The 55,732-nt window shown below is 72.2% G+C and carries 54 protein-coding genes and 1 riboswitch (2 of these 55 only partly in view); of the genes, 31 read left to right on the plus strand and 23 right to left on the minus strand.

The genetic code is table 11. From position 1 onward, the window contains the following. The 3 genes in view from ACFC1I_RS13440 to ACFC1I_RS13450 are tightly spaced (at most 23 nt apart) and all read left to right on the plus strand, a layout consistent with a single transcriptional unit that may run on beyond the window. On the plus strand, positions 1 to 335 hold the 3' portion of the coding sequence (locus ACFC1I_RS13440; protein ID WP_376010137.1) for a hypothetical protein. 298 nt of this gene lie to the left of the window's left edge; only the last 335 of its 633 coding nucleotides appear in the window; its start codon lies beyond the left edge, outside the window; the stop codon is at positions 333 to 335. Beyond that, positions 332 to 1,645 (plus strand): CpaE family protein, encoded by a 1,314-nt coding sequence (locus ACFC1I_RS13445; RefSeq protein ID WP_376010140.1) that lies wholly within the window; start codon positions 332 to 334, stop codon positions 1,643 to 1,645. Before ACFC1I_RS13440 ends, ACFC1I_RS13445 begins: the two co-directional genes overlap by 4 nt. A gap of 23 nt (positions 1,646 to 1,668) precedes the next feature. Further along, positions 1,669 to 3,153, plus strand: a complete 1,485-nt coding sequence (locus ACFC1I_RS13450; RefSeq protein WP_376010143.1) for a sensor histidine kinase — start codon at positions 1,669 to 1,671, stop codon at positions 3,151 to 3,153. Positions 3,154 to 3,216: 63 nt separating this feature from the next. On the opposite strand, the gene ACFC1I_RS13455 is transcribed toward ACFC1I_RS13450, so the two are convergent. Beyond that, on the minus strand, positions 3,217 to 3,465 hold the full coding sequence (locus ACFC1I_RS13455; protein ID WP_018171995.1) for a WhiB family transcriptional regulator: 249 nt from the start codon (positions 3,463 to 3,465) through the stop codon (positions 3,217 to 3,219). A 245-nt stretch (positions 3,466 to 3,710) separates the two neighbouring features. Here ACFC1I_RS13455 and ACFC1I_RS13460 point away from each other — a divergent pair, with 245 nt between their 5' ends. After that, a complete protein-coding gene (locus ACFC1I_RS13460; protein WP_376010146.1) occupies positions 3,711 to 4,133 on the plus strand; it encodes a histidine kinase in 423 nt (140 codons plus the stop codon). 15 nt (positions 4,134 to 4,148) lie between these two features. Here ACFC1I_RS13460 and bcp read toward each other — a convergent pair whose 3' ends face one another. The 3 genes from bcp to aroA are packed head-to-tail and all read right to left on the minus strand — an operon-like array spanning position 4,149 to position 7,128. Then, positions 4,149 to 4,619, minus strand: coding sequence for a thioredoxin-dependent thiol peroxidase (gene bcp / locus ACFC1I_RS13465; RefSeq protein WP_376010149.1), 471 nt, complete (start codon positions 4,617 to 4,619; stop codon positions 4,149 to 4,151). A gap of 9 nt (positions 4,620 to 4,628) precedes the next feature. Next, positions 4,629 to 5,708 (minus strand): ribosome small subunit-dependent GTPase A, encoded by a 1,080-nt coding sequence (gene rsgA, locus ACFC1I_RS13470; protein ID WP_376010152.1) that lies wholly within the window; start codon positions 5,706 to 5,708, stop codon positions 4,629 to 4,631. Positions 5,709 to 5,754: 46 nt separating this feature from the next. After that, positions 5,755 to 7,128: a 3-phosphoshikimate 1-carboxyvinyltransferase gene (aroA, locus tag ACFC1I_RS13475; RefSeq protein ID WP_376010155.1), complete on the minus strand. Its 1,374-nt coding sequence runs from the start codon at positions 7,126 to 7,128 to the stop codon at positions 5,755 to 5,757. A 63-nt stretch (positions 7,129 to 7,191) separates the two neighbouring features. Here aroA and ACFC1I_RS13480 point away from each other — a divergent pair, with 63 nt between their 5' ends. Next, a complete protein-coding gene (locus ACFC1I_RS13480; RefSeq protein WP_376010158.1) occupies positions 7,192 to 7,914 on the plus strand; it encodes a sigma-70 family RNA polymerase sigma factor in 723 nt (240 codons plus the stop codon). Beyond that, positions 7,911 to 8,153, plus strand: a complete 243-nt coding sequence (locus ACFC1I_RS13485; protein ID WP_045297433.1) for a zf-HC2 domain-containing protein — start codon at positions 7,911 to 7,913, stop codon at positions 8,151 to 8,153. The genes ACFC1I_RS13480 and ACFC1I_RS13485 overlap by 4 nt, the downstream gene beginning before the upstream one ends. Before the next feature lie 17 nt (positions 8,154 to 8,170). Here ACFC1I_RS13485 and ACFC1I_RS13490 read toward each other — a convergent pair whose 3' ends face one another. Both ACFC1I_RS13490 and ACFC1I_RS13495 read right to left on the minus strand, forming a co-directional pair. Beyond that, entirely contained in the window at positions 8,171 to 9,076 is a 906-nt protein-coding gene (locus tag ACFC1I_RS13490; RefSeq protein WP_376010161.1) for a diacylglycerol kinase, read from the minus strand. Further along, positions 9,073 to 10,740 carry an FAD-binding oxidoreductase gene (locus ACFC1I_RS13495; protein ID WP_376010164.1) on the minus strand — a complete coding sequence of 556 codons (1,668 nt, stop codon included), beginning with the start codon at positions 10,738 to 10,740 and terminating at the stop codon, positions 9,073 to 9,075. The genes ACFC1I_RS13490 and ACFC1I_RS13495 overlap by 4 nt, the downstream gene beginning before the upstream one ends. A 61-nt stretch (positions 10,741 to 10,801) precedes the next feature. On the opposite strand from ACFC1I_RS13495, the gene ACFC1I_RS13500 reads away from it, so the two are divergent. After that, a complete protein-coding gene (locus ACFC1I_RS13500; RefSeq protein WP_376010167.1) occupies positions 10,802 to 12,361 on the plus strand; it encodes a glycerol-3-phosphate dehydrogenase/oxidase in 1,560 nt (519 codons plus the stop codon). A 238-nt stretch (positions 12,362 to 12,599) separates the two neighbouring features. Then, a complete protein-coding gene (locus tag ACFC1I_RS13505; RefSeq protein WP_376010169.1) occupies positions 12,600 to 13,994 on the plus strand; it encodes an APC family permease in 1,395 nt (464 codons plus the stop codon). A gap of 33 nt (positions 13,995 to 14,027) precedes the next feature. On the opposite strand, the gene ACFC1I_RS13510 is transcribed toward ACFC1I_RS13505, so the two are convergent. After that, positions 14,028 to 17,747, minus strand: a complete 3,720-nt coding sequence (locus ACFC1I_RS13510; RefSeq protein WP_376010172.1) for a multifunctional oxoglutarate decarboxylase/oxoglutarate dehydrogenase thiamine pyrophosphate-binding subunit/dihydrolipoyllysine-residue succinyltransferase subunit — start codon at positions 17,745 to 17,747, stop codon at positions 14,028 to 14,030. Positions 17,748 to 17,924: 177 nt separating this feature from the next. Here ACFC1I_RS13510 and ACFC1I_RS13515 point away from each other — a divergent pair, with 177 nt between their 5' ends. Continuing rightward, on the plus strand, positions 17,925 to 19,382 hold the full coding sequence (locus tag ACFC1I_RS13515) for a GuaB1 family IMP dehydrogenase-related protein (RefSeq protein ID WP_376010175.1): 1,458 nt from the start codon (positions 17,925 to 17,927) through the stop codon (positions 19,380 to 19,382). 308 nt (positions 19,383 to 19,690) lie between these two features. On the opposite strand, the gene ACFC1I_RS13520 is transcribed toward ACFC1I_RS13515, so the two are convergent. After that, a complete protein-coding gene (locus ACFC1I_RS13520; protein ID WP_376010177.1) occupies positions 19,691 to 20,659 on the minus strand; it encodes a hypothetical protein in 969 nt (322 codons plus the stop codon). A 464-nt stretch (positions 20,660 to 21,123) separates the two neighbouring features. Between ACFC1I_RS13520 and ACFC1I_RS13525 the strand changes: the two genes are divergently transcribed. Both ACFC1I_RS13525 and ACFC1I_RS13530 read left to right on the plus strand, forming a co-directional pair. Then, positions 21,124 to 22,452 (plus strand): hemolysin family protein, encoded by a 1,329-nt coding sequence (locus ACFC1I_RS13525; protein ID WP_376010180.1) that lies wholly within the window; start codon positions 21,124 to 21,126, stop codon positions 22,450 to 22,452. Further along, on the plus strand, positions 22,449 to 23,507 hold the full coding sequence (locus ACFC1I_RS13530) for a hemolysin family protein (RefSeq protein WP_376010183.1): 1,059 nt from the start codon (positions 22,449 to 22,451) through the stop codon (positions 23,505 to 23,507). The genes ACFC1I_RS13525 and ACFC1I_RS13530 overlap by 4 nt, the downstream gene beginning before the upstream one ends. Positions 23,508 to 23,584: 77 nt before the next feature. Here the strand turns inward: ACFC1I_RS13530 and ACFC1I_RS13535 are convergent, their stop codons facing one another. Then, the gene (locus ACFC1I_RS13535; protein WP_376010186.1) at positions 23,585 to 24,649 is read right to left on the minus strand and encodes an NADH:flavin oxidoreductase/NADH oxidase; all 1,065 of its coding nucleotides are present in this window, start codon (positions 24,647 to 24,649) and stop codon (positions 23,585 to 23,587) included. Between the two features lie 41 nt (positions 24,650 to 24,690). Here ACFC1I_RS13535 and ACFC1I_RS13540 point away from each other — a divergent pair, with 41 nt between their 5' ends. The 5 genes from ACFC1I_RS13540 to ACFC1I_RS13560 all read left to right on the plus strand — a co-directional run bounded on the left by ACFC1I_RS13540 (position 24,691) and on the right by ACFC1I_RS13560 (position 29,421). Further along, entirely contained in the window at positions 24,691 to 25,554 is an 864-nt protein-coding gene (locus tag ACFC1I_RS13540) for an NAD(P)H-hydrate dehydratase (protein WP_376010189.1), read from the plus strand. A 35-nt stretch (positions 25,555 to 25,589) separates the two neighbouring features. Then, positions 25,590 to 26,801 carry a hypothetical protein gene (locus ACFC1I_RS13545; RefSeq protein WP_376010191.1) on the plus strand — a complete coding sequence of 404 codons (1,212 nt, stop codon included), beginning with the start codon at positions 25,590 to 25,592 and terminating at the stop codon, positions 26,799 to 26,801. A 57-nt stretch (positions 26,802 to 26,858) separates the two neighbouring features. Continuing rightward, the gene (locus tag ACFC1I_RS13550; RefSeq protein WP_376010194.1) at positions 26,859 to 27,185 is read left to right on the plus strand and encodes an MTH1187 family thiamine-binding protein; all 327 of its coding nucleotides are present in this window, start codon (positions 26,859 to 26,861) and stop codon (positions 27,183 to 27,185) included. A gap of 92 nt (positions 27,186 to 27,277) precedes the next feature. Then, positions 27,278 to 28,495, plus strand: a complete 1,218-nt coding sequence (locus ACFC1I_RS13555; protein ID WP_376010197.1) for an MFS transporter — start codon at positions 27,278 to 27,280, stop codon at positions 28,493 to 28,495. Between the two features lie 134 nt (positions 28,496 to 28,629). Further along, a complete protein-coding gene (locus ACFC1I_RS13560; RefSeq protein WP_376010199.1) occupies positions 28,630 to 29,421 on the plus strand; it encodes an NUDIX domain-containing protein in 792 nt (263 codons plus the stop codon). Between the two features lie 4 nt (positions 29,422 to 29,425). On the opposite strand, the gene ACFC1I_RS13565 is transcribed toward ACFC1I_RS13560, so the two are convergent. After that, positions 29,426 to 30,631, minus strand: coding sequence for a homoserine O-acetyltransferase (locus ACFC1I_RS13565; RefSeq protein ID WP_376010202.1), 1,206 nt, complete (start codon positions 30,629 to 30,631; stop codon positions 29,426 to 29,428). A 100-nt stretch (positions 30,632 to 30,731) separates the two neighbouring features. Between ACFC1I_RS13565 and ACFC1I_RS13570 the strand changes: the two genes are divergently transcribed. After that, positions 30,732 to 30,980: a hypothetical protein gene (locus ACFC1I_RS13570; protein ID WP_376010204.1), complete on the plus strand. Its 249-nt coding sequence runs from the start codon at positions 30,732 to 30,734 to the stop codon at positions 30,978 to 30,980. Positions 30,981 to 31,040: 60 nt separating this feature from the next. On the opposite strand, the gene ACFC1I_RS13575 is transcribed toward ACFC1I_RS13570, so the two are convergent. Then, positions 31,041 to 32,363: a bifunctional o-acetylhomoserine/o-acetylserine sulfhydrylase gene (locus tag ACFC1I_RS13575; RefSeq protein WP_376010207.1), complete on the minus strand. Its 1,323-nt coding sequence runs from the start codon at positions 32,361 to 32,363 to the stop codon at positions 31,041 to 31,043. Positions 32,364 to 32,532: 169 nt separating this feature from the next. Here ACFC1I_RS13575 and ACFC1I_RS13580 point away from each other — a divergent pair, with 169 nt between their 5' ends. The 4 genes from ACFC1I_RS13580 to ACFC1I_RS13595 are packed head-to-tail and all read left to right on the plus strand — an operon-like array spanning position 32,533 to position 35,526. Then, positions 32,533 to 33,321, plus strand: coding sequence for an SDR family oxidoreductase (locus ACFC1I_RS13580; RefSeq protein ID WP_376010210.1), 789 nt, complete (start codon positions 32,533 to 32,535; stop codon positions 33,319 to 33,321). Further along, positions 33,318 to 34,184, plus strand: a complete 867-nt coding sequence (locus ACFC1I_RS13585) for a metal-dependent hydrolase (protein ID WP_376010212.1) — start codon at positions 33,318 to 33,320, stop codon at positions 34,182 to 34,184. Before ACFC1I_RS13580 ends, ACFC1I_RS13585 begins: the two co-directional genes overlap by 4 nt. Position 34,185: 1 nt before the next feature. Next, positions 34,186 to 34,878, plus strand: coding sequence for a uracil-DNA glycosylase (locus ACFC1I_RS13590; protein ID WP_376010215.1), 693 nt, complete (start codon positions 34,186 to 34,188; stop codon positions 34,876 to 34,878). Positions 34,879 to 34,914: 36 nt separating this feature from the next. After that, on the plus strand, positions 34,915 to 35,526 hold the full coding sequence (locus ACFC1I_RS13595) for a GNAT family N-acetyltransferase (protein WP_376010217.1): 612 nt from the start codon (positions 34,915 to 34,917) through the stop codon (positions 35,524 to 35,526). Here the strand turns inward: ACFC1I_RS13595 and ACFC1I_RS13600 are convergent, their stop codons facing one another. The 8 genes from ACFC1I_RS13600 to ACFC1I_RS13635 all read right to left on the minus strand — a co-directional run bounded on the left by ACFC1I_RS13600 (position 35,527) and on the right by ACFC1I_RS13635 (position 43,278). Further along, positions 35,527 to 35,943, minus strand: coding sequence for a hypothetical protein (locus ACFC1I_RS13600; RefSeq protein WP_376010220.1), 417 nt, complete (start codon positions 35,941 to 35,943; stop codon positions 35,527 to 35,529). Beyond that, entirely contained in the window at positions 35,921 to 36,997 is a 1,077-nt protein-coding gene (locus ACFC1I_RS13605) for a M4 family metallopeptidase (RefSeq protein ID WP_376010222.1), read from the minus strand. The genes ACFC1I_RS13600 and ACFC1I_RS13605 overlap by 23 nt, the downstream gene beginning before the upstream one ends. Positions 36,998 to 37,174: 177 nt before the next feature. Next, the gene (locus ACFC1I_RS13610) at positions 37,175 to 37,927 is read right to left on the minus strand and encodes an ABC transporter ATP-binding protein (RefSeq protein WP_376010872.1); all 753 of its coding nucleotides are present in this window, start codon (positions 37,925 to 37,927) and stop codon (positions 37,175 to 37,177) included. Between the two features lie 41 nt (positions 37,928 to 37,968). Then, positions 37,969 to 38,757 carry an ATP-binding cassette domain-containing protein gene (locus tag ACFC1I_RS13615; RefSeq protein WP_376010225.1) on the minus strand — a complete coding sequence of 263 codons (789 nt, stop codon included), beginning with the start codon at positions 38,755 to 38,757 and terminating at the stop codon, positions 37,969 to 37,971. After that, positions 38,754 to 39,614 (minus strand): ABC transporter permease, encoded by an 861-nt coding sequence (locus ACFC1I_RS13620; protein WP_376010875.1) that lies wholly within the window; start codon positions 39,612 to 39,614, stop codon positions 38,754 to 38,756. Before ACFC1I_RS13620 ends, ACFC1I_RS13615 begins: the two co-directional genes overlap by 4 nt. A gap of 86 nt (positions 39,615 to 39,700) precedes the next feature. Beyond that, on the minus strand, positions 39,701 to 40,651 hold the full coding sequence (locus ACFC1I_RS13625; protein WP_376010228.1) for an ABC transporter permease: 951 nt from the start codon (positions 40,649 to 40,651) through the stop codon (positions 39,701 to 39,703). Next, the gene (locus ACFC1I_RS13630) at positions 40,648 to 42,165 is read right to left on the minus strand and encodes an ABC transporter substrate-binding protein (protein ID WP_376010231.1); all 1,518 of its coding nucleotides are present in this window, start codon (positions 42,163 to 42,165) and stop codon (positions 40,648 to 40,650) included. Before ACFC1I_RS13630 ends, ACFC1I_RS13625 begins: the two co-directional genes overlap by 4 nt. A 156-nt stretch (positions 42,166 to 42,321) precedes the next feature. Beyond that, positions 42,322 to 43,278, minus strand: a complete 957-nt coding sequence (locus ACFC1I_RS13635) for an alpha/beta fold hydrolase (RefSeq protein WP_376010234.1) — start codon at positions 43,276 to 43,278, stop codon at positions 42,322 to 42,324. Positions 43,279 to 43,345: 67 nt separating this feature from the next. On the opposite strand from ACFC1I_RS13635, the gene ACFC1I_RS13640 reads away from it, so the two are divergent. The 4 genes from ACFC1I_RS13640 to ACFC1I_RS13655 all read left to right on the plus strand — a co-directional run bounded on the left by ACFC1I_RS13640 (position 43,346) and on the right by ACFC1I_RS13655 (position 45,614). Then, positions 43,346 to 43,855, plus strand: coding sequence for a carboxymuconolactone decarboxylase family protein (locus ACFC1I_RS13640; protein ID WP_376010236.1), 510 nt, complete (start codon positions 43,346 to 43,348; stop codon positions 43,853 to 43,855). Beyond that, positions 43,852 to 44,604 (plus strand): tyrosine-protein phosphatase, encoded by a 753-nt coding sequence (locus ACFC1I_RS13645; RefSeq protein ID WP_376010239.1) that lies wholly within the window; start codon positions 43,852 to 43,854, stop codon positions 44,602 to 44,604. Before ACFC1I_RS13640 ends, ACFC1I_RS13645 begins: the two co-directional genes overlap by 4 nt. Positions 44,605 to 44,678: 74 nt before the next feature. Beyond that, a complete protein-coding gene (locus ACFC1I_RS13650) occupies positions 44,679 to 45,155 on the plus strand; it encodes an SIP domain-containing protein (protein ID WP_376010242.1) in 477 nt (158 codons plus the stop codon). A gap of 126 nt (positions 45,156 to 45,281) precedes the next feature. Further along, a complete protein-coding gene (locus tag ACFC1I_RS13655) occupies positions 45,282 to 45,614 on the plus strand; it encodes a hypothetical protein (protein ID WP_376010245.1) in 333 nt (110 codons plus the stop codon). A 75-nt stretch (positions 45,615 to 45,689) separates the two neighbouring features. Here the strand turns inward: ACFC1I_RS13655 and ACFC1I_RS13660 are convergent, their stop codons facing one another. The 4 genes from ACFC1I_RS13660 to ACFC1I_RS13675 form a co-directional block, all read right to left on the minus strand. Continuing rightward, the gene (locus ACFC1I_RS13660; RefSeq protein WP_376010248.1) at positions 45,690 to 46,148 is read right to left on the minus strand and encodes a Fe-S oxidoreductase; all 459 of its coding nucleotides are present in this window, start codon (positions 46,146 to 46,148) and stop codon (positions 45,690 to 45,692) included. Continuing rightward, a complete protein-coding gene (locus ACFC1I_RS13665) occupies positions 46,145 to 46,981 on the minus strand; it encodes an arginase family protein (protein WP_376010251.1) in 837 nt (278 codons plus the stop codon). The genes ACFC1I_RS13660 and ACFC1I_RS13665 overlap by 4 nt, the downstream gene beginning before the upstream one ends. Before the next feature lie 120 nt (positions 46,982 to 47,101). Beyond that, complete coding sequence (locus ACFC1I_RS13670) at positions 47,102 to 47,839, minus strand: PspA/IM30 family protein (RefSeq protein ID WP_376010253.1); 738 nt, start codon at positions 47,837 to 47,839, stop codon at positions 47,102 to 47,104. 98 nt (positions 47,840 to 47,937) lie between these two features. Continuing rightward, on the minus strand, positions 47,938 to 49,968 hold the full coding sequence (locus tag ACFC1I_RS13675; protein WP_376010256.1) for a TPM domain-containing protein: 2,031 nt from the start codon (positions 49,966 to 49,968) through the stop codon (positions 47,938 to 47,940). A gap of 217 nt (positions 49,969 to 50,185) precedes the next feature. On the opposite strand from ACFC1I_RS13675, the gene ACFC1I_RS13680 reads away from it, so the two are divergent. From ACFC1I_RS13680 to ACFC1I_RS13705, 6 genes are all read left to right on the plus strand, one after another. After that, positions 50,186 to 51,028: a DUF3097 family protein gene (locus ACFC1I_RS13680; RefSeq protein ID WP_376010259.1), complete on the plus strand. Its 843-nt coding sequence runs from the start codon at positions 50,186 to 50,188 to the stop codon at positions 51,026 to 51,028. Between the two features lie 271 nt (positions 51,029 to 51,299). Next, positions 51,300 to 51,965: a tRNA (guanosine(46)-N7)-methyltransferase TrmB gene (gene trmB / locus ACFC1I_RS13685; protein ID WP_376010876.1), complete on the plus strand. Its 666-nt coding sequence runs from the start codon at positions 51,300 to 51,302 to the stop codon at positions 51,963 to 51,965. 161 nt (positions 51,966 to 52,126) lie between these two features. Next, the gene (locus ACFC1I_RS13690; protein WP_376010879.1) at positions 52,127 to 53,371 is read left to right on the plus strand and encodes an MFS transporter; all 1,245 of its coding nucleotides are present in this window, start codon (positions 52,127 to 52,129) and stop codon (positions 53,369 to 53,371) included. Between the two features lie 43 nt (positions 53,372 to 53,414). Further along, entirely contained in the window at positions 53,415 to 54,356 is a 942-nt protein-coding gene (locus ACFC1I_RS13695; protein WP_376010261.1) for a type II CAAX prenyl endopeptidase Rce1 family protein, read from the plus strand. Between the two features lie 54 nt (positions 54,357 to 54,410). Next, positions 54,411 to 54,475, plus strand: a riboswitch (guanidine-III (ykkC-III) riboswitch). 9 nt (positions 54,476 to 54,484) lie between these two features. Further along, positions 54,485 to 54,805 (plus strand): DMT family transporter, encoded by a 321-nt coding sequence (locus ACFC1I_RS13700; protein ID WP_376010264.1) that lies wholly within the window; start codon positions 54,485 to 54,487, stop codon positions 54,803 to 54,805. A 324-nt stretch (positions 54,806 to 55,129) separates the two neighbouring features. Beyond that, positions 55,130 to 55,732, plus strand: partial view of a mechanosensitive ion channel domain-containing protein gene (locus ACFC1I_RS13705; RefSeq protein ID WP_376010266.1) — the 5' portion only. The gene runs 231 nt beyond the window's last position; 603 of the gene's 834 nt are visible here — the first part of the coding sequence; it begins with the start codon at positions 55,130 to 55,132; its stop codon lies off the right edge, out of view.

Consider the following 55,732-nt stretch of genomic DNA (forward strand, 5'->3'; position numbering starts at 1 on the left):
AGCTCGTGCCCGCGGCATCCGTCGGCGATCCCGACTCCGCGCGCACCACGAGCGTCGTCGTGCGCAGCGCCGTCGACGTGCCCGCGTCGGTCGAGGCGGGCAGCGTCGTCGAAGTCTGGTCGTCTCCGCTCGTCGAGCAGGGCGCCTACGACGAGCCGCGCATCCTGGTCGCCGACGCCACCGTCGTGTCGGTGACGCGCGACGATTCGATGATCGGCGGGGGAGCGGCCGCGCTCGAGCTCGTCATCCCGCGGGCAGACGTTCCGGCGACCCTCGCCGCGATGGCCGACGAGTCCGCGCTCTCGATCGTCCCCACGACGGGGTCCGGCTCGTGAAGGTCGTCGTCGCCGTCGACGACGGGCAGCTCCTCACCGAGGGACTGCGTCGCGAGGGGATCGACGTCATCGCGGAGGTCGCGGCATCCGCTCCCGCCCTCGCCGCGGCGGATGGGATGCTGGGCGCCGACGCAGAGGCGATGCTCCGGGCGCTCGCCGACGCCGACGCGCTGGTGGTCGCGGTGTCGCGTGCCACGATGTCGCCGACCGTCGTCGCACTCTGCGACCGCGCCGGCACGCGGGTCGTGCCGCTCGTCGAGGACGCGGCGGGGGAGCGGATCGCCGCGTCGTGCGGGCTCGAGACCCCGCTCAGCCGGCACACCGAGCCGTGGCGCATCGCCGAGGCGCTCTCGGCCGCACCGCGTGCGTCGGCGCCCGCGGAGCCGGAGCGCCCGCAGCCGCGCGTGATCGCGGTGTGGGGTCCGGCCGGCGCGCCGGGGCGCTCCACCGTCGCCGCGGAGCTCGCCGTCGAACTCGCCCGCGGCGGACGCCACGTCGCCCTCGTCGACGCCGACACGCACGCCCCTTCGCTCGCCCTCACGCTCGGGCTCGCCGACGAGGGCCCCGGATTCGCCGCCGCATGCCGGCAGGCCGAGCTCGGCGGCCTCGACGCGCGCGAGCTCACCCGCATCGCCGTGCCGCTCGGGCGCACCGGCGTCGACGTGCTCACAGGCATCAACCGGCCCTCGCGCTGGCCCGAGCTCGACGACCGGCGCGTGGGCGCCGCCCTGGCGGCTTGCCGCGAATGGGCCGACCACACGGTGGTCGACGTGGCGTCGTCGCTCGAGCGCGACGAAGAGATCGTGAGCGACCTCGACGGTCCGCGGCGCAATGCCGCGACCCTGGCTGCGCTGCGCGCCGCCGACCTCGTCGTCGCGGTGGTCGCGGCCGACCCCGTCGGCGTCGCGCGGTTCCTGCGCGGCCACGCCGACCTGCGCGCCACCGTCGGCGCGACGCCGGTGGCCGTCCTCGCCAACCGGCTCCGGCCAGGGACACTCGGCATCGACGCGCGCGGGCAGGTGCGCCGCACGCTCGACCGCTTCGGCGGCATCGACGACGTCTGGTTCCTTCCGCAGGACCCGAGATCCGCGGATGCCGCGATCCTCGCGTCGCAGCCGATCGCCGAAGTCGCGCCGCGGTCGCCGTTCACGCTTGCGCTGCGCCGCTTCGTGGGCGAGGCGATCGTGCCCGCTCCCGAACCGCAGCGCGCGGGACGGCTGCGACGCCGGGACACCCGTCGGACCGGGCCAGGACGCGCCCCGCAGCCCCGGGCGGATGACATGGCACGTGTCGCCGGACGGGTCGGGTGAGCCGCGCGCTTTAGGCTAGGTCCGTGTCGACCCTCAGCGATCTCGTTTACGCCCAGGGCCGCTCCAGTGAAGAGGACGTGGAGTGGCTGCATCGTCTCGCGGGGGACGGCCAGCTCCTCGCCGATCTGGCTTTCGCCGACATCGTGGTCTGGGTGCCGACATCCGACGACTCCTTCGTCGCCGTGGCCCACACCCGGCCCGGCGGCGCGGCGACCCTGTTCTACCGCGACATCGTCGGCGACCGCGTGCGGCCGCAGTGGCGCACGCAGGTGCGCGACGCGTTCCAGACGGGGAACATCGTCGACTCGGCGTCGCCCGACTGGTTCGAAGAGACCCCCACGCGCGTGCGCGCGGTGCCGGTGGCCCGCAAGAGCGGCAAGGAGGCGACGGTGATCGGCGTGATCACCCGCCACACCAACCTGGGCGAGGCGCGCACCCCCTCGCGCCAGCAGATCACCTTCAACGACTGCGCCGACGACCTGTTCGGCATGATCGCGTCGGGCGACTTCCCCGATCTGTCGGCGCCGACGTCGCCGCGTCGCGGCGCGCCCCGCGCGTCGGACGGCCTGGTCAGGCTCGACGTCGACGGCATCACCACCTTCGCGAGTCCCAACGCGCTGTCGGCGTTCAACCGGCTGGGGTTCGAGGACGAGCTCGAGGGCGAGTCGCTCGTCGAGGTCGTGACCGGCATCCTGCCGACGAAGCGTCAGTTCGACGAGTCCCTCCCGGTCGTGGTCACGGGCCGCGCGCCGTGGCGCGCGGACCTCGAGGCCCGCGGCGTGACGGTGTCGCTGCGCACCATCCCGCTGCGCGATCACGGCACGCGTATCGGCGCGATCGTGCTCTGCCGCGACGTGACCGAGATCCGCCACCAGGAGCAGGAGCTCATCACCAAGGACGCGACGATCCGCGAGATCCACCACCGCGTCAAGAACAACCTGCAGACCGTCGCATCCCTGCTGCGCATCCAGGCCAGGCGCTCGCACACCGAAGAGGCCCGCGACGCGCTCACACAGGCGATGCGCCGTGTGTCGGCGATCGCGGTCGTGCACGACACCCTTTCGGAGGGCCTCGCGCAGAACGTCGATTTCGACGAGGTGTTCGCGCGGGTGCTCAAGCTCGTCGCCGAGGTCGCCGCGGCGCCGAACACGCGCGCCAAGACGCATTCCACGGGCCGCTTCGGCACGCTGCCCAGCGAGTACGCGACGCCGCTCGCGCTGGCTCTCACCGAGCTCGTCACGAACGCCGTCGAGCACGGGCTGGCCGGCCAGGAGGGCGACGTCGAGATCATCGCCGAGCGCACCGACGACAAGCTCGAGGTGCGCGTGCGCGACACCGGCTCGGGCCTGCCCGAGGGTCAGGTCGGTCGCGGCCTCGGCACGCAGATCGTGCGCACCCTCATCCAGGGCGAGCTGGGCGGCACCATCGACTGGCACACCATCATGGGCAGCGGCACGGAGGTCACGATCGACATCCCGCTGCGCTACATCGAGCGCGCCCGCAGCTGACAGCGATGAGCGGATGCCTCGAGCCGAGGCATCCGCTCATCGAAAGCGCCGTGGCGCGAGGTGTCAGGAGGCGCGGCGCGCGCGGGCGGCGCGGCGCTTGAGGGCGCGGCGCTCGTCTTCGGAGAGGCCGCCCCACACGCCCGAGTCCTGACCGGTCTCGAGGGCGTACTGCAGGCAGATCTCGGTGACGGTGCAGCGTGCGCACACCGACTTGGCCTTCTCGATCTGATCGACGGCCGGTCCGGTGTTCCCCACGGGGAAGAACAGTTCGGGGTCGACGGTCAGGCAGGCGGCCTTGTCGCGCCAGTCCATGGTGGTGCTCCTTGTGACAGAGGGGTGGGAATGGGGGCCCGGTTCGGGTCCGGTACCCTGTGGGATGTGCGAGATGATCTCGCCCCACGTCGCTGTGGGAGCACACGGCTTCACCAATCGTCCCATAGCGGTTTACCTGAATCAAGGGTTCTTCGGCGGGTTTGTGTAGGACTTGCTGAGTGTTCCCGGGGGCGTATGGAGGGTTCGCACAAACCGCTGTCGCTGGAAGAAGGAGTCGACGGAGAATGCGGACAAACCTGTCCGGAAGGATCGCCGCCGCGCTGGTCGGGCTCGAGGGGCTCGGGCTCGCCGCGCTCACGGTGCGTGAGATCGTCGCGATCGTCTCGGGTGACACCGGCTCGATCGAGAGCGCGATCGCCCTGGCTGTGCTCACCCTCGTTGGTGCTGCGGCGGTCGTCGCGTTCGCGTTCGCGATCTGGCGGGGCCAGTCGTGGGGCCGCTCGGGCGGCATCGTCACGCAGCTGCTGATCCTCGCGGTGGCGCTGGGCGCCGCCACCGGCGCGTTCGCCGACCCGGCCGCGGCGCTCGCGCTCGCCGTTCCGGCCCTGATCGTGCTGGTGCTGCTGGTGCTCGCCGTGCGCGACGCCGGCCGCGCCGCGCGCCGGGAGCGCGACGAAGAGGCCGGCGGGCAGGCTCCGGGAGCCTAGAGGGTCGCCGGGCGCTCAGACGCCCACGAGCGCCCGTACGCGGGCGACGTGGCCGGTCGCACGCACGTTGTACAGCGCGTGCGTGATGCGGCCCTTCTCGTCGATGACGAACGTGGAGCGGATGACGCCCATGAAGGTCTTGCCGTAGTTCATCTTCTCGCCCCACGCCGCGTACTTGGCGAGCACCTTGTGATCGGGGTCGCTCAGCAGGTCGTACGTGAGGCCGTCGCGCTCGCGGAACCGCCGCAGCTTCTCGGGCTCGTCGGGCGAGATGCCGAGCACGGTGTAGCCGGCGGCCTGCAGCGGGGCGAGGCTGTCGCGGAAGTCGCACGCCTCCTTGGTGCAGCCGGGCGTCATCGCCGCGGGGTAGAAGAAGAGGATGACGCGCCCGCCGCGCAGATCCTTCAGCGTCATGGCCTGCTCGTCCTGGTCGAGGAGCGTGAAGGCGGGAGCGAGGGAGCCGGGTTCGAGGCGCGTCGTGGTCACCGTTCCACTTTAGGCGCCGGGTTCCTGCGCCTTCTTCGCGAACGTCTCGAGCAGGCGCTGGAGCGAATCCAGACGGGCGGCGCCGCCCGGGCCGAGCCGGCCCTCCTCGACGGCCTCGACGATCGCGCAGTCGGGGGCGTCCGGAAGGTGGGTGCAGCCGCGCGGGCACTCCTCGGCGATCTCGGCGAGGTCGGTGAAGGCGCGGAGGATGTTGGCGGGATCCACGTGGCCGAGGCCGAAGGAGCGCACCCCCGGGGTGTCGATGACCCAGCCGCTGCCGGACACGCCGCCGCCGAGCACCTCTCCGCGGTAGCGCAGCGACACGGTCGAGCTCGAGGTGTGGCGCCCGCGGCCGGTCACCACGTTGACGTGTCCGGTCGCACGCTTCGCGTCAGGCACCAGCGCGTTGACGAGCGTCGACTTGCCGACGCCCGAGTGCCCGACGAACACCGTCGAGTGGCCGACGAGCGCCGCGCCGATCCGCTCGAGCGGCATCTCCTCCTTGCTGCTCGTGAACACCTCGAGATCGAGCCCGTCGAAGTGCGCGAGGAACTCGGCCGGGTCGGCCAGGTCGGTCTTGGTGACGACGAGGAGAGGACGGATGCCGGCATCCAGCGCCGCGACGAGGTAGCGGTCGACCAGGCGCGGCCGCGGCTCGGGATCGGCGGCCGCGACGACGACGAGCATCTGGTCGGCGTTGGCCACGACGACGCGCTCGACCTGGTCGGTGTCGTCGGCGCTGCGGCGCAGGAGCGACGTGCGGTCCTCGATGCCGACGATGCGCGCGAGCGTGCCGTCGTCGCCCGACGCGTCGCCCACGACGCGCGCGCGGTCGCCGGTGACGATCGGCGTCTTGCGCAGTTCGCGGGCGCGGGCCGCGAGCACCGTGCGCTCGGTGGGAAGGTCTTCGTCGACGAGTACGGTGTAGCGGCCGCGGTCGACCCCGAGCACGCGCGCGATCTCGGCGTCGCTGTGCGCGGGACGGCGCTTGGTGCGGGGACGGTTCGCCTTCGGGTTCGGTCGGACGCGGACGTCGGCCTCGTCGAACTCCGGCTCGTCGTCATCGTCGAGATCGTCGAGCCAGCTCACGGTGTCGTCCCGCCCATCAGGTCGTCCAGGGCACGCACGCGTCGCCTCACGAGGCGCGCATCGTCTCCTCGGGGAACCCGCCGTCGGCGTGTTCGCCGTCGAGCATCCGCTGCCAGATCTGCGGGAACTCGGGCATCGTCTTGGCCGTCGTGCCGATGTCGTCGACCTCGACGCCGGGCACGGCGAGGCCGATGAGCGCGCCGGTGGTCGCCATCCGGTGGTCGTGGTACGCGTGCCAGGTGCCGCCGTGGAGCGGGCGGGGCACGATGCGGATGCCGTCGGGCAGCTCTTCCGCCTCGCCGCCCAGGCCGCGCAGCTCCGCCACCAGCGCGGCGATGCGGTCGGTCTCATGGCCGCGGATGTGGCCGATGCCGTGCAGGGTGGAGGGGGAGTCGGCGAAGGCCGCGAGCGCGAAGATCGTGGGGGTCAGCTCGCCGGCGGCCGACAGGTCGAGGTCGACGCCCTGGATGGCCGAGCCCGCGGTCACGGTGAGCGCGCCGCCGCGGCGCACCACGCGGGCGCCCATGAGCGCGAGGATCTCGGTGAGCATCGCGCCGGGCTGCGTCGAGTGCGCGGGCCAGCCGGTGACCGAGACGGAGCCGCCCACGATCATCGCGGCCGCGAGGAAGGGCGCCGCGTTCGACAGGTCGGGCTCGATCGCGACGTCCTTGCCGCGGATCGGGCCCGCCGGCACGATCCACTCGCCGACACCGGGGCGCTCGACGTGCACGCCGCGGTGCCCGAGGGCCTCGACCGTCATGTCGATGTGAGGGATGCTCGGCAGCCGTTCGCCGGAGTGGCGCAGCTGCAGGCCCACGTCGAAGCGGGGAGCCGCGAGGAGGAGACCCGAGACGAACTGGCTCGACGCGCTGGCGTCGATCGTCACCTCGCCGCCGCGCACGTGACCGTGGCCGCGGATGATGAAGGGGAGCGCCCAGTGGCCGCCGTCGTCGATGTCGACGCCGACGTCGCGCAGCGCGGTGATCATGGCCCCCATCGGGCGGTGCAGCGCGCTCTCGTGCGCCGTGAGGGTGACGTCGCCGCGGGCGAAGCCGCCCAGCCCCGCGACGAAGCGCATGACGGTGCCGGCCTGGCCGCAGTCCACGACGGAGTCGCCGCGCAGGGGCCACACCGGGGTCACCTCGATGTCGTCGCCGTAGAGCCCGGCACCCTCGACCAGCTCGATCCCCACGCCGAGCGAGCGCAGCGCGTCGATCATGCGGGCGGAGTCGTCGGAGTGCAGCGGCGAGAGGAGCCGGCTGGGTCCGTCGGCGAGCGCGGCGAGGATGAGCTCGCGATTCGTGAGCGATTTGGAGCCCGGAACGGTCACCGTGGCATGCAGCGCGCCGTCCGCGACGGGCGCGGGCCAGTGGCCGCGCCCGATCGGCGCGGAGGGCGGGGAATACGCGTCGGCTGTCATCGGGTTCTACCCTACTGAACCCGGTGGGCACCAGCCGGGAGCAACCTACGGAAGCGGAGCCGGATGTTCGCCACTCTCGAGCGTCTCGATCACGAGGCGCCCCTCCTCGCCGAGCGTGACGCAGGTGTCCCCGGCGGCCTGCAACAGGCCGCCGTAGACTGGCGCGTGATGAGCGACTCGACCGACCAGGCTGCCGCGGCGGACCAGGCCCAGGATCCCCGCGCGCAGTTCGAAGAGCAGGCGCTGCCCTTCATGGACCAGCTGTACGCCGCGGCCATGCGCATGACGCGCAATCCCGCCGATGCGGCGGACCTCGTGCAGGAGACCTTCGTCAAGGCATTCGCCTCGTGGAAGACCTTCACGCAGGGCACGAACCTCAAGGCGTGGCTGTACCGCATCCTGACGAACACCTACATCAACACGTACCGCAAGAAGCAGCGCGAGCCGTACCAGGGCACGATCGACGAGCTCGAGGACTGGCAGCTCGGCGGTGCCGAGTCCACGACCGCGACGAGCACCCGCTCGGCCGAGGCCGAGGCGATCGACCACATGCCCGCGTCGGTCGTGAAGGACGCGCTGCAGTCCATCCCGGAGGATTTCCGGCTGGCGGTGTACCTCGCCGACGTCGAGGGCTTCGCCTACCAGGAGATCGCCGACATCATGAAGACCCCCATCGGCACCGTCATGAGCCGTCTGCACCGTGGCAGGCGCATGCTGCGTGAACTGCTGGCCGACTACGCGAAAGAGCGCGGCATCACCCCCGCCGCCACAAGGAGCACGAAATGACCGACTGCGGCTGTGAGAAGGCGCGGCGCGACCTGGAGGAGTACCTGCGCCACGAGGTCTGCAAGACCGAGCAGAGCGACATCGCCGAGCACCTGGCGAACTGCGAGGGCTGCCGCGACGAGGCTCTCGTCGCGACCACGCTGACCGAGGTGCTGGCGCGGGCCTGCAAGGAGAGCGCACCCGAAGAGCTGCGCGACCAGGTGCTGGCGAAGCTCCGGGCGGTCCAGGCAGCGCACTGACGCCGCCGCCCGCCGGGTCAGCCGGCGGGCGTGAAGATCGTGAGCGCGCCGGGCACCACGTCGACCGTCAGCGGCAGCGCGCCGATCGGGTCGCCGTCGGCGTAGGCCGTGACCCCCGGTGACGACAGCCGCACTGCGCGCACGCGTCGCATCGCGACCTCGGGCACGCCCGCGTGCGTGCCCCGGTACACCCGCGGGAGGAGGCGCAGCAGGCGCAGTCTTCCCGCGGGTCGCACGAGGACGACGTCGAGCAGACCGTCGGCCGGGTCGGCATCGGGACAGATCGGGATGCCGCCGCCGTAGGTGCGTCCGTTGCCGACGGTGGCCATGACCAGGTCGCCGCGCACCTCTTCGCGCGTGCCGTCGGCGAGCTCGAGGTCCACCTCGTAGGGGATGCCGGCGAGCGTCAGGAACTCGACGAGGATCGCGATGTTGTACCGCGACCCGCCGCGCGGCCATCGCATCGCGTTCGCGCGGTCGTTGACCTTGGAGTCGAACCCGCTCGCCAGCACCGACCCGAAGAATCGTGCCGATCCGTCGTCGCGCGTCACCCGCGCGAGGTCGATCGCCCGGGTGGCACCGCCCGCGATCGCGTCGGCGGCGGCGGCCACATCGAGTTCGCGGAGCCCCAGCGTCGCTGCGAAGTCGTTGCCGGTGCCGGACGGCACGATGCCGAGCGGGATGCCCGTGTGCGCGACCTCCTGGATCGCGAGGTTCACGGTGCCGTCGCCGCCCGCCACGACGACCGCGTCGACGCCGACCTCGATCGCGGTCCGCAGCAGTGCGGAGGACTCCGCCGCGCTGCCCCCGCTCAGGATCGACGTCTGCACGCCGTGGGCCCGCAGGCGCTCTGCGGCGTGGGTGGCGGCGCCCGTGTGGGCACCGGCGCGCGCCGCGGGATTGACGAGCAGCGCGACATTCACGCCCGCTCCGCCGCGTCGGCAGCGGGCGCGACGAGGGCGCCGGGGTTCATGATGCCCCGCGGGTCGAGCACGTCCTTGACCGCGCGCAGCACCTCGACGCCGAGCGGGCCGATCTCGGCCTCGAGGTACGGGCGGTGGTCGCGCCCCACGGCGTGATGGTGGGTGATCGTGCCCCGGGCGTCGCCGATAGCGCGGGACGCAGCATCCTTCGCCGTCGTCCACTGTGCTCCAGGATCGTCGGTGAGCGCCGCGACCACCGTGAAGTAGAGCGAGGCGCCCGCCGGGTAGACGTGCGAGATGTGGCACAGCACGATCGGCTTCGTGCCCGCGGCGGTGAGGCTCTCGGTCAGCGCCGCGGTGACCGAGGCCTTCAGCGTGGGCAGGTTCGCCCACGTGGTCGCGGTCTCGAGGGTCTCGGCGAGGACGCCGATGTCCATGAGCGTGTCGCGCAGGGCGGGGGAGGCGAAGCGGCCGCGCTCCCACGAGCGGGCCGGGTCCTCGCCGCGGGGCGTCGCGCCGTGCGCGCGGAAGACCGCGTCGAGCGCGGCGCGCGCGGCCTCCGCCTCGGCGGCGGTCGCATCTTCGAAGGTCGCGACCGCGAGGCATCCCCGCATGCGGGTGAGGTGTCCGCCCATCGCGGCGTTCACCCGCGTCTCGGTCTCGTCGCTCAGCCGCAGGACGGTGGGACGGATGCTGCGCTGCGTCGCTTCCCGGAACGCCGACGCCCCCGAGGCGAAGTCGGGGAACGACCACGCGCCGTACGCGGTCGCCGCCGGCACCGGGCGGATCCGGACCGTGACCTCGGTGAGGACGCCGAACGCGCCCTCCGAACCCAGGAACAGCTCGCGGAGGTCCGGGCCGGCCGCGCTCGCCGGCGCGCGGCCGAGGTCGAGGTCACCGGCGGGCGTGGCGACCCGCAGCGCGTGGACGAGGTCGTCGAAGCGGCCGTATCCGCGCGAGGCCTGGCCGCTCGACCGCGTCGCCGCGTACCCGCCGAGCGAGGCGTACAGGAAGCTCTGCGGGAAGTGGCCGAGCGTGTAGCCGCGCGCGCCCAGCAGCTCCTCGGCCTGGGGGCCGGTCGTGCCGGCGCCGAACGTCGCGAGGAGCGACACCTCGTCGAGGGCGAGGAGCGCCGCCGTGCGGCCGAGGTCGAGGGCGATCACGGCGCGGTGGGCGCCGCGCACCGGGTCGACGCCGCCGACGACCGACGTGCCGCCGCCGAACGGCACGACGGCGATGCCGCACTCGCCGCAGACGCGCAGCACCGCCGCGACCTCGTCGTGCGTGGCGGGGGAGACCACGGCGTCGGGCGCGGCCTGCGTCTCATCGAGGCGCCGCCGCAGCAGATCGGGCGTGCTCTTGCCGCCGAGGTGCAGCATGCGCACGGCGTCGTCGCGGGTCGCCGCGGCGGCCCCGGCGTCGACGACCGCAGCGAGGGCGGTGTGATCCTCGTCGGTCAGCAGCGACGGCGTGAGGACAGGTGCGGCGCGGTGCGGCACGGGGTGCGCCTTGCCCGGCAGCAACGTCGCGACGATCGCCTTCGCGGCGGCCGGCAGGCGCGCGGGCTCCGAACCCCAGGCGTCCCAGTCGCCTCGCGGACGCGGCGCGGGAACGGCGAGCGGCCGCTGCGGTGCGGACAGCGGGGACTCTGGCGTCGTCGGCATCTGGCCAGTATCGCACCGCGCCGTCGCGCCCCGGGGCGGGCGGGTGCGGCATCATGTCAGGGTGCAGACGCGCATCGTGGGGCGCACGCCCTCGTCCTCGGCCCTGTCGGCGGCGCGTCGCGCGCGGGAGCTCGAGGCGCTCGCCGACGGCGGCGAGATCGACCTGCTCGTCATCGGCGGCGGCATCACCGGCGCCGGGATCGCGTTGGATGCTGCGGCCAGAGGCCTGCGCACCGTGCTCGTCGAGCGGCACGACCTCGCGCACGGCACCAGCCGCTTCAGCTCCAAGCTCGTGCACGGCGGACTGCGGTACCTCGCGTCGGGCCAGCTCGGCATCGCGCACGAGAGCGCGAGCGAGCGCCACCTCCTCCTCACCCGCACCGCGCCGCACCTCACGCGCGCGCTCGCGCAGGTCGTGCCGCTGCACGAGCCGGGGCACGTCGCGCGCGGCGCGTACATCGGCCTGGGGTACGAGCTCGGCGACGGCCTGCGCCGCGTCGTCGGAACCCCGGGCGGGCTGCTGCGCGCGCCGGGCGCGATCGGCCGCGACACCACTCTCGCCCTCGCTCCGGCCGTCCGGGCCCAGGGGCTCCGCGGCGGCGTGCGCGGCTGGGACGGGCAGCTCATCGACGACGCCCGGCTCGTCGTCGCCGTCGCGCGGACGGCCGCCGGGTACGGGGCATCCATCCTCACCCGCATCGAGGCCGTCGCGGTCACCGGGCGCGAGGCGACCCTGCGGGACGCGGTGACCGGCGCGACGCTGCACGTGCACGCGCGAGCCGTCGTCAGCGCGACGGGCGTGTGGGCGGGCGAGCTCGACCACGACGTGCGGCTGCGGCCGAGCCGCGGCACGCACCTGGTGGTGTCGACGGCCCGCCTCGGCGGCTCGGACGTGTCGCTCACGGTGCCGATCCCGGGCTCGTCGAGCCGCTTCGTGTTCACGCTGCCCGCGCAGCACGGCCGCACCTACATCGGCCTCACCGACGTTCCCGCCGACGGGCCGATCCCCGACATCGCGCACGCGACCGACGCCGAGATCGACATGCTGCTCGGCACGGTCAACACCGTGCTGGAGGAGCCGCTGACGCGCGCCGACGTGCTGTCGACGTTCGCGGGGCTCCGCCCGCTCCTTGCGGGTGCGGGTGACGACGACACCAGCGATCTCTCGCGCCGGCACGCGATCATCGGGTCCGCGAGCGGTGTGCTGAGCATCGTCGGCGGCAAGCTCACGACCTATCGGCGCATGGCCGAGGACGCCGTCGACGCCGTCGTCCGGTGCGATCCCGGCTTCGCCTCTCGCCCGTCGCCGACCCGCTCGATCCCGCTCGTCGGCGCGTGGCCGCGCCACCGCCTCGGCGAGATCGCCGCGGCCCCGCGCCTGGTGCGCCGTTTCGGCGCCGAGGCGCCGTATGCGGTGGCGCTCGCCGGCGGTCCGGGCGCCGCGTGCGGCGTGACCGCGCAGGAGCTCGAGTGGGGCGTCCGGGTCGAGGGCGCCCTGAGCGTCGCCGACCTCCTCGACCGGCGCACCCGCCTGGGCCTCGTCGAGACCGACCGGGAGGAGTCGATGGATGCTGCCACCGCCGCCTTCGCCCGCGCCGGCGTCACCCCGCTCGACGCCTGACCATCCGCGGGCCCGGGTCGCAGCATCCATCCCCGTCCGCTCGGCCCCCTGACGCCCGTCCTCGAATCAGGCGATGAGGCGAGATCAGGCCGATGCGGTGCGGAATCGGCCTGATTTCGCCGCATCGCCTGATTCGGAGACACGGGGTGGGGTGCCTGCGCGCCGGGTTGGCAGGAATCCGTCCCAGGACGGCGGCGCAGCGGACGCGGGTGTCGGGGGTGGCCCCCAGACTGGAACGGTGACACACAGCGGTACGCACGGGGGACTCGGCGTCGTCCAGGGGACGGCGCTCTACATCGCCTCGGTGCTCGGCACCGGGCTGCTCGTGCTCCCCGGCCTCGCGGCCGATGTGGCGGGCCCGGCGTCCATCGTGTCGGTGCTCGCGGTGATCGTGCTCGCGGTGCCGCTCGCCGGCACGTTCGCGGCGCTCGCCGCGCGCTATCCCGACCCCGGCGGGGTCGCGAGCTACGTCCGGCGTGCGCTCGGCCGCACCGCCGCGCGAGCCACGGGCTACTGGTTCTACTTCGGCGTGGCCGCCGGGTTCCCCGTGCTGGCCTTCCTCGGCGCCGAGTACTTGAGCGCGGTCCTGCACATCGATCGCGTCGCGGTCCCGATCCTCGTGTTCGCCATCCTCATCCCGCCGTTCGCCGTCAACATGCTGGGCGTCCGCGTCGCCGGCTGGGTGCAGTTCGTGCTGACCGGGCTGCTCGTCGGCATCGTCGTCTTCGTCGTCGCGACGGCGTTCCCCGCCGTCGAGGCGTCGAGCTTCACGCCGTTCCTGCCCCACGGCTGGGCGGGCGTCGGCACCGCGATCAGCCTCTTCGTATGGGCCTTCGCCGGCTGGGAGGTCGGCACGCACATCTCGGGGGAGTTCCGCGACCCGCGCCGCAGCATCCCGATCGCCACCGCCATCGCACTCGTCGTGACCGGCCTCGCGTACCTGCTGCTGCAGGTCGTGACGGTGGGCGTGCTCGGGGAGGAGGCGGGCGCCGGGGCGGTCCCGCTGCTCTCGCTCGCCGACGCGGTCGCCCCCGGTTTCGGGCCGACGGCCGTCGGCGCCGTCGCGGCGATCGTCGTGCTCGGCGTCATGAACGCCTACCTCGCCGCGTTCGGCAAGCTGGGCGCCTCGCTCGCGTCGTCGGGTGACCTGCCCCGTGTGCTCGCGCCGGGCGCCGAATCGGGGGGAGTGCCGCGACGCGCGCTGCTGCTGACGTTCGTCATCGCCATGGTCTACTGCGCGATCGCGCTCGCGACGGGCGGCGACCTGCAGACGTTCATCCTCATCCACACCAGCAACATGGTGTCGATCTACGCGGCCGGCATGATCGCCGCGACGCTGATCCTGCCGCGCTTCACGGCAGGCTGGTTCATGGCGGTTGTCGCCGCGGTGCTGTCGATCGGTCTGCTGTTCCTCGCCGGTGCGAACCTGCTGCCGGCCGCCGTGCTGGCCCTCGCCGCGATCCTGGTGACGGTCTGGAAGCGGCTGCGGCGCCGCGGTCGTCCCGTCGCTGCGCCCGGTGTCGGCGCGACGGGTGATGCCCGCACCACAAGCCCCGGGTCCACCGTCGGGGTGAAGACGACGGCGGCCACGGCGGAACGCAGTTCGGCCCTGGACTCCTCAGCGAAGAGCTGAGAACTCCAGGGCCGAACCGGCGAGACGCTGGGCTCAGAGCGTGAGCGCCTGCTGCATGATCGCGGCCTGCTCGGCCGCGTGCACCTTCGGCGAACCGGTGGCGGTCGATGCCGCCGACGCACGCGAGACACGGCTGATGGTGCGACCGTTGAGGTTCTTCACGACCTCGAGGGCGATGAAGGGCCACGCACCCTGGTTCTCGGGCTCGTCCTGCACCCACACCAGCTCGGCGTTCGGGTACGAGTCGATGACGGCGTTGAGCTCCTCGACCGGCGCCGGGTAGTACTGCTCGAGCCGCACCAGGGCGATCTCGGGGTTCGGGTTCTTGTCGAGCTCGGCGCGCAGGTCCCAGTGGATCTTGCCGGCGTGCAGCAGCACGCGCTTGACGGCCGACTTGTCGACGCCGCGGGTGTCGTCGATCACCGGCTCGAAGCGTCCGGTGAGGAAGTCCTCGACCGGACTCGTCGCACCGCGCAGGCGCAGCATGGCCTTCGGCGTGAAGACCACCAGTGGACGACGCGGACGCGCGTACGCCTGGCGGCGCAGCAGGTGGAAGTACGACGCCGGCGTCGACGGGCGCGCGACTGTCATGTTGTCCTGCGCGCACATCTGCAGGTACCGCTCGATGCGTGCCGACGAGTGGTCGGGTCCCTGGCCCTCGTAGCCGTGGGGGAGCAGCAGCACGACGCTCGACTGCTGGCCCCACTTCTGGTCGGCGGCCGAGATGTACTCGTCGATGACCGACTGGGCGCCGTTCGCGAAGTCGCCGAACTGGGCCTCCCACAGCACGAGGGAGTCCGCCCGCTCGACCGAGTAGCCGTACTCGAACGCCATCGCCGCGTACTCGCTCAGCAGCGAGTCGTAGACGTAGAAGCGGCCCTGGTCCTCGCTGAGGTTCGTGAGCGGGATCCACTCCTGGCCGTTCGCGCGGTCGTGCAGCACCGCGTGGCGCTGCACGAAGGTGCCGCGGCGCGAGTCCTGGCCGGCGAGGCGCACGTTGGTCTTCTCGAGCAGCAGCGAGCCGAAGGCCAGCAGCTCGCCGAAGCCCCAGTCGATCGAGCCGTTGCGGCTCATGTCGAGGCGCTTGTCGAGCAGCTGCTGCAGCTTGGCGTGCACCGTGAAGCCGCTGGGCTTGTTCACGAAGGTGTCGCCGATCAGCGTGACGACCTCGCGCGACACGCCCGTGGTCGCGGGCTCGCCCGCGGCGGGCTCGGCCGCGGCGTCGGGCACGAGCACCGGCGACGAGCCGGTCTCGGCCGCGTGCGTCTCGGCGAACGCGATCTCGAGGCGGTTCTGGAAGTCCTGCTTCGCCTTGTCGTACTCTTCCTCGGTGATGTCGCCGCGACCGACGAGAGCCTCGGTGTAGAGGCGGCGCACCGAGCGCTTGGCCTCGATGAGGTTCGTCATCAGGGGCTGGGTCATCGACGGGTCGTCGCCCTCGTTGTGACCGCGGCGGCGGTAGCAGATGACATCGACCACGACGTCGCGGTGGAACCGCTCGCGGTAGGCGAAGGCGAGCTGCGCCACGCGCGTGACGGCCTCGGGGTCGTCGCCGTTCACGTGGAAGATCGGCGCCTGGATCGTCTTGGCGACGTCGGTCGCGTAGACCGAGGTGCGCGCGTCGGTGGGGGTCGTGGTGAAGCCCACCTGGTTGTTGACGACGACGTGGACGGTGCCGCCGGTGCGGTAGCCGCGCAGCTGCGACATCTGCAGCGTCTCGACGACGACGCCCTGGCCCGCGAAGGCCGCGTCGCCGTGGACGAGGATCGGCAGCCACGTGAAGGTGCCGATGGGCTTGCGGTCCTGCTTGGCGCGGACGATGCCTTCGAGCACACCGTCGACGGTCTCGAGGTGCGACGGGTTCGCGGCGAGGTAGACCGGGAGCTCCGACTTGTTGTCGGCGATGAACGTGCCCTCGGTGCCGAGGTGGTACTTGACGTCGCCCGAGCCGCTCTTCGAGCCGATCGCGACGGAGCCCTCGAACTCACGGAACACCTGGCCGTACGTCTTGCCGGCGATGTTCGTCAGCACGTTGAGGCGGCCGCGGTGGGCCATGCCGATCGCGGCGCCGTCGAGGCCAGCCTCGGCCGCACCCTGCAGGATCTCGTCGAGCAGCGGAATCAGCGACTCGCCGCCCTCGAGGCTGAAGCGCTTCTGGCCGACGTACTTCGTCTGCAGGAAGGTCTCGAACGCCTCGGCCTGGTTCAGCTTGTCGAGGATGCGCAGCTGCTCGTCGTGACCCGGCTTCTGGTACTTGAGCTCGACGTGCTCCTGGAACCATGCGCGCTGCACGGGGTCCTGGATGTGCATGTACTCGATGCCGATCGTGCGGCAGTACGAGTCGCGCAGCACGCCCAGGATGTCGCGGAGCTTCATCTGACGCTTGCCGCCGAAGCCGCCGGTCACGAACTCGCGGTCGAGGTCCCAGAACGTCAGCCCGTGGCTCTCGATCTCGAGGTCGGGGTGCGTGCGCTGCACGTACTCGAGCGGGTCGACGTCGGCCATGAGGTGGCCGCGCACGCGGTAGGAGTTGATGAGCTCCTGCACGCGGGCCTGCTTGTCGACGCGCTCGGCCAGGTCGACGTTGATGTCGGCGGCCCAGTGGATCGGCGCGTACGGGATGCGCAGCGCCGCGAAGATGTCGTCGTAGAAGGAGCGCTGGCCGATGAGCAGCTCGTGCACCTTCTTGAGGAACTCGCCGGACCCGGCGCCCTGGATGACGCGGTGGTCGTAGGTGCTCGTGAGCGTGATCGTCTTGCCGATCGCGAGCTCGTTGAGCGTCTTGTCGCTCGCGCCCTGGAACTCCGCCGGGTACTCGAGGGCGCCGGCGCCGACGATGCAGCCCTGGCCCTTCATGAGTCGCGGCACCGAGTGCACGGTGCCGATGCCGCCGGGGTTGGTCAGCGAGATCGTCGTGCCCTGGAAGTCGGCCGCGGTCAGCTTGTTGCCGCGCGCGCGGGTGACCAGGTCCTCGTAGGTCGTGAGGTACTCGTTGAACGTCAGCTGCTCGGCGCGCTTGATGCTCGGCACGAGGAGGGCGCGAGTGCCGTCGGGCTTGGGCAGGTCGATCGCGATGCCGAGGTTGATGTGCGCCGGCGCCACGAGCGACGGCTTGCCGTCGATCTCGGCGTAGAACACGTTCTGGCTCGGGAACTCCTTGAGCGCCTGGATGATCGCCCAGCCGATGAGGTGGGTGAAGCTCACCTTGCCGCCGCGGGTGCGCGACATGTGGTTGTTGATGACGATGCGGTTGTCGATCATCAGCTTCGCGGGCACCGTGCGGACGCTGGTCGCCGTCGGGACGGTCAGCGACTCGTCCATGTTCGCGGCGAGGGTCTTCGGCATGCCGCGCAGCGTCGTGACGACGTCGGCGTCGGCCTCGCCGTCGGCGGCCGACGGCTCGGCCTTCGGCGCCTGCGCCGGGATCGGCTGCGGCGCGGCCGGGCGCGCGGTGGTCCGGGCCACCGGCTGCGTGCCGATCACCGGGATCGGCGCCGTCACCGGACGCGGCTCGGAAGCCGCCGGCTGGGCGGTCGCCGGAGTCGCGCTCGCCGGAGCCGGCGCGGCCGGGGCGGCGGCCTCCGTCGGTGCTGTCCCGTCGGCGGGATGGTAGGCCGCGAGAACGGGCCACCATGCCTTGTCGACGGAGTTCCGGTCGATCTTGAACTGTTCGTACAGCTCCTCGACGAGCCACTCGTTGGCTCCGAACTCTCCCTCGTTCGAAACCCCGACGCCCGTCACCTGGCTCGACACGCTGAATCGCCTGCTTTCATCGGTGAAGTTCTGGGATGCGCGCGGGGCTCGGGAGCCCTCACACACGACGGTTAAGCCTAGCCCAGTCTGCGCAGGCGGTTCCGGTCCGAGGCGGCGGCGAACCTGAAAGATCCCGCATGATTATCCGCACAGGAACTGTCACTACCCTTGGCGGTCATGGAGTTCTACGGCGAAACCCCCGACGTCGACCTGACCTACTCTGACGTCTTCCTCGTCCCGCGGCGCTCGGCGATCACGAGCCGCCTTGATGTCGACCTCGCGCCGGGCGACGGCACGACGGCCACCCTCCCGCTCGTCTCGGCCAACATGAACTCCGTCACGGGCGCCCGCCTGGCGGCGACGCTCGCCCGTCGCGGCGGGCTCGGCGTGCTCCCGCAGGACATGCCGCTACAGGAGCTCGACGCCGCGATCCGCTGGGTCAAGGCGCAGCCGGTCGCGTGGGACACCCCGCTCGTGCTGCCGCCCGACGCCACCGTCGCCGATGCGGCGCGGCTCCTGCCCGCGACCGAGGGGCACGGCATCGTCGTCGCCGACGCGTCGTCGGGTCAGGTCGACGCCGACGACATCCTCGGCATCGTCCCCGCGACCCGGCTCGGCACCGCCCTGCCCGACGCGCGCCTGGGCGACCTCGCACGCGGGCGCGCAGCATCCGTCGACGCCGACGACATCGAAAGCGCGCGCCATGCGTTCGACGTGATCGTGGCCGCCGAAGCCGAGACCGTGTGCGTGCTGCACCACGGGCATCTCGTCGGCACGCTCTCGCGACGCAGCGCCCTGCGCTCGAACCTGTACCGTCCCGCCGTCGACGCCTCGGGCCGGCTCATCGTCGCCGCGGCCGTCGGCATCAACGGCGACGTCGCCGCGAAGGCGCAGGCGCTCGCCGCCGCGGGCGTCGACGTGCTCGTGGTCGACACCGCGCACGGCCACCAAGAGGGCATGCTGCGGGCGCTGCGCACCGTCGCCGACCTCGACCTCGGCATTCCGATCGCGGCGGGCAACATCGTGAGCGCCGAGGGCGTGCACGACCTCGTCACCGCCGGTGCGACGATCCTCAAGGTCGGCGTCGGCCCCGGCGCCATGTGCACGACGCGCATGATGACCGCGGTCGGCCGGCCGCAGTTCTCCGCGGTGCTCGAGACCGCCGAGGCGGCCCGCATCATGGGCGCGCACGTCTGGGCCGACGGCGGCGTGCGCTACCCGCGCGACGTCGCGCTGGCGCTGGCGGCGGGGGCGGCCTCCGTCATGATCGGCTCGTGGTTCGCCGGAACCATCGAGGCGCCGGGTGAGCTGCAGGTCGACGAGTCCGGCCGTGCCTACAAGGAGTCGTGGGGCATGGCCTCGACGAAGGCCGTGCACGAGCGCTTCGGCCGCCTCGACCCGTACGAGCTCGCCCGCAAGGAGCTCTTCGCCGAGGGCATCTCGTCGTCGAAGATCTACCTCGACCCGCTCCGCCCCGGCCTCGAGGACCTGCTCGACATGATCACGTCGGGCGTGCGCTCCTCCTTCACCTACGCCGGCGCCGCGACGGTCGCCGAGTTCCACGACCGAGCCCGCGTCGGCCTGCAGTCGGCGGCCGGTTACGAAGAGGGCAAGGCCCTGCCTGTCAGCTGGTGAGATTCCGGATGCTGCGGGCCGCGGCATCCGTCATTCCGCCGCTTCTGCACCCCGTTGCCTGGCCTACGCAGTTCAGCGCCCGTCGCCCGTTCACGCCGCGCTGTCGAAATCGGCATTCGCTGCCGCTTTCGACGAGCTCGTTCGTCTGCGCTGTCGAAATCGGCAAATGCTGCCGTCCTGTTCGTGCGCGATTGCCGATTTCTATAGCGCGGACCGGGGAACGCCGGCCAGAGCTCGACGCGCGGAGGTGTTGGGGGCGCGGGCGCGGGCGCGAGCCCGGGTCGACTGGAACGGCGCGCCCGTCCTCGTCACGGTCGGGGCCGGGAACAGGGCAGTCCGTCGGCGGTCAGGATGTCGTAGACCTTCCGAGGATCGTCGAAGTCGGTGGCCTCGAGGCGAGAGAACCCTCGGACCTCGCGCCTGATCTCGTTCTCGCGGTTCTTCTCGTCGATCACGATCTCGTCCGGATCGCGGTCGTCGTCGAACTCGGGGCTGAGGTACTTGCCGCGGCCGTCGATCTCGAGCCAGTGGTCGAACTCGGGGAAGTATCGGTCGCCGAACGCGAGGCGCCCGCTGCGGAGCACCCGCCGCTCTTGCGACCGCGATGCGGGGAAGCCCAGTTGGCGAAGTAGATGCGCAGCCTGGGTCTCGCGAGGGTTCGCCGCTCCGGTGTCGGCCCACGCGACCACGCGGCGCGCCCGCATGTCGCCCCACCTTCGCGGCGTGCTGCCGAGGAGCCGGAGCATCTCATCGATCGTCGTGAGCGGCCCACCTTCGCGGCCGGCCCACACGGCCTGGTCGACAGCAGTCGCCGCGACGAGGAACGGCGCCGTCCGGGCGAGATCGAGCGCGGTCTGGGCGGGCGTGGTGATCTCGTGCTCCCCGAAGGTGACACATTCGACGCCTTCGAGACCGAGCGCGTGCCGCCTGACTGCACCACCGGATCTTCCGCCCGTAGCGCGCTCGATCATCACGTCCACGCGTTTCGGCCACCGGCCCAGGATGTCGATGCCGTGCTCGGCTGCCGCCGCGAAATGTGACAGCACCGCACCCGGTTCGAGTCGGCGCGCGACCTCCGCCACCAGGACGCGGTGCCGCTCGATCGGGCGCAGCCTGCGCCATTCGGCAGTCAACACGTAGGAGCCTGCGGTGACACGGGTCCACTCGCCCGACGCCAGGTTCTTGCGGAGTCGCCGGTCGTCGGCGAAGTCGAGCTGATCGCGCCGGCGGTGGACGGCGATGTCGGGTGCGATGTGCGGCTGCGCGGTGGACGTCACGGTCCCACGATGGGCGCACTGGCGCTCCGCCGCGGGCCGATGTCGCTGGTTCGGTGGAAACCGCGACGCAGCGCGCACCTGGGGAGGAGTGTCGGCTGCGGTGAGTGCGTCCGCGGCGGATCTCGGCACCGGCTGCGGGTTCGGCGCACGCGGATGGTCGCGCGCTGTCGAAATCGGCGAACGCTGTCGAAGCGAACGGGCGCGCTTGCCGTTTTCGACAGCGCGGACTGGCACGCCTGGGTGACAACGGGCGCGATTGCCGTTTTCGACAGCGCGGACGAGCAGGCGACGCGAGGGCCGCGCCGGCGAGGGAGATTCCGGATGCTGCGGGCCGCGGCATCCGTCATTCCCAGGGATTCTGCGGGGAGGCGCTGACGTAGAATGGTCCGCACAATGGACGACCCTCCTAGTTGCAGACGATCGCCCCACCGACCCTCCACCCCGATGAACGGGGGTGATGCGTGATGGATTACGTCATGTTGGGCGTGGGGCTTCTTCTCACAATCGGCACCGGCCTGTTCGTCGCCAGCGAGTTCGCGCTCGTGAACCTGGACCGTGCGGACCTCGAGGCCCGCCAGGCCGCCGGCGAGAGCCGGCTCTCGATGACGATCAGCGCCCTGCGCATCACCTCGACCCACCTGTCGAGCGCGCAGCTCGGCATCACGCTGACCACCCTGCTCACCGGTTACACGATGGAGCCGGCGATCTCGAACCTGCTCGCTCCCGTGTTCGACGCGTGGGGCATCCCGAGCGGGATCTCACGGCCGCTCTCGGCCATCATCGGCGTCTCGATCGCCACGATCTTCTCGATGATCATCGGCGAGCTCGTGCCGAAGAACTTCGCGCTCGCCGTGCCGCGCCAGACCGCCAAGCTCGTCATGCCGTTCCAGGTGGCGTTCACCACGGTCTTCCGCCCCGCGATCGTCGTGCTCAACGGCAGCGCGAACGGCGTGCTGCGCTCCGTGGGCATCGAGCCCAAGGAGGAGCTCTCCGGCGCCCGCACGGCCGAGGAGCTCTCGAGCCTCGTCCGCCGCTCGGCGAGTGCGGGCGTGCTCGAGGAGGACACCGCGTCGCTCCTCGACCGCAGCCTCACCTTCGCCCGGCTCAGCGCGGCCGACGTCATGACGCCGCGCCCCAGCATCCACGCGCTCGCGGCCGACGACTCGGCCGAGGACGTCATCCAGCTCGCCCGCCGCACCGGCCACAGCCGGTTCCCGGTGTACGGCGAGGACATGGACGACATCACCGGCATCGTGCACCTGAAGGCCGCCGTCGGCGTGCCGCGCGAGCGCCGGGCCGACGTGCCCGCCGCGGCGCTCGCGACCGAGCCGCTGCGCTTTCCCGAGGCGGTGCACCTCGACGTGCTCGTGGCCGAACTGCGTGCCCGCGGGTACCAGATGGCCGTCGTCGTCGACGAGTACGGCGGTACCGCCGGTGTCGTCACGCTCGAGGACCTGGTCGAGGAGATCGTCGGCGAGGTGCTCGACGAGCACGACCGCCGCCGCGCCGGCATCGTGCGCCTCGAGGACGCCGTCATCTTCCCCGGCGAGCTGCGGCCCGACGAGGTGCGCGACCGCACCGGCATCCGCATCCCCGAGGGCGACGTGTACGACACCGTCGGCGGCTACATCATGAGCGTGCTCGAGCGCATCCCCGCGATCGGCGACAGCATCGAGATCGAGGACGGCACCATCGAGGTGCAGCGCATGGACGGCCGCCGCGTCGACCGCGTGAAGTTCACGCCCACGCCGATGCCCCATGAGGACGCGAGCGAAGGGGGTGATCGCCGATGAGCGACTGGGCCGGAATCGCCTGGCTGGTGGTGCTGCTCATCGCCAACGCCTTCTTCGTCGGCGCCGAGTTCGCCGTCATCTCGGCACGCCGCTCGCAGATCGAGCCGCTCGCCGAGAAGGGTTCGCGCGCGGCCAAGACCGCGCTGTACGCGATGGAGCACGCGACGCTCATGCTGGCGACGAGCCAGCTCGGCATCACGATCTGCTCGCTGCTGATCCTGAACGTGTCGGAGCCCGCCATCCACCACCTGCTGGCCGAGCCCCTGGGACTCACCGGCTGGTCGGAAGGCGTCGTCGACGGCGTCGCGTTCGCCGTGGCGCTGATCCTGGTGTCGTACCTGCACGTCGTGTTCGGCGAGATGGTGCCGAAGAACCTCGCGTTCTCGGTGCCCGACCGCGCCGTGCTCATGCTCGCGACGCCACTGGTGTGGGTGTCGAAGATCTTCCACCCGGTGATCGTGAGCCTCAACTGGATCGCGAACCACATCGTGCGGCTGTTCCGCGTCGAGCCGAAGGACGAGGCCGCCTCGACCTTCACACTCGAGGAGGTCGCGACGATCGTGAACCAGTCGCGCATCGAGGGCGTGCTCCACGACACGGCCGGCACGGTGACCGCGGCCGTCGAGTTCACCGACAAGAAGGCCGCCGACGTCGCGGTGCCGCTCTCGCAGCTCGTGACGCTCCCCGAGGTCACGACGCCCGACGAGATCGAGCGCGCGGTCGCCAAGCACGGCTTCTCGCGCTACGTGATCGTCGACGAGGCCGGCCTACCGCTCGGCTACGTGCACCTGAAGGACATCCTCCGGGCCGCCGAGGGACCGGATGCCGCGACCGACGTCGCGCTTCCGATCGCGACGAAGCGCATCCACCACATGGTGCCGGTGCTCGAGTCGACCGACCTCGAGGACGCGCTCGCCGTGATGCGCCGGGCGGGGCGCCACCTCGCGCAGGTGCGCAACATCTCCGGTGAGATCACCGCGGTGCTGTTCCTCGAGGACATCATCGAAGAGCTCATCGGCGAAGTGCAGGACGCCACGCGTCGTCGCGGCTTCTGACAGAAACAAGATGAGCGGATGCTGCGGCCCTGGGCCGCAGCATCCGCTCATCGCATGTCGTGGCTGATGTCGGAGCGTCAGCGGCGGGCGCGGCGGTACTGCGCGGGCCAGTAGTCGATGTCGACGCCGAGCTCGGCGGCGGCGCGCAGCCCGTAGTGCGGGTCGCGCAGCCACTCGCGGCCGGCCATGACGGCATCGGCGTCACCGGCCTCGAGCACGCGCTCGGAGTGCGCCGCGTCGTCGATCATGCCGACGGCGTTGACCGGCACGCCGGCCTCGCGCCGTACGCGCGCCGCGAGCTCGACCTGGTAGCCCGGACCCGTCGTGATCTGCTGGTGGGCGACGAGGCCGCCGCTGGAGATGTCGAAGAAGTCGGCGCCGCGCTCGGCCGCCCAGCGGGCGACGGACACGGTCTCGTCGGCGTTCCAGCCGCCGTCGGCCCAGTCGGTGGCAGAGAACCGCACGATGACGGGCACGCCGGGGGCCGCACCCGTCACGGCGTCGAGCACCCGCAGCAGCAGCCGCGCGCGGTTCTCGAGCGAACCGCCGTACCCGTCGTCGCGCCGGTTCGACAGCGGCGACAGGAACTGGTGCAGCAGGTATCCGTGGGCGCCGTGCAGCTCGAGCACCTGGAACCCGGCCTCGACGGCGCGACGCGCGGCCGCGGCGAAGTCCGCGACGACGCGGTCGATGCCGGCGAGGTCGAGGGCGACGGGCTCGGCGTACCCCTCGAACGCGATCGCCGACGGGGCGACCGCGGTCCAGCCGCCGTCCTCGGCGGCGACCGATCCGCGACGGCCCGAGAACGGCGACCAGGTCGAGGCCTTGCGCCCGGCGTGGCCGAGCTGGATGCCCGCGACGGCTCCGCGGCGGCGGATGGCGGCGACGATCGGCGCCCACGCGTCCCGCTGCTCGTCGTTCCAGAGTCCGGTGTCCTCGAGCGAGATCCGCCCCTCCGGCGACACCGCCGTCGCCTCGGCGACGATCAGCCCCGCGCCACCCGACGCGAACTGCGCGAGGTGCGTGTGGTGCCACTCCTGCGGCACACCGTCGACGGCGCTGTACTGGCACATCGGCGAGACCCACAGACGGTTGCGCACCGTCACGTCGCGCAGGGTGAGGGGGGTGAACAGGCGGGTCATCGGGCCTCCGGATCGGATCGGGCGCGCGGTACTGTGGCCGCATGGTGAGGGAGTGGACGCGCGCCGATGCCGCGCGCGCCCTGCGAAGGCCAACGGCCGACGACGACAAGTATTCCCGCGGCGTGCTGGGGATGCGCACCGGCTCCGAGGCGTATCCGGGCGCCGCGGTGCTCGGCGTCGAGGCCGCCTGGCGCACCGGTCTCGGCATGGTGCGCTACCTCGGCCCCGACCGCCCGACTGGCCTCGTGCTCGCTCGCCGCCCCGAGACGGTGACCGCCGACGGGCGCGTGCAGGCGTGGGTGATCGGATCGGGAACGGATGCCTCGGCCCGCACGCCGTCCGAGACCGCGACGCTGCGCGGCCTGCTGTCGGACACCGACCCCGTCGTGGTCGACGCGGGCGCGCTCGATCTCGCAGCGGAAGCCACGGCCCCGCGCATCCTGACGCCCCACGACCGCGAGCACGCGCGGCTGCGCGCGGCCCTCGGGCTCGGGCACACTCCGTCGGATCGCGTCGTCGCCGCCCGCGAGACCGCCGAGGCCACCGGTGCCGTCGTGCTGCTCAAGGGCGCGGTCACCGTCGTGGTGGCGCCCGACGGGTGGGCGGCGACGGTCGAGGCGGGCACGCCGTGGCTCGCCACCGCCGGTACGGGCGACGTGCTCGCGGGTGCCATCGGGGCGCTGGTCGCGGGAGCCACGGCGACAGACGAACACGTGGATGCCGCATCCCTCGCCGCGCTCGCCGCCTCGGGCGCGTGGCTGCACGGGCGGGCAGGCGCGCTCGCCGCGCAAGGCGCGAGCATCGCGGGGGCGGCGAGCTCCCCGCCGTTCGGGGACGGGCCGATCACGGCGCTGGACGTCGCGGAGGCGCTGCCCCGGGCCGTCGCGGAGCTGCTGAGCCGCTGAGCTGCCGAGGCGCGCCGCGTCCCTAGGATGGTGGGGTGTGGCGGCGGACGTGGGTGTGGATCGCGTTCGTCCTCGTCCATGCCGTGGTCATCTGGTTCGGGTTCCTCGACAACCGCGGGTCGTCGTGGGACGTGAGCGAGCTCTACCGCTGGTGGGCTGACCGCACCTTCGCGGGGCAGGTCGTCCCGGGCATCACCGAGGACTGGATCTACCCGCCCCTCGCGCAGCTGCCGATCCTGCTCGTGGGACTGCTGCACCGGGCGATCGACTACACGTTCGCGTGGGGCCTCGTCGTCACGGCGCTCGACGCCGCCGCGTTCGCGGTGCTCGTCGGCCGCGGGCGCTCGCGCGGCCGCATGCTCGCCGCATGGCTCTGGCTGGCCGCCATCCTTGCGCTCGGCGGGGTCGGCATGTACCGCCTGGACGCGGTGACCGTGCCGTTCGCCGTCGCGGGTTCGCTGTGGCTCGTCGGCCGGCCGTGGCTCGGCTCGGCGCTCCTCGCGGTCGCGACCTGGATCAAGGTGTGGCCGGCCGCCCTGCTCGCCGCCGCCGTGATCGCGGTGCGCCGCCGGCTCGCGATCGTCGGGGGAGCGGCCGTCGTGTCGGCGGCGGTCGTGATCGCGGTGCTGCTGGCAGGCGGCGGGGCGCACCTGTTCGGCTTCGTCGGCGACCAGACGTCGCGGGGGCTCCAGGTCGAGGCGCCGGTGAGCAGCGTGTACGTGCTGCTCGCGCTCGCCGGGGTGCCCGGTGCCCGCATCTACTACGACGCCGAGATCATCACGTTCCAGGTGGCCGGCCCGTCGATCGACACGGTGATCATAGTGATGACACCGGTGCTGATGATCGGGATGCTGGCGCTCGCGGCCGTCGGCGCGCTCAAAGCGTGGCGCGGCGCGTCGTTCGTGGCGCTCTTCCCGCCGTTGGCGGCGGCGCTCGTGCTGGGGTTCATCGTGCTCAACAAGGTGGGCTCGCCGCAGTACATGACCTGGCTGATCGCCCCCGTCGTGGTGGCGCTCGCGATCGACCGGCGACGGTGGCTGCGCCCGGCCGTGCTCACCCTCGTGATACTCGCGCTCACGCAGCTGATCTTCCCCGTCTACTACGACTGGATCCTCACGCTGTGGCCCGCGGCCGTCTGGCTGCTCGTCACGCGCAATATCCTGCTCGTCGCACTGTTCGTGTGGGTCGTCGTGCGCCTGGCGCGGGTGCCGGTGCGCCGGCCGGTGCGACAGAGCGTGTCAGAGTAGAGGCCGGGCCGCGGCATCCGTCGTCCGTCCCTTCCCCCACTCAGTCGGAGGTTCCCCATGCTCGTCGCCTTCTCCGTCGCACCCAGCGGCACCGGCCGCGCCGACGGCTCGGTGCACGACGCGGTGGCCGCCGCCGTGACGGTCGTCCGCGACAGCGGCCTGCCACACCGCACCACGTCGATGTTCACCGAGATCGAGGGGGAGTGGGACGAGGTCTTCGACGTCGTCAAGCGCGCGACCGACGCCGTCGCGCCGTACGGCTCGCGGGTGTCGCTGGTGCTCAAGGCCGACATCCGCCCCGGCTACGCGGGCGAGCTCGACGGCAAGATCGAGCGCCTCGAGGCCGCGATCGACCGCCAGGCGGGCGCGGCCGACGCCGAGTGAGGCCCTGCCTCCCGACGACTTGATGACGCTCCGCGTCGACGGGGCCCCGAATCGATTCGACACGGGGACGGGGCCGCCGCTAGCATGACGCGGTGACCTCCTCGAATCTGACGAGGGGGGCGGCGACGTGGGCGCTCCTTTCCCTCGCCGTCGGCAGCTTCGGCATCGGCATGACCGAGTTCGTCGTCATGGGCCTGCTGCCGAACATCGGCTCCGACCTGCTTCCGTCGCTCTGGCAGCTCCGCCAGGAGGACGCGATCTACCAGGCCGGCTGGCTCATCTCGCTCTACGCCCTCGGTGTCGTCGTCGGTGCCCCGACGATCGCCGGCGCCGTGGCGAAGTACCCGCGCCATCGCGTGATGATCGGCCTGGCGCTCGCGCTCACGGTCTTCAACGCCCTCACGTTCCTCGCCCCGACGTTCGAGTGGGTGGCGGCATCCCGCTTCCTCGCGGGACTCCCGCACGGCGCGTACTTCGGCATCGGGGCGCTCGTCGCCGCCGAGGTGCTCGGCCCGGGCAAGCGGGCGCAGGGCGTCGCGTTCGTGCTGACGGGCCTCACGGTGGCCAACGTCGTCGGCGTGCCGCTCGGCACCTACCTGGGGCAGCAGCTCGGCTGGCGCGCGGCGTTCATGGTCGTGGCCGCGATCTTCGGCCTCGCGGCCCTGCTCATCGCGTTCTTCGTGCCCGAGCATCCGGGCGATCCGTCGCGGACCCTCCGCGCCGAGCTGAAGGTGTTCCGGATCGGGCAGGTGTGGCTGGCGCTCGGCGTCGGCGCGATCGGGTTCGGCGGCTTCTTCGCGGTCTACAGCTACGTCGCACCGCTCGTGACCGAGGTCGCCGGCTCGCCGGAGTGGGTCGTGCCGCTGGTGCTGGTCGTCATGGGCCTCGGCATGACGGTCGGCAATCTCGTCGGCGGGCATCTGGCCGACGTCGACCTCAAGCGCACGCTGATCGGCGGGCTCGTGGGCCTCGCCGTGGTGCTGGCGCTGCTCGCCGTGACAGCGCAGTGGATCTGGGCGCTCGGGTTCTTCGTGTTCGCGACCGGGCTCGTCGCGTCGGCGCTCAGCCCCACGATCCAGACGCGGCTCATGGATGTCGCCGAGGACAACCAGTCGATCGCCGCGGCGCTGAACCACTCGGCGCTCAACATCGGCAACAGCCTCGGCGCCTTCCTCGGCGGCGCCGTTATCGCCGCGGGCTGGGGCTTCCACGCCCCGGCATGGGTCGGCGTGGGACTCGCCCTCGCCGGGCTGGCGCTCGCGTCGGCGAGCCTCCTGGCCGAACGGCGCCGGGCGGCCGTCGCGGTCTGAGGCATGTGCGCTCCGGTTCACACAGCGACCCTCGCGTCCTCCGAGGTCGAGGGCTGTGTGAACCGGAAGTTCATCGGCGAAAACGGAGCCATGCCCCCGCTGTGATCGATGGGCGCCGTGAGTAGAGTGAGCGGATGCCGCCACCGACGCCGCCCGCGGACCGCGCCCTGCAGGCGCTCGCCGATTCGATCGGCGGTTCGCGGACGCGTCGCCCCGAGGACGCCACCGATCCCGCGATCCCCGTCGCCGCGACGGTCGTGCTCATGCGGGACGGCGCCGAGGGGCTCGAAGTGCTGATGATCGAGCGACCCGACCGTGGATCGTTCGCAGGCGCCTGGGTCTTCCCCGGCGGCAAGCTCGAAGACGGTGACTGCCTCACCGACGCCGAAGCCGAAGCCGTAGCCGAGGAGGCCGTCGCCCGCCGTGCGGCGGTGCGCGAGACCGCAGAGGAGATCGGCCTCGGACTCGACGCCGACGCGCTGGTGACGCTCTCGTGCTGGGACCCTCCGCCCGGCATCGCGCTGCGGATCCGCACCTGGTTCTTCCTGACGCCGGCCGCCACGGGTGCGCTGACGCTCGCTGCCGACGAAGTCGAGACGGCCGAGTGGCTGCGCCCCGCCGACGCGCTCGCGCGCCACGGCCGCGGCGGCTTCACGCTGTACCCGCCCACCTGGGTCACGCTTCACGGCCTGACGGCGCACCCCGACGCCGAGTCCGCGCTCGGCGCGGCGCGGCTGGGCGGCGTCCAGCGCTTCGAGACTGTCGCGCGCCGGGGCGGAGAGGGACCGATCCTGCTGTGGCAGGGCGACGACGAATGGGACGCGGATGCCGCGGGCGCGGCGTCAGACGCCGGGGCCGAGGCATCCGGATCCCGTCATCGGCTGGAGATCGGCGCCCTGCCGTGGCGCTACCAGCGCACCGACTGACGCGTCAGGCTTCGAGGAGGCGCCGCAGGTGCGCGCCGACGGCCGTGGTCTCGATGAGGAAGCCGTCGTGGCCGAAGTCGCTCGAGAGCACCACGGCGCGGTCGCCGTCGAGGGTGTGACGGATGCCGCGCGCGATGCGGTGCTGCCCGTCGATGGGGAAGAGGCGGTCGCTGTCGATGCCGAGCACCAGCGCCTTGGCGGTGACGAGCGCGAGGGCGTCCTCGACGCCGCCGCGGTCGCGGCCGACGTCGTGCGAGTTCATCGCCTCGACGAGCGTGATGTACGAGTTCGCGTCGAAGCGGCGCGTGAACTTGTTGCCGTGGAAGTCGAGGTACGACTCGACGGCGAAGCGCCCGCCGTGGCCGAGCGGGCTCACGCCGGACTGCCACGTGCGCTGGAAGCGCTGGTTGAGCTCGGTGGGGGAGCGGTAGTTGAGGAGGGCCATGCGGCGCGCGAGCGCGAGGCCGCGGTTCGGGCCGTCGCCGTCGCCGGCGTCGTAGTACTCGCCGCCCTGGAACCGCGGGTCGATGCGGATCGCCTCGAGCTGCACCGAGTTGAGCGCGACCTGGTCGGCGGTGTTCACGGGCGGCGCCGAGAGGACGGCGACCCGCTCCACCCGGTCGGGGCGCGAGATCGCCCACTCGAGGGCGTGCATGCCGCCCATCGATCCGCCGACAACGGCCGCCCACACGTCGATGCCGAGCGCGTCGGCCAGGCGCACCTGCGCGGCGACCTGGTCGCGGATCGTGAGGTACGGGAAGCGCGACGCCCACTCGTAGCCGTCGGGACCGATGGAGGCGGGCCCCGTCGACCCCTGGCAGCCGCCCAGCATGTTCGGGGCGACGACGAACCAGCGGTCGGTGTCGATCGGCGCGCCGGGGCCGACGATGTCGTCCCACCAGCCCGAGGTCGGATGCCCCGCCCCGGCCGGCCCGCGCACGTGGCTGTCGCCAGTGAGGGCGTGCAGCACGAGCACGGCGTTGTCGCGGGCGGAGTTGAGCTCGCCCCACGTCTCGTACGCGAGGCGGTAGGCCGGCAGCTCGCGCCCGCCCTCGGTGCGGAACGCTCCGAACGCGGCGAAGTGCCGCTCGCCCAGCGGGTCGCCGTCGCGCCACGCGCCGGTCGCCGGCGGGCGGCCGAGCAGCAGGCGCGCGTCAGCCTCCGTCACGGGCGCGCTCGGCACCGTGTCTTCGGAGGTCTGCCAGTCCATTCGTCCATTCTCACCCGCGCATGCGCGGTGCCGCGGTCTGTTACACGTCGGGCATGCGGCGCGTCACGGTCCGTGCACCCGCGCGTGGCAGAATGCGCGCATGTCGACCGCTGAGCCTTTCATGCCCGCCCACGAGCCGCGCCCGGCGGTGCCGCCGCGCGAGCACGACCTCGACCACGACACCGACGTCATCTTCGACGAGGCCGATGGCTCCGCCGAGGCCGGGGAGCCCTGGCAGTCCGACGACGCCGCGCCGACGCTCCCTCGTCCGGTCCCGGGCGAGCACCTGACGGCCGAGGAGCTCGCGGCGGACTTCGCGGCGGACGAGCCCGGCAGCGACGCAGAATGACGGATGCCGTGTGCCTGCGCGGTGCGCAGGCACACGGCATCCGTGTCCCGAGGAGAGGGATCAGGCGCGAGCGGCCTCCGACACGCGGCGCGCCGCGGCCAGTGCCTGCTCGAGGTCGGCCTTGAGGTCGTCGATGTTCTCGAGGCCCACCGAGAGGCGCACGAGGCCCGGCGTCACACCGGTCGTGAGCTGCTGCTCGGGCGTGAGCTGCGAGTGGGTGGTCGACGCGGGGTGGATGACGAGCGAGCGAACGTCGCCGATGTTGGCGAGGTGGCTGAAGAGCGTCAGCGAGTTGACGAACTCGCGGCCCGCCTCGACACCGCCCTTGAGCTCGAACGACAGCACCGCGCCGACGCCCTTCGGAGCGTAGGTGTTGGCGGCGGCGTACCAGGGCGACGTCGGCAGGCCCGAGTAGTTCACCGAGGCGACGTCGGAGTGGTTCTCGAGCCACTCGGCGATCTCCTGCGCGTTCTGCACGTGGCGCTCGACGCGCAGCGACAGCGTCTCGATGCCCTGGATGAGCAGCCACGCGCTGTTCGGCGAGATCGCCGAGCCGAGGTCGCGCAGCAGCTGCACGCGGGCCTTGATGATGTAGGCGAGGCCGTCGCCGACCGCCGCCGTGTACGAGGCGCCGTGGTACGAGGGGTCCGGAACGGTGAGGCCCGGGAACTTGTCGACGTTCTTCGACCACTCGAACGTGCCGCCGTCGACGATCACGCCGCCGATGGTGGTGCCGTGGCCGCCGAGGAACTTCGTGGCCGAGTGGACGATGATGTCGGCGCCGTGCTCGAAGGGCTTGATGAGGTACGGGGTCGCGATCGTGTTGTCGACGATGAGCGGCACGCCGTTCTCGTGCGCGACGTCGGCGACGCCCCGGATGTCGAGCACGTTGATCTTCGGGTTGCCGATGGTCTCGGCGAAGAAGAGCTTCGTGTTCGGGCGGACGGCGCGGCGCCACTCCTCGAGGTCGTCCTGGTTCTCGACGAACGTGACCTCGATGCCGAGCTTGGCGAGCGTGTACTTGAAGAGGTTGTAGGTGCCGCCGTAGATCGAGCTCGACGACACGATGTGGTCGCCCGCCTCGGCGATGTTGAGCACCGCGAACGTCGCGGCCGCCTGGCCGGAGGCGAGCAGCAGGGCGCCGGTGCCCCCCTCGAGCGCGGCGAGGCGCTCCTCGACGACGGCCTGCGTCGGGTTCTGGATGCGCGTGTAGATGTTGCCGAACTCGGCGAGCGCGAAGAGGTTCGCCGCGTGGTCGGCGTTGTCGAAGACGTACGACGTGGTCTGGTAGATCGGCGTGGCGCGAGCCTTCGTCACCGGGTCGGGCTGGGCCCCCGAGTGGATCTGCTTGGTCTCGAAACGCCAGTTCTCGGGTGCGGACATGGCCTGCTCCTGCGGGATCGGATGCCGGGAGCGTGCCCCCCAGCCGGAATCGAGAGTACGGAGAACCCGGTGTTGTCAACAACGTGGGGGAAATGTGACGTAACGCGCTCGGAGCCCGGAATCCCGGCGGGGGAGTGCTGCCGGGCACGACGTGGGTAGCGTTGTCGTCATGGCGAACAGACGTGCAGTGGTGACCGGAGCCAGTTCGGGGATCGGCGAGGCGGCGGTGCGCGCGCTGCGCGAGACCGGATGGGACGTGGTCGGCGTCGCGCGACGCGCGGACCGGCTCGCGGCCCTCGAGGCCGAGACGGGCGCCGTCGCCTTCGCCGCGGACCTCACGACCGATGCCGACGTCGAGGCGCTGACCGCCTTCCTGGCGGACTCGGGACCGGTGCACGCCCTGGTCAACGTCGCCGGCGGCGCACGCGGCACCGACCGGGTCGAGGACGGCAAGGCCGCGGACTGGCAGTGGATGTTCGACGTCAACGTGCTGTCGGCCCAGCGCCTCGTCGCCGCGCTGCTGCCGCAGCTGCGCCGGGCCGCGGCATCCGATGGTCACGCCGACTTGCTCTTCGTCACCTCCACCGCGGCGCAGACCGCGTACGCCGGGGGCGCGGGCTACAACGCCGCCAAGGCCGGCGAGGCGATGATCGCCCACGCCCTGCGGCTCGAGCTGAACGGCGAGCCGATCCGCGTGATCGAGGTCGCGCCGGGGATGGTGCACACGCCCGAGTTCACCCTCAACCGCCTCGGCGGCGACAGCGCGGCGGCCGAGCGCGTCTACGACGGCGTCGAGAACCCGCTGACGGCGGGAGATGTCGCCGACGTGATCGCTTACGCGCTCAACGCCCCCGGACACGTCAACCTCGACCTCATCACGATGCGCCCCGTCGCGCAGTCGGCGCAGCACCTCCTCGCCCGCGGCCCGCTGCACCCGCGCGGCACGGAGGAGCTGTGACCCTCACCGGCACCGTCGTCACGTATCCCACCGGCGCAGTGGCGTCCCGCGGCACCGTGGTGCACGTCGCCGACGCAGGCGACGGGCGCACGGCCGTCCTGCTCGACGAAACCGCCTTCCACCCGGTCGACACCGCGTGGCCCGACCAGCCCGCCGACCGCGGCACGCTGCGCACCGGCGGCGCCGACCTCGCCGTGATCGACGCGGTCGTCGGCGCGACGCAGGGGGACGCCCTGCTGCTCGGCCCGGACGTCCCGGTGCGCACCGGCACCGAGGGGTGGACCTTCGTGGTCGCGCACCTCGTCGAGGCCGGCACCGCCGTCGCCGTCGGCGACACGGTCGAGGTGGCGGTGGATGCTGCCTACCGCGACGCCCTCTCGGCGGGCCACACCGCGTGCCACCTGGCCTCGCTCGCCCTCGACGCGGCCCTCGCCGGCGCCTGGCGCAAGGAGGCGCCGGCGGACGCGCTCGGCGCGCCCGCGTTCGACGCGCTCGCGATCCAGGAGTCGCGGATCCTGCCGGACGGCTCGCGCGACGTGTACCGGATCGGCAAGTCGCTCCGGCGCAAGGGATTCGACCCCGAGGCGCTGAACGACCTCGCGGATCTCGCGGCCCGCGTCGACGCGCAGCTCGCCGAGTGGATCGCCGCGGGCGGTGCGGTGCGCATCGAGCGCGACGGCGCCGCGCTCGCCGACCGCCGCACGTGGGTGTGCGAGCTGCCGGGCGCCGAGGCGCGGATCCCGTGCGGCGGCACGCACGTCGCGTCGCTCACGGGTCTTGCGGCGGCGACGGTGGCGTTCACCTCCACGCCGGTCGACGGCGGACTGGAGCTCGTCATGACGACGACCGCGAAGCGTGCCTGACATGGCGATGACGCTCCCGGAGCTCGCCGACGCGGGGCTCGTCGACCCCGAGTGGTCGGCGGCGCTCGCGCCGGTGGGTCCCGACATCGCCGCGCTGGGCGAACGGCTCCGCGCCGAGCTCGCCGCGGGGCGCGCGTACCTCCCGGCGGGCGACCGCGTGCTGCGCGCGTTCCAGCGTCCGCTTCCCGACGTCAAGGTGCTCATCGTCGGGCAGGACCCGTACCCCACGCCGGGGCATCCGATCGGCCTCTCCTTCGCGGTCGACGCGCACGTGCGTCCGCTGCCGCGCAGCCTCGGCAACATCTACCAGGAGCTCGAGTCCGACCTCGGCATCCCGCGCGCGCCGCACGGCGACCTCTCGGCGTGGAGCGACCAGGGCGTCATGCTGCTCAACCGCGTGCTCACGGTCGCGCCGGGGGCGCCGGCATCCCATCGCGGGTGGGGCTGGGAGAAGGTGACCGAGCACGCCATCCGCACGCTCGTCGCGCGTGACAGGCCGCTCGTGGCGATCCTGTGGGGGCGGGATGCCGCGAACCTGCGCCCGATGCTCGGCAGCACGCCGATCATCGAATCGCCGCATCCGTCGCCGCTCTCCGCGAGCCGGGGCTTCTTCGGGTCGCGTCCGTTCTCGCGCGCCAACGAGCTGCTCGCCCAGCAGGGCGCCGACCCCGTGGACTGGCGGCTGCCCGCGTAGGGCCGCCGGTCGAGCGCAGACATCGAGGAGGAGCCCATGCTCGAAGAGGAATACGAGAAGGACCGCCGCAAGCTGCCGCGCCACCTGCAGCGGCAGCCCGAGCCCGAGCGGGCGTTCTCGTTCACGATCCGTCCCGTCGAGGATCGCGACATCCCCGACATCCGCGAGATCTACAACTACTACGTCACCAACTCGGTCGTGACCTTCGACGAAGACGTGTGGTCGGTCGCGCAGTGGCGCAAGAAGCGGGACGGCCTCGCGAAGCAGGGGCTGCCCTTCCTCGTGGCGCAGTCGCCGTCGGGTCAGATCCTCGGGTACGCGCTCGTGCAGCCGATGTCGAGCAAGTCGGCGTACCGGTTCTCGGTCGAGAACTCGATCTACCTCGGCCAGGCCGCCACGGGCAAAGGGCTCGGCCGGGCGCTGCTCGAAGCCCTCATCGAGGCGTGCGAGGCGGCCGGGATCCGCCAGATGGTCGCGGTGATCAGCGACAAGGGCGCCGAGGGGTCGGTCGCCCTGCACGAGAAGCTCGGGTTCGTCGAGGTCGGCCGCATGGGCCGCGTCGGCTTCAAGTTCGGCCGGTGGCTCGGCACCATCTACATGCAGAAGGCGCTCAAGCCCGCGAAGAAGAAGGGGCTGTTCGCGCGCTGATCAGCGGTTCGGGCGGTCGGTGCCGGCGCTCTGCCGGCTCCAGTCGCGCACCGCATCGACGAGCTCGCGCCACGCGCCGACGACCTCGTCGTCGGGCAGCTCGGCCTCGCGCGCGTCCGCTCCCGACCACGTCGCGCGGATGAACCACACGAAGCCGTCGGGCAGTGGATTGCTGCGTCGCGTCGCCGGGCGCGGGGGAGCGGCGGGGCGGTCGTCGTCGGCGACGTCGTCGCCGGGCCCGGTGCCCGCCTCGCTCCACGGGCAGCGATCGATGAGGGTGATCCAGTCGGATGCCTCGGCCTCGGGCGGCTGCGCCGACCACCGTCGTGTGATGCCGGCGAAGCCGCCGGTGCGCGCGACGTCGACCTCGACCGCCGGCTGCGCGGCGTCCGGGTCAGGACTGGGCTTCTCGGTCATCCGGGATCACGCCGACGCCGGTCCACCCGGCGCGGACGGCGTCGACCTCCTCCGACTCCTCACCGTACTCCGCGGCCGCCGCGGCGAGGGTGGCGCGGGCGAACGTCGTGAAGTCCGCCGTGGAGGGGAGCGTGCCCGACGTGAGCGTGCGGTACCAGATGAGCCCGGCCCGCTCCCAGGCGTGGCCGCCGAGCGCCTTCGCCGTGAGATAGAACGCATGGTTCGGGATCCCCGAGTTGATGTGCACGCCGCCGTTGTCGTCGCGGGTCTCGACGTAGTCGCGCATGTGCGCGGGCTGCGGGTCCTTTCCGAGCACGTCGTCGTCGTACGCCGTGCCGGGCGCCTTGAGCGACCGCAGGGCGACGCCCTGCACCGCATCCGTGAAGATCCCCTCGCCGATGAGCCACGTCGCCTCGTCGACGGTCTGCCCGTCGCGGTGCTGCTCGGCGAGGGCGCCGAAGACGTCGGCGATCGACTCGTTGAGCGCACCGGACTGGCCGCGGTACAGCAGGCCGCCCTCGTCTTCGATGACGCCGTGCGCGAGCTCGTGCGCGATGACGCTGAGCGAGGTGGTGAAGCCGCGGAACACCTCGTCGTCGCCGTCGCCGAAGACCATGCGCTCGCCGTTCCAGAACGCGTTGTCGTAGTCGCGGCCGTAGTGCACCGTGGCCAGCAGCGAGCTGCCCGAGCCGTCGATGCTGTCGCGCTCGTACGCGTCCCACCAGAAGTCGTACGTCGCGCCGAGCCCGTCGAACGCCTCGTCGACGGAGGCGTCGCCCGTCGCGGGGTCGTCTTCGCCGCGCACGCGCGTGCCCGGCAGCACTTCGCGGTGCTTCGCGTCGGAGATCTCGCGGTCGGGCGCCGGCGTCGCCTCGGCGACGAGCGTTCCCGGCTCCTGGATCGACAGGCGCAGGCGCGATCGCACCGGGCGGTACTCCCGCGGCGCCGCGAGGGTGCGGTGCGCCGCGTCGGCCGCGCGAGCCCAGTTCTCCTCCTGCACGGCGGCGATGCGGGCGAGCAGGTAGGGCGGGACGATTCCGGGGCTCGTGCTCATGCTCCGAACCTATCCGCGGCCGCCGACGTACGCCCCTGCCCACTCACATCCGGCCCGTGCCCGAATCAGGCGATGAGGCGAAAACAGGCCGGATCGCGCGGCATCCAGCCTGAGTTCGCCTCATCGCCTGATTCCAGGACAACGACGGGACGCCGCGACCGGGGCGGCGACCGAGGGTCAGGGTGCGTCGGCGTCGATCACGGGGATCGAGGCCAGCAGCCGGCGCGTGTATGCGACCTGGGGCTGGAGCAGCACCTTCTCGGTCGGGCCCTCTTCGACGATGCGGCCGTCCTTCATGACGACGACCTCGTCGCACAGGTTCTGCACGACGCCGATGTCGTGCGACACCATCAGGAGCGTCAGGCCGTCGCGCACGCGCAGCTCGGCGAGCAGCTCGAGGATCTGCGCGCGCACGGTCACGTCGAGCGCCGACAGCGGCTCGTCTCCGACGAGCAGGCGCGGGCGGTGAACGATCGCGCGGGCGAGCGCGATGCGCTGCCGCTGGCCGCCCGAGAACTCGTGCGGGAAGCGGTCGGCCATGCTCGCCTCGAGGCCGACGTCCTCGAGCACCTCACGGACCCGCGCACGGCGGTCGCCGTCGATCCCGAGCGCCCACAGCGGCTCGCCCACGATGCGACCCACGCTCATACGGGGGTCGAGCGACGCGTACGGGTCCTGGAACACGATCCCCGTCTGGCGTCGCAGCCAGTGCAGCGACCGCGCCGACGCCTTCGCGTCGACCGCCCGGCCGTCGAACTCCACGGTGCCCGCGGTGGGGGCGTCGAGCGCGAGCAACAGGCGCACGAGCGTCGACTTGCCCGAGCCGGACTCGCCGATGAGGCCGACCGCCGACCCCTCGCGCACGTCGATGTCGGCATCCTCGAGGCCCGTCGTGAACGTCCGCTTCTCGAACACCTGCGTCTTCGGCACGGCGTACCGGCGCGTCAGGCCGCGCCCGCGGATCAGCGCGGTCACTCCGCACCTCCTGGCCGCCACAGCGTGGCCGTCGCATCGCGCAGCAGCTCTTGCGTGACGACGGATGCCGGCGCCGAGAGCAGCTGCGACACCGGCGCCTCCTCGACCACGCGCCCCTGCTCGAGCACCACGCCGTGCGTCGCGATCTGCGACAGCACCGCGAGGTCGTGCGTGATGAACACGAGGGACATGCCGTCGTCGCGCGCGAGCGACAGCAGCAGCTCGAGGATCTCGGCCTGAATGGTCACATCCAGCGCCGTCGTCGGCTCGTCGGCGATCAGCAGCCGCGGCCGGCACGCGAGCGCCATCGCGATCGCCACCCGCTGACGCTGCCCGCCCGACAGCTGGTGGGGGTAGCGCGCCACGATGCGCTCGGGATCGGGAAGGGCGACACGGGATGCTTCGGCCACCGCTCGGGCGGCAGCATCCCGTTTCGACAGCCCCTCGTGGATGCGGATCGACTCGGCGATCTGCCGGCCGACGGTGCGGATGGGGTTGAGCGCGGTGCGCGGCTCCTGGAAGACGATGCCGATCTCGTCGCCGCGGAGCTCCGCCAGTTCGTCGTCGGCGAGGCCCAGGATCTCGCGGCCGTTCCACCGCACGCTGCCCGACGCCGTCGCACCGTCGGGGAGGAGCCCGAGGATCGCGAGCGCGGTCAGCGACTTGCCCGAGCCCGACTCGCCGATGAGGCCGACGCGGGCGCCGTCGGGCACGGCGAACGAGACGCCGTCGACCACGCGGCGGCCGGCGATGTCGATTGTGAGGCCCTGCACCTCGAGGCTCACGACACGACCTCCGGGATGTGCAGGCGCGCGCGGCGCGTGGCGAAGGGGCTGCGCGACAGGGTCGGGTCGGTGGCCTCGCGCAGCGCGTCGCCGAGCAGGTTGAGCCCGAGCACCGTGATCGTGATGGCGAGGCCCGGCCACACCACCGACAGCGGGTGCACGCCGATGAACTGCTGCAGCTGCGCGAGCAGCAGACCCCACGACGGCTCGGTCACCGGCGCGCCGAAGCCGAGGTACGAGAGGCCGGCCTCGGCGAGCACGGCCACCGCCATGCCCCACGACAGCTGCACGATGAACACCGGAGCGACGTTGGGGAGGAGGTGCCGCCAGAGGTTCTGTGCCGGGGTGAGGCCGGAGGCGCGCCCGGCGAGCACGAAATCGCTCTGCAGCACGCGGCGGAGCTCCGGGCGCGTCACCCGGGCGATGTTGACGCCGAAGCCGATGCCGACCGCCCAGATCACGACCCACAGCGACCCGCCCCACACCGCCGAGATCATCATCGCGATGATGAGCACCGGGAACGCGATCAGGATGTCGACGAACACCGCCACCGACTCGCGCACCCAGCGCACCGTGAGGGCTCCGAGCGCAGCGAGGGCGACGCCGATCACCGTCGCCACGATCCCCGCGCCGACCGCGACGAACACCGTCGTGCGGGCGCCGGCCATCAGGAGGGACAGGATGTCGCGTCCCGACGCGTCGGTGCCGAGCAGGTGCGGCCATCCCGGCGGCGCCCAGCGGTTCGCGATGTCGACCTGCTGCGGATCGAACGGCGTCCAGAAGCGCGCGATGATCGCCGTCACCACGACGACCGCGACCACGATCAGCCCGAAGCGTCCCGTCGACAGCGCCCACAGCCGGCCGAGCCACGCCCACCGCGAACGGCGTCGCGGTGCCGACGGCGCCGGGGGCGCAGCATCCGTCGTCTCCACTCGATCCGCGCTCACGGCGCCTCCCGTTGCCGGGGATCCATGACCCGGTGCACGAGGTCGACGACGAAGCCGACGATGAGCACGAAGCCGGTGAGCGCGAGGAGCTCGCCCTGCACCTTCGGCAGGTCGCGCGCGGCGACGTCGGCCACGAGCATGCGGCCGATGCCGGGGAGCGAGAACAGCTGCTCGATGACGACGGCGCCGACGATGATGCCCGCCACCTGCAGGCCGAGCACCGTGATCACCGAGAGGCCGACGACCGGCAGACCGTGGCGGATGAGCGCCTGGTCGCGGGTGAGTCCCTTCGCGGCGGCGGTGCGCACGAAGTCCTGGCCGACCGCCTGGAGGGTGGCGCTGCGAACGAAGCGCAGCAGCATCGCGCCCTCGACGATGCCGATCGTGAGGGCGGGGAGGATGAGGGAGCGCAGGGCCGCCCACGGGTCGCTCCAGCCCGACCGTGGGAAGCCCTGTGCGGGAAGCCAGCCGAGCCACACGGCGAAGACCACGACGAGCATCATGCCCGCCCACACCACCGGCACGGCGGCCAGGGTCTGCGCGCCGACGCTGAGCCCGGTGCCCGAGGCGCGCCCGCGCCGCATCGCCGAGAGCACGCCCAGCGGCACGCTGATCACGACGGCGATGACGAGCGACAGGATGCCGAGGGGCACGGTCACCTGCGCCTTCTCGGCGAGCTCGTCGGCCACGCTCGACCCCGTCAGCAGCGACGTGCCGAGGTCACCGCGGAAGAGGCCGCCGATCCAGGCGAGGTACTGCTCGGGGAGCGGGCGGTCGAGGCCGAGTCGCTCCCGGATGCCCGCGACCTGGTCCGGGCTGCTGCCGGTGCCCGCGATGAGCTGGGCGACGTCGCCCGGGAGCACCCGGAGGCTGAGGAAGATCAGCACGCTGGCGACGAACAGCCCGAGCAGGAGCAGGGCGAGTCGGGTCAGCGTGTACCGGATCACCCGTTGCTCTTGGCGATCTCGGCGACGTTCAGGCGCTCGTTCACGTTGATCGAGGGCATACCGGTGATGTTAGTGCCGACCGCCACGACCGAGGCGCCGTTCGCGATCCAGTCGGCCGCGGCGTCCTCCGACACGATCCGCGCGGCCTGCTTCAGCAGGTCCGCCGCCTGGGACTCGTCCGTCGCCGCCACCGACTCGGCGTAGAGCTCCTGCACCTCGGGGTTGTCGTAGGTGAAGTAGTAGTCGGGGTTCGCCCAGTTCTCGAAGTCGCGCGCCTCGGTGTGCAGGACGTAGCTCAGCTCGTAGTCCTTGTTCGTGTAGACGTCGTTGAGCCACGTCGAGAAGTCGACCGAGTTCACGTCGAGCGTGATGCCGACCTCGTTGAGATCCGACACCAGGATCTGCGCGATCGGGATGGAGGTGGAGTAGAACGAGGGGATCGTGAGCGAGAGCTCGAGGCCGTCCTCGTAGCCGGCTTCGGCGAGCAGCTTCTTCGCCGCCTCCGGGTCGTACGGCGCGACGTCGGACAGGTCCTCGTAGCCGGGGTCGAGCTCGGGGATCGGGCCGTACAGCGTCTGGCCGGACGCGGCCGCCTCGACGAACGCGTCGTGGTCGATCGCCTGGCGGATCGCCTGGCGCACGCGCTTGTCGGCGAGCGGGCCCGTCGTCTGGTTGAACGCGAGGGTGCCCTTGTCGGTCGACTTGCCGAGCACCAGCGCGAAGTCGCCGCTCTGCTCGATCTGGTCCTTCTGGTTCGCGTCGAACCCGGTCACCACATCGACCTCGCCCGCGAGGGCCGCGCTCAGGGCGGCCTGCGGGTCGGGGATGTAGTCGAACACGACCTCCGCCGCGGCCGCTTTGTCGCCCCAGTAGGCGTCGTTGCGCGTGAACGTGATGCTGTCGCCCTGACGCCAGGAGCCGAGCACGAACGGCCCGGTGCCGTTCGCCTTCGTCTTGTAGTCGACGGTGTCGCCCTCCTTGAGGACGATGCCGGCACGGCCCGTGAGGTTCCACAGCAGGGTCGAGTCCGGCGCGCTCAGGGTGAGCGTGATGTCCTGCCCGTCCGCGGTGATCGACGTGACGTCGGCGAGGCGCGCCGAGTCCCGCCACTCCGGGGTGTCGCGCCGCGTCGTGAGCGACCACACCACGTCCTGCGGGGTCAGCTCCTGGCCGTCGTGGAACGTGACGCCCTCGCGGAGCGTGAAGGTGTAGGTGAGGCCGTCGGGCGACACGGTCCAGTCGCTCGCGAGCGCGGGCACGATGTCCTGCTCGGGGGTGCGCGACACGAGGCCCTGGTAGACGTTGTCGACGAGGATCTGGTCGACCGCGGCGCCCGCGGTCTCGCGGATGTCGAGGTTCTGCGGCTCGAGCACCAGCCGGATCGCGACCGACGCGTCCGGGTCGGGCTCGCCCGGCGACGTCGGCGCGGCCCCGCCACCGCCGCTGCAGGCGGTGAGGACGAGAAGGCCGGCGGCCATGAGCGACGCTGCGGCGAGAGCGGTGCGACGGAGCATGAAGGTCCTTTCAGGGGTCCCGTGCGGTGCGAGCCCCGGCGGCCAGGGGGTACCGAGCCGGTGCGCCTCTCAGCCTAGGGACATCGCCGAGACGCGCGGGAACCCGCTACCCGGAACGCAACACAAGTGTTAATGCTTCCCGCGTGCGCGGCGGGATCAGGTCGCGGTGACCATCGCGCGCAGGCGTGCCCCCAGCTGGAGCGGGATCTCCTCCTGCACGTTGTGCCCCGCCGGGACGACGGCGACGGATGCTGCGGGCACGCGTCGCGCGAACTCTGCGGCGTCGTCGGGCGTGACGTAGCCGCGCTCGCCGCGGATCAGCGTCGTCGGGGCGGTGACGGCCGCGAGATCCTCCCACCCGGACTCGCCGAGCACCGCCGCGACGGCGTCCTGCTGCGCGGCGGCGGTCGCCGCGGCCGCGGGCGAGGCCGACGCGGCGTTCGCCAGGTGCGCGAAGTGGTGCTTCCACTCGACCCGGCCGTCCGCGCGCACGCGGGAGTTGAAGTACACGCCGCGCTCCGCCTTGCGACGGGTGCCGCCGCCGAGCCCGAAGGCGAGGGCGCGCTCGACGAGCTCGTCGCGCGATGCCCAGTCGACGGGGCCGGCGAAGAAGTCGCGGATCTGCGTGGGACCGGCGTTCGGATCGACGCCGGGGGTGATGTCGACGACGACGAGCTCGCGCACGAGGTCGGGGCGCGCTGCCGCCACGGCCGCGGCGGTCAGGCCGCCGAGCGACTGTCCCACGAGCACTTGGGGGCCGTCGGCCCACGCGTCGATCCCTGCGGCGACATCGGGCGCGAGGGCGCGCGCGATGTAGGCGAGGTCGTCGCGCCACGACGAGTCGCCGTGGCCGGGCAGATCGATCGCGAGGGCGGGGAGGCCGAGGGCCAGGATCGTCGTGTCCCACGTGTGGGCGTTGAGACCCGCGCCGTGGAGGAACGTCACCACCGGTGCGTCGTCGGGGGACTCGGCCGGGATGTACCGCAGCGCGCTGAGGGTGCGTCCGTCGGCGAGCGTCAGCGACAGCCGGTCGCCGCGGGGGACCGGAGCCGGGATGCCGGCCTCTGCGGCCTGCTCGGGAAGGAACGAGAACTCGTCGATGGGGTCGCTCACCCGGCCATCATGCCGCAGCCCGCCGACGCCGGGCCCCGGTGGGGCCTCCCCTGGGTAGTCTGGCGTCATGACGGCAGAACACCGCGTGCACCTCTCGCGAGCGGCGCGACCCGCCTACCAGGCGCTCTCGGCCTTCTCGAAGACCGTGGGCGGCATCGCCGCCGAGAACGGCATCGACGACCGGCTCAAGGAACTCGTGCAGATCCACGCGTCGCAGCTCAACGGCTGCGCGTATTGCGTGCGGGTGCACGTCGAACGGGCGCTCGCCGCGGGCGTCACGGCTGACGACATCGCGCAGCTGCCGGTATGGCGCGAGTCCGGCGTGTTCTCCGACCGCGAGCGGGCGGGCTTCGAGCTCGCCGAAGCGTACGTCTACATCCACCAGGACGGCATCCCCGACGACGTCTACAACCGCGTGGGCGGCGTGCTCAGCGAGAAGGAGTACGTCGGCCTCAGCTGGATCCTGGTGTCGATCAACGCGTTCAACCGCATCGCCATCGCCGGCCGCTACAGCACGCCGCCGCGCGACGACCTGGTCGGCGAAGACAAGGACGCCGCCGCGGGCGCCGCGTGGTGACCACCCCGACTCCGCTCGATCCGGCGCCGGTCGATCCCGTCGTCCCGGGGGCGGTCAACCTGCGCGACGTCGGCGGGCTCCGTGCCGGCGACGCGTCGACGCGCCACGGCGTGCTGTTCCGCTCGGGCAACCTCGCACGTCTCGATCCCGCCGGCACCCGGGCGCTCGCCGACCTCCACCTCCGGCGCATCATCGACCTCCGCGCCGACGACGAGGTCGCGCGCGATCCGAGCCGGATCGCGGGTCTGGGCGTCGTGACCCAGCGGGTGCCCCTGTTCCTCGGGTCGGTGGAGTCGTTCTTCCGCGACGACATCAGCCTCGACGAGATGTACCGGCGGCTCGTCGACGACTCGTCCGAGGGCGTGACCGCCGTGGTCCGCGGCATCCTCGCCGACCAGCCGGTGCTGGTGCACTGCACGGTCGGCAAGGACCGCACGGGCGTGACGATCGCTCTCACCCTGGCCGCCGCGGGGGTCGACGCCGACGCGGTCGTCGCCGACTACGCGCGCACCGAGGGCCTGCTCCCGTCGCAGCGCAACCGCAAGATCGTCGAGCTCCTGCGCGCGATGCACCCCGATGCCGTGCACCTCGAAGACCTCGCCACGCGCTCGCCGGCGCCGGTCATGCGGGCGCTCCTCGACGACGTCGCCCGGCGATACGGATCCGCCGAGGAGTATCTGCGCGCGCACGGCCTCGCCGACGACGAGATCTCCGAGCTGCGCCGCGTCCTGGTGCGGCGCGACGCGTAGGGACGAGGCATCCACTCGTCACCATCGGCAATGAGGTTAGGCAACCCTTCGTCAGCGGTTATAGTGGAGGGGTCATGGTCCAGAACATCCAGCCTCACAGCGTCGCGCACAACGCGTCGGCGTGCCGCGCGTCGCGCCACACGCGCGTGCAGCACCTGATCACGGCCGACGAGTCGTCGCTGGCCGAGCTCGAGGCCATGCTCGCGACGCTGCCGATCTGCTCGACCGGCCGGGTGTTCATCGAGATTCCGGATGCCTCGTGGCTGGCGCACGTCGTCGCCCCGAGCCGCATGGTCGTGACGTGGCTCGACCGCTCGCAGCGCTCCGGCGCGCCCGGCACGGGTCGCGGCTGCGCGTCGGGCGTCGCGCTGACGCGCGCCGTGACCGCGTGGGCCGACGAGATGCTCTGCACCGATGGCGACGAGACGCGCATCCACCTGCTGGGCGGCTATCTCGGCACGGCCGACATCGTCGACCACCTCGTCGGGCTGGGCATCGCCACCGACGCGATCCACACCCCCGCGCAGTACGGCCTCGCCACTGCGCGCTGACGCCTCGCCTCGCTCACAGCCTAGGTATTGCTGCGGTATTTCCCCTATTGACCGCGCCTCGGCCCGGGAGTTCGATGGCCGCGGGCGAGTGCGACGCCCGCCCGCAGCTACTGGAGGGGGCGCATCATGCGCAGGAAGATCATGCTGGGCATCGCCGTGGGGGCGGTGCTGGTGTTCGGCTCAGCGGGCGGAGCGTTCGCGGGTGAGTACAACGCCAACGGCCAGGCGACGGGTGCGCGCAGCAACGCGAACTCGCCGTGCGCGTTCTCCGGACTGGAGGACCACGAATCCGACGGCTCGGGGGTGGAGCGCGGAGAGACCCAGAACTGGGGTCAGTTCGATCAGGCGGTGCGCAAGGCCGTCAGTCAGCGCGGCGGAGGCGCTGCCGACGTCGTCCTGACGACTCCCGAGGGCGAGCTGGCCTGGGGCTGCAACGCCCACCTGCACGGACAGAAGTGATCCGGTGAGCGGCGCGACCGGACTCGCCCGGTCGCGTTCCGCCCCCGGTCGACAGGTGTGCGTCGGAGCTGGGCGTCAGGCGGCGCCGCGCGGCACGTAGTTGCCGTCGGCGAGGCCCGCCTCGATCTCGAACCGGTTGCGCAGCGGGTTGCGGCCGGCCAGCAGGTAGAGCACGGGCATGAGCAGCCCGTAGCGCTGCCATTGGCGCTTGTGCACGGCCTCGTGGCGCAGCAGCGCCTCGGTGATGCGGCCGTCGCCGGTGAGGAAGCATCCGCCGACGCACGATCCGCCGCGCGGGAACGTCCACCGCGGCATGCCGCGGAACACCCACAGGCCCTCGCGCTTCTCGACAGGCCCGGTGCTCCAGAGCGTTCCCCAGACCCAGCCCACCGTGCAGCCGTACCAGTACCCGACGCGGCTGATGGGCGAGTCCAGGAGGAACGAGGGGATGGCGTCGTCGATGCGCCTGCCCCGGATCACGGCGCGCTCGGCGGCGGCGCGCCACCCCGCCGGTGGCGTGGGGATGGGGCTCACGCGAGCGCCCCGATCACGCGCAGGATCGCGCCCAGGTCGTCGGTGGCCGCGGCGAGCGAGGCGGGGGAGTAGCCGGCGAGCGAGGCGCCCGCCAGCGGCACGCGCTCACGCAGGCGCGCGACCGCGACCGTCAGCTCGGCCACGGTGACGCCGAACGGCTCGGGGTGGGCGTTGCCGGCGATCTCGGCGGGATCCAGCGCGTCGATGTCGATGTGGATGTACACCGCGTCGGCCCCGGTCGCGAGCACGGCGTCGGCGAGTGCGTCGGCGTCGCGGAGCGCGTCGACAGTGAGGGCGGCGATGCCGCGCTCCGTCACGAGGTCCAGTTCGGGATCGTCGAACGAGCGGGCTCCGCCGACGACCACGCGCTCGGCGGCGATCGTGCCGGCCGGCAGCGACATGCCCGGATCGACGTCGCCGAGCACGGCGCGCAGCGCCATGCCCGCGAAGGCGCCCGAGGGCGACGAGTCCGGCGAGTTGAGGTCGGGGTGCGCGTCGATCCAGACGACCGCGAGCCCGGGGGAGCGTCGGGCCGCGTGCGCGATGGGTGCGAGCGCGATGCCGCAGTCGCCGCCGATCGTGAGCACGTGCTCGCCGGGAGCCGCGGCGTCGTGCGCGTCGAGCGCCTGCGCGACCATCCCGTGCACGCGCTGCAGGGCGCTGAGGCGGTGGATGCCGGTGCCCAGCGACTCTCCGGCCTCCATGGGCACGTCGAGCACCGTGGTCGAGGACCGGGGGAGGTCTCCCGCGATCGCCTGGGCGCCGTCGATGAGCTGCATCGCGCGGGAGGACGGGCTTCCCTGCCACTGCGGGACCACGAGGTAACGCGTCATCCCCTCATCTTCGCGCAGACCGCGGGCCGAGGCATCCGTCCCGCCGTCCGTTCGCTGGAGGCAGACGCGAGGGGCGCCGGATCCGTGCGGATCCGGCGCCCCGGGGCGTGAGCGGTGGGCTCAGTTCTCGATCGCGGCCTGCACCGGGGTGCCGGTCTTCAGCGCGGCGAGGCGCGCCTCGACCTCGGTGAGCTCGCCGACGTCCTCGAGGGCGTTGAACTGCGCGTCGAGCGTCGACGCGGCAAGCTCCTGCTTGCCGGCGGCGAGGGCCTCCTGGCGGCGCACCTTGTCTTCGAAGCGGCCGAGCTCGCTGGTCGGGTCGAGCACGTCGATCGACTTGACGGCGTCGTGCACCTTGTTCTGGGCCTCGGCGGTCTTGGCGCGGGCGAGAAGCTCGGAGCGCTTGGCCTTCAGCTGCTCCAGCTTCTGCTTCATGCCATTGAGGCCCTCCTTCAGCTTGTCGACGACCTCGTTCTGCGTCGCGATCGTCGGCGCGATCGCCTTGGCCTCGTTCTCTTCGCTGATCTGGCGCTGCAGCGCGATCTTGGCGAGGTTGTCGAACTTGTCGGCGTCGGTCGTGTTGCCGGTCTTGCGCAGCTCGTCGGCCTTGCGGCTGGCGGCGAGGGCCTTGTTGCCCCACTCGGCGGCCGCCTGCACGTCCTCCTGGTGGTCGCGCTCGAGCAGGCGCAGGTTGCCGATGGTCTCGGCGATGGCCGACTCGGCATCGGCGATCGAGTTCGTGTAGTCGCGCACGAGCTGGTCGAGCATCTTCTGCGGGTCCTCAGCGGAGTCGAGGAGTGCGTTGATGTTCGCCTTCATGAGGGTCGAGATGCGACCGAAGATGGACTGCTTCGCCATCGGATTTCCTTCCTATCGGACTTCAGGTCTGGGTCGTGAGTCTGGTCTGGAGACGGATGCCGCGCCCTGCGCGCGCGGGCCGCTCCGTGGTGTCGGGGTCAGAAGCGGCCACCTCCTCGGCGGGCGCGCGTGCCGCCGCCTCCGAAGCTACCGGGTCGCATGCCGCCGGACGAGCGGCCTCCTCCGCCGCCGAGCATGCCGCCGAGGCCGCCGCCCGAGCCGCCGGAGGAGCGGCCGCCGCCGCCCAGCATGGAGTTGAGCACGATGCCGCCGAGAACAGCGCCGAGCATGCCGCCGCCGGACTGCCCGCCCTGCTGGCCGCCGCCGAACATGCCGCCCATTCCGCCGTCGAACGCACCGACGTCGTTCTGCGCGAGCTGGATCGCCTGCCCCGCGAGCTGGTCGGCGCGCTGCGCCTGCTGCATCGCCTGCTGCGGGTCGCTCGCCTGCAGCGCCTGCGCGCGGGCGAGCGAGGCGCCCGCTTCGGCGAGGCGCGTGCGGGCCTGGGCGCCGACGGCCCCGCGCCGCGCGGTGATGTAGTCCTCCGCTGCCGACACCTGCGCCTGCGCCTGCATCATGACCTGGCCGACCAACTGCCGCGCGCGCTGCGCCTGGGCCTCGGCATCCCGCACGCCCTGCACGAGCGTGTCGATCTGGGTGTTGGCGGCTTCGAGGCTCTGGAGAGCGAGGAGGGGGCGCTTGGCGCTGCCGGAGAGCTGGCTGCGGGCGGCGTCGAGCTGCTGCCTCGTCGTCGCGATGACGCCGGCGATCCGGCCGTCGGCGTCGGGGAGCGCGGAGGCCGCCGCGATGTCGGACTCGAGCTCGGCGACGAGGGCCGCGGCGTTCCGCTCGCCGTCGGCCAGATCCGTCGCGAGCTTGTCGATGGCGTTCTCGAGGAGCGTCGCCTGGCCGACGGCCTCTTCGGCGGCACGGATGCCGACCGCGGCCTCGCCGCCGTCGCCCGCGCCGATCGCGGCCTGCGCGGCGGTGAGCTGCTCGTCGGCGAACGCGAGGCGCTGTCGTGCCTGCTCGGGGTTGTCGACGACGGTCGCGAGGGCCTCCGGCGCGTACGCCGTCTCGAGGCTCTGCAGGCGGGACGTCGCCTGGGCGAGGGATGCCTCGGCCTTCGCCTTCGCGTCGTGCACACGCGCGAGGGCCTCGGGGGCGTTCTGCTCGAGCTTGCGCAGCTCGTCGAACGCGGCGGCCTTCTCGTCTAGCAGAGCGTTGGACGCCTCGCAGAGCGCGATGATCCGCTCGTTCCAGGCCCGCGTGTCCTGCTCGGAGTCGGGGATGTGGTCGTCGAGCTTCTGCTTGAGCCCGAAGGCCTCGTCGAGGCTCTGCTGCGCGGTCGCGAGCGCGGCCTCGAACTCGGTGGTCGCGGCATCCCCGAACTGCGCCTTCGCGAAGCCGAGCTCCTGCGCGCTGGTCTTGAGGGCGTCGTCGGTCTCGACGAGCAGCGATGACGCGCGTCGCTCGAGCTCTTCGATGCTGGGCTGCGGCGGGCCGGCGGGCCCGGTCGTTACGGCGCCCTTCTTGCGGCGCCGCAGGAAGATCACGAGCAGCACGATGCCGACCGCCACGACGACGACCACGAGCAGCCACGTGAGCCAGCTGCTGCCGACTGCGGCCGTGCCCGGCGTGCCGCTGCCGCCGCCCGCGGCGTCGGTGATGCCCGCCGCGGCGGCATCGACGGCGCCGAGCCAGTCGTCCTGCGCGAGCGCGGGCTGGATCTGCTGCTGCTCGATCGTCGCGAGCTGGTCTTCGGTCAGGGGTCCCGCGGAGTCGCCGGAGAGGTAGTACTGGCGACCGTCGGTCGCGACGGCCAGGAGGTACTGGGTCGTGCCGAGCCCGTTGTCACCGGCGGTCTGATTGGCCCAGTCCGCGGCGCTCGATGGATCGGTGAACTGATCGACGTACACGACCCAGAGATCGAGACCCGTGTCGGCCTTGAGCTGTTCGAGCCGGCTCTGCGCCTGGGTCTCCTCTGCCGGCGAGAGCACGTCAGCGTCGTCGAGCACGAAGCCCGCGCCGAGCGTGACCGGGGGAGTCGCGAGCGCCGCCCCACCGCCGATCGCCGTGACCGCCACCACCGCAGCAGACGCCAGCGCTGCAGCCCAACGCAGTCGCATCGATCCCCCTCTGGGACTCGGGTTCCCCTTCCCGCGAGTCTATTCAGCCGCGGGGATACGACGATAGCCCACGGCCCCGACGCCCCGGTGTGTTCGCCGAGAACGTACCGGGAGGGATGCTGCGGGCAGGCCGGGTGCGCCGTGTCGGGCGGGGGCGCGGGTCGCTGCCGGTCCGGCGGCCGGGTGCCGGGTAGCCTGGCCGATCCGGAGGAGGACCATGGACGATCGCTACGGCGCCGATGTGCTGGCCGCGGGCTGGAAGAGCCGCGGGGTTCGCGAGCTGCCGCGGGTGGCAGCATCCCGCGATCTCGTCGTCGAGGTGGCGGACGACGGCTTCTGCGGCGCCGTCGTCGGTGTGGCGGGCGGCATGGTGGAGCTCGAGGATCGCCTCGGCCGCCGCCGCCTCTTCCCGCTGGGCGCGGGCTTCCTCATCGACGGCAAGGACGTCGTGCTCGGCCCGCCGGCGCCTGCCGCCGCGCCCGCCGGACCCAGACGCACGGCCTCGGGGTCGTTCGCGACCGCCGCCTCGCGGGCCCGCGTCGCGCGCGCCAGCCGCATCCTCGTCGAGGGCCGGCACGATGCCGAGCTCGTCGAGAAGGTGTGGGGCGACGACCTGCGCGAGGAGGGCGTGGTCGTCGAGTACCTGCAGGGCATCGACCTGCTCGACGCCGCGCTCGACGAGGAGCCGCCCTCGGCGGAGCGCCGGTACGGCGTGCTCGTCGACCACCTCGTGCCGGGCTCGAAGGAGTCGCGCATCGCCGACGCCATCGCTCGCGGCCGGCACGGGAAGCACGTGCTCATCGTCGGCCACCCCTGGATCGACGTGTGGCAGTGCGTCACGCCCCGGGCCGTCGGCATCGAGCGCTGGCCCGAGGTGCCGCGCGGCATCGAGTTCAAGGTCGGCGTGTGCCGCGCGCTCGGCTGGCCCGCGCACGATCAGGCCGACATCGCCCGGGCATGGCAGCGCATCCTCGCGTCGGTGAAGACGTACCGCGACCTCGAGCCCGCCTTCCTCGGCCGCGTCGAGGAGCTCATCGACTTCGTCACGGTCCCGCAGTAGCCCGGCGTCCTCGCCCCGGGGTCCTCGACCCGACGTCCTCGCCCGCGCCGTCCTCGACCCGGCGTCCTCGCCCGCGGCGTCCTCGACCGCGAGAGTACAGCTGGTGGACGAGAGGTAGGGAACCAACCACCCTTTCGTCCACCAGCTGTACTCTCGCGGGAAATGTCGGGCGGCTGGGTAGCCTGGAGGGGTGACGAACCCTGCCACGCCTGCGCCCGAGCCCCGTACCTTCCGTGAGAAGCCGGTGTCATTCGTACGGCGCAGCGGCCGGATGTCGGAGGCCCAGGAGCGCGCCTGGAGCGAGCTGGCCCCGCAGTACGTCATCGAGGTGCCCCGCGACCGTGCGGCGACGAGCATCCTGCCCGACTCGGCGATCGACCCCGCGGCGGTGTGGGGGCGCGAGGCGCCGCTCGTCGTCGAGATCGGCTCGGGCCAGGGGCACGCCATCGTGCACGCCGCGACCTCGCGCCCCGACACCGACTTCCTCGCGATCGAGGTCTTCCGCGCGGGCCTGGCCCGCACCATGCTCGACGCCGACCGCGCGGGCGCGCAGAACCTGCGCCTCGTCGAGGCGAACGCGCCCGAGGTGCTGCAGCACCTGCTGCCCGAGGCATCCGTCGATGAGCTCTGGATCTTCTTCCCCGACCCGTGGCACAAGAAGAAGCACACCAAGCGGCGCCTGGTCGCGGAGGGCTTCGGCGCGATCGCCGCGCGTGCGCTGAAGGACGACGGGATGCTGCGGCTCGCGACCGACTGGGAGGACTACGCGCTGCAGATGCGCGAGGTCATGTCGTCGGCGCCGGACTTCGAGGCGGCGTTCGAGGGGGAGTGGGCGCCGCGCTTCGACGGACGTGTGCTCACCGCGTTCGAGCGCAAGGGCGCGCGCGTGGGACGCGACATCCGCGACCTGTCGTATCGCCGCGTCGCGAGGTCATGACCGGCCCCACCGAACCCCTCACCGGCCCCGTCCCGCTGCCGGGACCGCCGACCGAACCCGCGCCCGAGACCGACCCCGGCACCGACCCCGCGGCCGGGACCGACGCCGCAGCTGCCCCCGACCCGGGAGCCCCCGCGACGCCCCGCGACCCGTGGCGGTTCGTGCGTCCGCTCGGGCACCGCGACTTCCGGATGCTGTTCGGCGCCGTGGTGCTGTCGATCTTCGGCGCCGGCATGTGGGCAGTAGTCATGGTGTACACGGTCATCGGCGCGGGCGGCGGGCCCGTCGAGCTCTCGGCCGTCGCCGCGGCCAATGCGATCGGGCTGCTGGCATGCGCCATCCCGGGCGGCATCGCGGCCGACCGCGTTCCCCGCCGGCTGCTGCTGCGCGTCGTCGAGCTCGTGAACCTCCTCGCGATCACGTCGGTCGCGGTCGCCGGTGTGCTCGGCGTCGTGACGATCCCGCACCTCGCGATCGTGGCGTTCGTGATGGGCGCCGGCGCGGGCTTCTTCTTCCCGGCGTACAGCGCGATCCTGCCCCGCATCCTCCCGCCGGCGCAGCTGCTCGCCGCCAACGGGCTCGAAGGCGCCATCCGGCCCGCCTTGCAGCAGGCGGCGGGCCCGGCGGCCGCGGGCGTCATCGTCGCCGCGGTGCTCGCGCCCGCGCACGCGGCGTGGGGAGTGGTCGCCGCCCACGCGCTGGCGTTCGTGCTGCTGCTGTTCGTGCGCCCCGAGCCGCCCGCCGCGCCGGGCGAGGAGCATGAGGCGCCCGAGGGCGTGCGCGGCGTGCTGCACGACCTGCGCGAGGCCGTGACCTTCACGGTCCGCACCCCGTGGCTGTTGTGGACCCTGCTCTTCGCCACCGGCTGGGTGCTCGTGTTCGTCGGCCCCGAAGAGGTGCTGCTGCCCTTCGTCACGCGCGACCGCATCGGCGAGGACCCCCGGCTGTTCGGCTTCCTCCTCGCGATCTACGGCGTCGGCGGCGTGCTCGGCTCGATCGTGGTGTCATCGATGAAGCTGCCGCGACGGTACCTCACCGTGATGATGGGCGTGTGGGGCGTGAGCACGCTACCCTTCGCGATCGTCGGCATCACGCACCAGTACTGGCTGATGGCGCTGTGCCTCTTCCTCGTGGGCTTCGGGTTCAGTTACGGCAACGTCATCTGGGGCACGCTCCTGCAGCGCCGGGTGCCGCGCCACATGCTCGGCCGCATCTCGAGTCTGGACTTCTTCGTGTCGCTGGCGCTCATGCCACTGTCGATGGCGCTCGCGGGCCCCCTGGCCGCGGTCGTCCCGATCGAGGCGATCTTCATCGCCGCCGGTGTGATCCCGCTGATCCTCGGCGCGCTCGCCTACGTCGTCGCGCGCATGCCGAAGGATGAGATCGAGCATCCCCTCGACCACTGACCCCGACCCGACCCGACCCCGACACCCACCGGAGCCGCCGAGCATGCCCGCACATCCCGACGCCCCGCCCGCGCCGGCCGTCCGCACCTGGTCCTGGGGCCTCGCGCCCGCCCTCCTCGTCTGCCTCGCCGCACCCGCGTTCTTCGTCGTGCGCGTGCCGTGGCTCGGGTGGGTGCTGCTGGTCGCGGGCCTTGCGGTCGCCCTGCTGACGGAGCGGATGGATGCCTCGACCCGGCCGGAGACGCCGGCAGACAGCTGGGCCCACGCGCCCAGAGGCTCCGCGTGGCGCGCCAGCGCCGCGTGGAGGGGGCGTGGGGACCGTCCTCCCTCACTGCTGCGCGATCTCTCGCTCATCGCTGCGGGCCTGCTCGTCGTGAGCGCGATCCCGCTGAAGGCGGAGCTCGACAACCTCGCGATCCTGCGCTTCGCCCTCGCCCTCGGCGGCGCGGTCGCGGTGCCGTACGTGATCTCGCGCTGGGTGTACCGGGATCGGGCGATCCGCTTCCCGTGGCGCGGCGGCGGCCGGTGGACGAGGTTCCAGTGGACGTGGCTCATCGCCGTGCTGCTGCTCGGCTGGCTGATCCTGCCGTTCTACTTCATCACTTCGGGTGTCTACCTCAACTGGCCCGTCGTCGACACCCCCGAGCTCATCGCGCGCCTGTTCGTCGGCGTCGGCGCAGTCGGCATCTGGGACGAGCTCTTCTTCATCTGCACCTGCTTCGCGCTGTTGCGGCGGCACTTCCCGTTCTGGCAGGCGAACGTGCTGCAGGCGGTGGTGTTCGTGTCGTTCCTGTGGGAGCTCGGCTACCAGGCGTGGGGGCCGCTGCTCACCATCCCGTTCGCGCTGCTGCAGGGCTTCATCTTCATGAAGACGCGCTCGCTCACGTACGTCGTGACGGTGCACCTGCTGTTCGACGCTGTCGTGTTCCTCGTGCTCGTGCACGCCCACAACCCGGGCATGCTCGACTGGCTGTTCTTCGTCTGAGCGGGCGGCCGACGCCTGCCCAGGCCCTGCCCAGGGCCTGGGGGTAGGGTGGCACGAGGATCCCCGACCGGATCCCCGGACGACGGATCAGTACCCGGTACGCGACAAGACTGGCCAGGAGCACTGTCATGTCGTGGGTCATCCTCATCCTCTCCGGCGTCCTCGAGGCCGTCTGGGCCACCGCGCTCGGCAAGAGCGAGGGCTTCACCAAGCTGTGGCCGACCGTCATCTTCGGCGTCGCGCTCGTCGCCAGCATGGGCGGACTCGCCTGGGCGATGCGCGACATCTCCACCGGCACCGCCTACGCCGTGTGGGTCGGCATCGGCGCGTCGCTGACCGTCGCCTACGCGATGATCACGGGCGACGAGTCGTTCTCGTTCGTCAAGATGCTGCTGATCCTCGGCCTCGTCGGCTGCGTCGTCGGGCTGAAGCTCGTCGGACACGAGTGACTTCGGGGGACGGATGCTGCGACCCTGCGAACGACGCGGGGGCGCAGCATCCTTCATCCTCAACTTCACATCGAGATGACTTCCTCGTGAACTCTTGACGGGGGCGGTGGCGAGGAGGACATTCGATCTTGCGAAGAGAAAACGGAGACGTAAGGCCCGAAAGGACCCGGAACACGGAAACCCAACATCGCATTGACGATCCCCCCGGCGCTTCGGCACCGAGGGGATCATCGCTTTGCGCCCGGCGTCGTCGGGGCTCTCGTTCGAAGCCGGGGCCCCGGCGAGGCTCGCGCGGCGCGCGCACCCCGCTCGTATTCTGACGACGTGGATTTCAGCCAGTTCCTGAGCACGCCGATCACGTGGTGGCAGGTGCTGTGGGCGATCGTGGCATTGCTCGCGGGGTGGATCGCGTCGCGCATCGCCAAGCGCGCCGTCACCGACCTCATGAGCCATGTGCCGACGGCGACCCCCGCGGCGACCCGCTTCGCCGCCCGGTTCGCGCAGTACACGCTGCTGCTCGTCGGCTTCGGGATCGCCCTCGCGTTCCTGGGCGCCAACGTGCAGCCGGTGCTGGCCGTCGTGATCGTGCTGGTCGTCGTCGCGGCACTGGTGCTGCGCGGCGTCGCCGACAACTTCGCCGCGAGCGTGCTCATCGCGACCCGCAAGCCTGTGGTGCTCGGCGAGGAGATCACCGTCGAGGGTCCTGACGGCAAGCCGATCACCGGCACCGTCATCGAGCTCAACTCGCGCGCGGTCGTCTTCACCACCCCGGACGGGCGTACCGCGCACGTGCCGAACTCGAAGCTGCTCGCAGAGACGCTCGTCAACAACTCGCGCCACGGCGGCAGGCGCAGCGAGGTGCAGGTGCGCGTCGAGCGAGCCGGAGCCGCGGTCGACGAGGTCGTCGGGGCGCTCGCCGAGGCCGCG

The sequence above is a fragment of the Microbacterium sp. NPDC056044 genome (genome assembly GCF_042267145.1).
Classification (GTDB): domain Bacteria; phylum Actinomycetota; class Actinomycetes; order Actinomycetales; family Microbacteriaceae; genus Microbacterium.

Coding starts and splice junctions, on each gene's coding strand:
- ACFC1I_RS13590 (WP_376010215.1), top strand. CDS start 34,186: ATGGCGATGACGCTCCCGGAGCTCGCCGACGCGGGGCTCGTCGACCCC.
- trmB (WP_376010876.1), top strand. CDS start 51,300: ATGTCGGAGGCCCAGGAGCGCGCCTGGAGCGAGCTGGCCCCGCAGTAC.
- ACFC1I_RS13480 (WP_376010158.1), top strand. CDS start 7,192: ATGTTCGCCACTCTCGAGCGTCTCGATCACGAGGCGCCCCTCCTCGCC.
- ACFC1I_RS13680 (WP_376010259.1), top strand. CDS start 50,186: ATGGACGATCGCTACGGCGCCGATGTGCTGGCCGCGGGCTGGAAGAGC.
- ACFC1I_RS13650 (WP_376010242.1), top strand. CDS start 44,679: ATGGTCCAGAACATCCAGCCTCACAGCGTCGCGCACAACGCGTCGGCG.
- ACFC1I_RS13540 (WP_376010189.1), top strand. CDS start 24,691: ATGGTGAGGGAGTGGACGCGCGCCGATGCCGCGCGCGCCCTGCGAAGG.
- ACFC1I_RS13455 (WP_018171995.1), bottom strand. CDS start 3,465: ATGGACTGGCGCGACAAGGCCGCCTGCCTGACCGTCGACCCCGAACTG.
- ACFC1I_RS13700 (WP_376010264.1), top strand. CDS start 54,485: ATGTCGTGGGTCATCCTCATCCTCTCCGGCGTCCTCGAGGCCGTCTGG.
- ACFC1I_RS13695 (WP_376010261.1), top strand. CDS start 53,415: ATGCCCGCACATCCCGACGCCCCGCCCGCGCCGGCCGTCCGCACCTGG.
- ACFC1I_RS13530 (WP_376010183.1), top strand. CDS start 22,449: ATGAGCGACTGGGCCGGAATCGCCTGGCTGGTGGTGCTGCTCATCGCC.
- ACFC1I_RS13600 (WP_376010220.1), bottom strand. CDS start 35,943: ATGACCGAGAAGCCCAGTCCTGACCCGGACGCCGCGCAGCCGGCGGTC.
- ACFC1I_RS13565 (WP_376010202.1), bottom strand. CDS start 30,631: ATGGACTGGCAGACCTCCGAAGACACGGTGCCGAGCGCGCCCGTGACG.
- ACFC1I_RS13550 (WP_376010194.1), top strand. CDS start 26,859: ATGCTCGTCGCCTTCTCCGTCGCACCCAGCGGCACCGGCCGCGCCGAC.
- ACFC1I_RS13495 (WP_376010164.1), bottom strand. CDS start 10,740: ATGCCGACGACGCCAGAGTCCCCGCTGTCCGCACCGCAGCGGCCGCTC.
- ACFC1I_RS13640 (WP_376010236.1), top strand. CDS start 43,346: ATGACGGCAGAACACCGCGTGCACCTCTCGCGAGCGGCGCGACCCGCC.
- ACFC1I_RS13560 (WP_376010199.1), top strand. CDS start 28,630: ATGCCGCCACCGACGCCGCCCGCGGACCGCGCCCTGCAGGCGCTCGCC.
- ACFC1I_RS13515 (WP_376010175.1), top strand. CDS start 17,925: ATGGAGTTCTACGGCGAAACCCCCGACGTCGACCTGACCTACTCTGAC.
- ACFC1I_RS13670 (WP_376010253.1), bottom strand. CDS start 47,839: ATGGCGAAGCAGTCCATCTTCGGTCGCATCTCGACCCTCATGAAGGCG.
- ACFC1I_RS13460 (WP_376010146.1), top strand. CDS start 3,711: ATGCGGACAAACCTGTCCGGAAGGATCGCCGCCGCGCTGGTCGGGCTC.
- ACFC1I_RS13630 (WP_376010231.1), bottom strand. CDS start 42,165: ATGCTCCGTCGCACCGCTCTCGCCGCAGCGTCGCTCATGGCCGCCGGC.
- ACFC1I_RS13675 (WP_376010256.1), bottom strand. CDS start 49,968: ATGCGACTGCGTTGGGCTGCAGCGCTGGCGTCTGCTGCGGTGGTGGCG.
- ACFC1I_RS13535 (WP_376010186.1), bottom strand. CDS start 24,649: ATGACCCGCCTGTTCACCCCCCTCACCCTGCGCGACGTGACGGTGCGC.
- ACFC1I_RS13665 (WP_376010251.1), bottom strand. CDS start 46,981: ATGACGCGTTACCTCGTGGTCCCGCAGTGGCAGGGAAGCCCGTCCTCC.
- ACFC1I_RS13485 (WP_045297433.1), top strand. CDS start 7,911: ATGACCGACTGCGGCTGTGAGAAGGCGCGGCGCGACCTGGAGGAGTAC.
- ACFC1I_RS13655 (WP_376010245.1), top strand. CDS start 45,282: ATGCGCAGGAAGATCATGCTGGGCATCGCCGTGGGGGCGGTGCTGGTG.
- ACFC1I_RS13605 (WP_376010222.1), bottom strand. CDS start 36,997: ATGAGCACGAGCCCCGGAATCGTCCCGCCCTACCTGCTCGCCCGCATC.
- aroA (WP_376010155.1), bottom strand. CDS start 7,128: ATGACAGCCGACGCGTATTCCCCGCCCTCCGCGCCGATCGGGCGCGGC.
- ACFC1I_RS13575 (WP_376010207.1), bottom strand. CDS start 32,363: ATGTCCGCACCCGAGAACTGGCGTTTCGAGACCAAGCAGATCCACTCG.
- ACFC1I_RS13570 (WP_376010204.1), top strand. CDS start 30,732: ATGTCGACCGCTGAGCCTTTCATGCCCGCCCACGAGCCGCGCCCGGCG.
- ACFC1I_RS13595 (WP_376010217.1), top strand. CDS start 34,915: ATGCTCGAAGAGGAATACGAGAAGGACCGCCGCAAGCTGCCGCGCCAC.
- ACFC1I_RS13580 (WP_376010210.1), top strand. CDS start 32,533: ATGGCGAACAGACGTGCAGTGGTGACCGGAGCCAGTTCGGGGATCGGC.
- ACFC1I_RS13525 (WP_376010180.1), top strand. CDS start 21,124: ATGGATTACGTCATGTTGGGCGTGGGGCTTCTTCTCACAATCGGCACC.